A 57,671-nucleotide genomic window follows, 5' to 3' on the forward strand; every position below is an offset into this window, starting at 1 on the left:
AAACACCTCCAAATGTAAATGAATTATTTACTACTTGAAGGTGTTTTATTCAGTCTCATATTATTAGGTCTCTCTAATATATAGGATTGCGTTTTTGTTTATTCCTCTTCAGTTCCTTGTTCTTCCGTCTCTTCAAGTTGATCGGCATTACGGACCTCTTCTTCTGTGGATGAGTCAAAGTATCCGTCTTTTTCGTATTGCTTCTTCAACTCGAAGTATTTGTCCATTGCACGTTTGGCGATGGTTTTGTTTACGTAAGGATCTTTGTTCTGGTGTGAATATGGTAACACAACTGAAAAGGCTACTTCAGGGTTGTTGTAAGGCGCGTAGCCGATTAGAGTGGTGTTGAATGTTTCATATTGTCTTTTTTCTTCAGGGCTATAATAGAAAGCTTCTGCCGTTCCTGATTTTGCTGCAGCATCATAAGGTGCACTTCTAAAGTTATTGGCAGTACCATTACTTCCATGAGCGACTTGATAAAATCCTCTCTGTACCTGCTGTATTTCTCTTTCTGTTGCATCAATACGATTTAAAACTTGGGATTCGTTTTCATATAGGAGAGGTCCAACTTTATCTCTCTCTTGGCTGGGTTCACGAATTTCTTTCATGATATGTGGCTTCATGCGATAGCCTCCATTAGCAATGGTGGAAGCATACTGGACAAGTTGCATCGGTGTGTATAAATCATATTGCCCAATGGCAAAATCCATTAACATACCTGGTTTCCGTTCGTTCCCTTTAAGCCCTTCTACTTCTCCTGGTAGATCTATTCCTGTTTTTACTCCTAAGCCAAACTGACTATAGTAATTTCTCATAGTATCAAAGGCATCAGTGTTAATGTCCAAAGGTTGATTAGGACGATAAGTTCCATCTGCAATTTTTATTGCTGTTTTAAACATATAGACGTTAGACGAAATTTCAAGAGCTTGTATATCGCTAAGATACCTCGATCCATTAAACCAAGATTTTTTTACTGGTGTATCCTTTATCCGAATCGGTTCATCATAAAGCACATCCCCTACATTCAAAGCCCCAGTCATATACCCCGTCAATACAGTAGCTCCCTTAACCGCAGACCCCACTCCATACTCAGAAGTGAATGTACCTAAAGCATAATCCTGCATCTCCGTCTTTCCATCTGCATTCTTTCCATATTTCTTTCCGACCATGGAAAGGATTTCACCTGTGTGTGGATCCATCATGACAACAAATGCCCGATCCAGGAATGGAGATTCCCAATATTGGGATGCCTGTTTGCTCAGCTCTTCTTCTACAATCTTTTCGATTTCTTTTTGTAGCTGAAGGTCGATGGTCAATACGACATCCTTCCCACTGTGACCTTCGCTGACGAGCTGTGTATCAAGGACGCTTCCATTTTTCGTGATGTATTCGATTTCTTCCTTTTGTCCTTTTAGGACGTTTTCATACTGTGATTCGAAATAACTGGTTCCAACACGGTCGTTAAGAGCATATCCTTGAGCTTTGAATTCATTGACAAGCTCACTTGGGAGCCCCTGTTGTGAGGTCGAGACTCTTCCGAGAATCGTTCTCAACGTACTATCATTCACATATTTTCTTTCCCAGTCCGTGGTAACGTTAACACCTGGCAACTCTGACAGACGTTCACTGACTCTTGCCATTTCTTCCATGGAAACATCTTTGTTTTTGATGATTTGAGGAGTAAGGGCATAACCAGTATTAAATTCGCGGAAAATCGCCAGAACTTCCTCTTCTTTTTTATTAAAAGATTTGATGTTCTCTTCGGTTATCCTCTCAAGCTGCATTTCATAAACCTTTTTGTTCACATCATCTTTTGTAAGATCTTCATCATCTTCAAGTTTCTTCAATTCATCTTCTGACACCAGATTCTCTGCTTTTTCTGGATGACTCAATAACCAGAAATCTTTTCGATCTCGATCTGTAATTTTGTCTGGTTCCATCTCTATTAACTCAGCCAATTGTCTTGCTACTTTCAACATATCCTCTGGCTTTGTCGTTTGTGTTCTGGTGTAAGTGATTGCATTTAAAGGTACGTTGTCCACGATTACATTTCGATAACGATCATAGACTTTTCCTCTTGGTGGTGTTCCATTATGTGATTTCACATTTTCGGTTCTCGCCACTTCCGCTTCATAATGGTTTCCCTGCACGATTTGTACAATCCCAAGACGAAGAATCAGAAGTGAAAAGAGAAAAAAGACCGTAATAAACAGTAAATTCATTCTCAAAGGCACATGGGTTTTTTTCTTTTTCTTCTTTTCCTTCAATTGAATGACCCCTTCACAAGCTAGTATTTTACCAAAATATGATAATGTTCTAGTCCTATTTTATAGAAATTCAGACTATATTTCTACCTCTTTATGGTATAAATTCCAATTAGTATACTCATCTGGGGTATGATTCATTATCTGGGGAAAAGTGTTTGGCGGTTGAACGTTGGAAAAAAACCATAACGCTTATGAATAACGCGAAATATGTCGAAGAAGGATTATAGACAGGAGGGCTTCTTTTCTTTTAGAATATAGTCGTAGAAAAGGTGTAGAAAAGTGAAACCAAAGCTCTCCTTATTGCGTAGAATTGGTAACTAGATGAATGAGAGGTTGAATGGCTGTTATGTTTAGTAAACTGATGTGCAGGTTCGGTATTGGTGCAACAAAGATTGATTTGGTATTGAACAAAAAAGAGTTCTGCCCGGGAGACGTCATTAAAGGGGAATATGAACTTACAGGCGGACGAGTGGAGCAGAAATTAAAAAGGATCGAGACCGACCTTTTACAATACGATCAGAATAGTGACCGCTCATCTGTTCTTCATCACAATACTATATTAAGCTCATCAACGATGAAAGCAAACGAACAACGCACCATTCACTTTTCGTGCAGACTTTCAGATTCATTTCCACCGAGTAGTGACAATGTTTCTTATAAGTTTGTCACCCGACTGGTCTTCGACGATGGTGTAAATAGTGTCGATCATGATGAGTTTAAGATAGTAGTATAATGACAGAATTGAAATGAGCCCTTCTTCTTGAAGGGCTTTTATAGTTTACTTCTTTCCTAAAGAAAATCCTTCGAACAAACGTCCTCCGTGTGGTTCCAATACAGAGTCCACCAACCTTACAATGAGTTGTTTGTTCCCATTTTGATAAAAGTGGTCGAAAGCTTCTACATATTCTTCTGCAAAGCTTTCATCATATTCTTTCAATGCCCGTATAATCCATTTCGAGGCACCAATCCAATGACCTTGGGTTCTGAGTACAAACTCATGAAGGGATTCCCCAATGGAGCCCGCGATAAAGATGTTTTCTCCTCTCTCCTCTGATCCAATAAAATCATCCAAAGCATCAGTCAGGAAATATCTCTTCATATCAATCGTTTGACTGTTCCATTTTGGAGGTCCGTCCCTCAAAAGAATATTTGCTTCTTCTTTGAGGCGTGAAATGAAGGGATGATCGATGATGGGGATTCCTTCTGATACCATCCTTGGCAATGAAGGTCGGGCTCTATGGCAGTCTTTTTGGAAATAGTCCCGAATCGTTTCACTCGTGTGGACGAAGGCTTCAATCGGCCATCCATGTAAGTTGAAAGATTCCCGGTATTCTGAACGGAGGGTTCCGTCAATGATGACAATATCTAAATCGGATGTACTTGTTTCCTCTCCCCTGACCACACTGCCACCGAGAAGTGCTGCCTGACATGTTGGAAAGGTCTCTAATACAAATTTCTTGGCTGCTTCAATTGCAGGCAGTCTTTTCATTTTTATCCCACTTTCATTATTAATTCTTTCAAATCTAAGAGACAGTTTAACGTATAATCCGGTTGTTCCTGGGGACACTCATAACCAAATTTGTTGATCCATATCGTATCTAAACTTAAAGATTTTGCCCCTACTATATCGGTGAAATAATTGTCTCCAATAAATAGCGTGCGATCCTGACTACTCTCAAACACATTCAGGGTGTGTTGGAAAATTTCAGTATCAGGTTTCGAAAAGCCTACCATCTCTGAGATTATGACAGAGTTTTCTGGAAAGGTAGGGGATAGTCCTAGTCGATGAACCTTTTCATAAGCGTTAAATACGGTACCGTTCGTCACGATCCCTAACTTGAAACTTTCACTTAATTCCGACAAAAATTCATTCATTTCCTGCTGAGGTTGGATACGATCAAGATAAGAGCATTGAAAGGTTTTTACGATGGCGAGTGAGACTTCCTTCTCTACAGTAATGTTGAATTCCTTAAGGGTGTTCTCTAGTCTTTTCAAAGAAAAATCATGGTAATTTAATAACTTGGAAGAAAACCTGCCCCATAGTAGATGATTATGCTTTAAAAAGGTTTTATAAAATACATTTGGAGCAATTGCCTTCAGTTTAGGAAATTGCTGAAGTGTATCCCATACGCCCCTTTCATATGCTTCCGAGTGACTGAACAAAGTATCATCCAAATCAAATAAAAGTACATCATAGTGTTCGAGTGTTAGAGGTTTCATATTAATATACTTCCTTTTTTATTTGGTAATGAAGAAAAATCAGGACATCCAAAGTAAACTCAAGAATACACTTCCTACTCCTACTCCATCAATAATTAATCCCTTTCCGTTCCATCCCCTGAAGAAATATTCACTTCTCTTAAAGGGATTCTGTAAAGTCTTTTTTTTCCTTACTTCTCCCGATGCTGTACCCAATAACAATACCGATAATAAGAATGAATAAATAATCCGTTTCAAATCCATTGGTGAAAAAGCCGGTGATCCCCCATCCTAAAAGTGCACCTACAATAACGAAAAAAAGCGATTTCATATGTATGCGCCTTCCTTTCTAATAGAATCCAATCATTGTGAGCAGCCCCACTCCAATTACGGTTGTCAACCCACCTGTTACAATTGCAATGAACAATATTCGTTTTTGTTTGGTTTCATACCAGATACTACATGCAACAATGATGGTGAGGATTATTCCAAAGAACACTGCAGCGTATGGGTTGGAAGGTGCTAATAAGTCATTCCAATTTAACCAGCTCATTTTGTCATCTCCTTAAATACTAATTTCATTACCTTCACTAACAGCTGTCTTCGATTAGAGCAAATAGCTAAATTCCGGCGAATAACTCCCATGATTTTTGTGGCTCCTTTTTATCATGGAAGTTCATAGAGATCCGATTGTCCGTGCATTATAAGGTGAAACAGAAACAGGCGGTATGTCATTTCCGTTTATGTGTACTGTTATACATTTTTAGAAACTGGGTTGTGGGATCTTTCTTTTATGTTCTGCACTCCTTGCTTTTCTAAAAGTGATAGGATTCTATCCAAGTGTTTCTGATTTCTGACCACTACAAACTGTGGTTGAATCCATTTGTTTTTCACCTTCACCTCTAATTTGTAGGCTTGATTGATTTTGTCATCCAGGCCATACAGCTCGTGCCACTTAATAATCTTTTCTACTTCATATCCTTTAACCCTGCTCCATGGAACATAATAGCCATTCAGTATTAGGCCTTCAGCTAACAAATAAAAATTTCCACGGTGTTTAATGGAACTGATCAGAATGAAAAAGAGATAAACAACGCTAAAAATAGATTGATGAAACATATCGGTGAAGTATACAACCGCTAATAAAGCAGTTAACAGGCTAATGATTCCTACCGTCCCCCATTTCACCCACTGATAAGATTTTGTTTCCTTTGTTAAAGGCTGCATCACCTTGAATTCATTTGGAATCACAATGCTATACATATCTACTTCATTTGTTGGATACAGGGCATTGACTGCTTTTTCAGCGGAATATTTAAGGTTTAATCGAAACCGTATGAGATACACGATTCCGATGATGAAGATAATCATGAAGAATAAGTTGATCCACATAATGAAGTCCCCCTTTGAAATGAAAGTTGGAAGAGTAAGGATGCGTAATTTAATTTCTTCCTTTCCTGTTTTACGATCATATATAGAATATAGTTTCATTTTTTCAATAATCTTGAATTCGCTCTTTTAGGAATAGACATTGCTTCAAAGAATTTATTAATCAGACCACTAATAGTTACTATTTTCCATTATACCCAAAAACGACCATGATTTGGAATTTAATTAACTCTGATTATATAGTCACCATCTTACAGAATGAAAATATCCTAGTAATATTTACTATATGTTGATTTTATGGGATTACCGGGATGGTGGTAACAACTACCTGTTTCAAAATTAACAGAATTATATTTCAATAGAACTATGAAAACTTTAAAACTTTTATCTATCTTATTGTTGTCTGTCACTTTTGTCATTGGTTTTGGTCAAGCTTCTAATGTTTCCGCAGCAGGTACGTATACTGTGAGTTATGGAGACACAATGTGGAAGATTGCCGTAAAGCATCAGGTGGGTGTATCAGAGTTGATATCGGCGAACCCGAATGTCAGCAACCCGAATATGATTTATCCTGGACAAACCCTTAACATACCAGGAGCAAATCACACTGCTGAAAGTTATACATACGAAGTGGTGAAGCTGGTAAACCAGGAACGATCAAAAGTTGGTTTACCTCCACTGAAGGAAAATTGGGAATTATCACGTGTGGCACGTTATAAGTCGGAAGACATGATTGCGAAGAACTATTTCAGCCACACATCCCCAACATACGGCTCTCCTTTCCAAATGATGAAGGATTTCGGAATTTCCTATCAAGCAGCAGGTGAAAACATTGCCGCAGGGCAAAGGACACCTGCTGAAGTAGTTGAAGCATGGATGAACAGCGAAGGACACAGAAAAAATATCCTATCCCCAACATATACAGAAATCGGAATAGGCTATGTGAAGGGTGGATCGTACGGTCATTATTGGACGCAAATGTTTATAAAGAGATAAAGCAAGGAGACCCTCGATAGTTATGGAGGGTCTCTCTTTTTTTACACCTTTGGAGCAGAGTATTACGTGTATTAATCTCAGGTAAGATTAATAGATTTCCTGAACGACTTCTAAAATAACCGTGAAACGTTTGTCCCCTAATGGAATAACATTTTGAATGTAAACATTTTGAGATCCGGTTTCAGCACTTTTTGTATCAATAAGATGTTGTAAGGTTGCTGATAATGAATCAGAAACCTCAATATCGATAAAAAACTGTTCTTTCATTCTTTTTCCTCCCCTATTCTTCCTACTGTATGTATGTTCTCATACGAATTTATAAAGAAAATAGTTTCATTTTTACGGAAAATAAAAAAAGAGCCAACCGAAGTTGACTCTTTCTTTCCATTAGAAAGTTTGTGCTGAATCCTTAGCTCTTGCAATGGCATTTGCTTTGATTTCTGCAGCTTTGTCAGGCATAGCTGCATGACCTTCTACGAATAAGCCTTCGAACGAAGGAACTCCGTAGAATTGCATCATGACGTCAAGATAGCGGTGACCCATTTCCATTGCTGCAGCAGGGCCTTCAGAGTAAATACCTCCGCGAGCTTGAATATGAAGAGCTTTTTTGTCTGTTAAAAGCCCAACAGGACCCTGTTCTGTATATTTAAATGCCTTCCCTGCAACGGATACAGAATCAATATATGCCTTCATTACTGGAGGGAAGGAGAAGTTCCAGAATGGAGTAACAAAGATATATTTATCAGCTTCAACAAATTGATCTGATAATTCACCAAGTCGGCCTACTTTTGCTTGTTCTTCTTGTGAAAGCTCTTCAAATCCTTGCCCAGATTGTAATTTTCCCCAGCCGCTGAATACATCAGCGTCAATTTGTGGAATGTTTTCTTTGTATAAGTCTACATTCACAACTTCGTGAGTTGGATTTGCCACTTTATATGTGTCAATAAATGCTTTTCCTACTGCCATGCTATAGGAGTGTGTATCATCATGCGGATGTGCTGTAATGTATAAAACCTTTGTCATGTTGAATCGTCCCTTTCTGATTGTGAATTTCATCATCCAGTTCAATGAAATTAACTTGATTACCTCGAACTGAAATAGTTTTAATTCGAGATTAATATTATAAGATATTTTCTTTAATATCAAATATAAAGCTTCAACGTAAATAAAATAAGGAATTAGTCATAGAAATTAGACTAATTCCTCCTTATTATCCTAATTAAGGATTGGGATATGTTTTTTGAAGAAAGTTCACAGATTGATTAATCAATTGTTTCAAAACATCTTGGTCGACATCTGCTACTTTGTTTATGTACACACATGCTTTTCCTGTTGTGTGCTTACCGAATACCTTCAATACCTTTTCCCTCTCTGGATCCCCTGGGGCAAAATATAGACTTATTTTCGCTTTCCTCGGTGAAAATCCGACTAACGGAGCATCCCCTTCGTGTCCTGTTTTATATTTGTAATGATAAGAACCGAACCCAATAATGCTTGGTCCCCACATTTTGGCTTCAAACCCCGTTGTCTCTGTGAAAAGATCCAGCAATTTATATGCATCCTCGCGTTTTTTTTCGTTCTGTACTGCTTCGATAAATTCAATCACACTGCTGTCATTTTGTCTTGTTTTCAATTCATACATTCGACTGCCCCTTTCTGGTTCTCACATTTTATTCTACCCACATAGTTCTCTATTTTCCAGCTCGATTCCTGTATTCAGCGTTAAGTTAAGAATTTAATATCTACGGGATTGGCTAATCGAAAATGAGTTTATTGGGTATTACATGATTTATCGCCCGTAAAACACCAAATAATTGAAACCAAATCAATATAAAATCGTAAATATACTATCCATAAACTGAGTGGAGGAACGTGCATGGGAATCCTGATTGGGATTCAACTAATTGTTATAATTCTTTTTTCATTATTAGGTTGGGCGATCCGATCCCAAAAAAATTATTGGCTGATTTCGGGCTTTGTGACGCGGAGTATGACAGAACAAGAAGAGTTGATTAAAAATGGCTACCCCAAAAAGACCGGATCTTTATTGATTTATACTGGGATCGGAATGCTTATTCTTCTTCCCCTTGCTTTCACCTCTTTTCCATTTGTAATAGAAGTTCAATTTGGTTTTATGCTTATCTTTTTAATGGGGGGGTTTGTATATCTATCCAAATTTGAGGTTTCAGGCAAAAGGAAGAGAAGTTTCTGGATTAGTTCTACTTTGTTTGTGGTTGTTTTAGGATTTGTGAGTGTCCTCACTTATCTCGGGTATGAAAAATATGATTTGATCGTTAAGGATGAGGAATTTGAGGTCACTGGTTTGTATGGAGAAGTGTGGCAGCTTGAGGAGATTGAAACGGTTGAGTTAATGGAAGATATGCCAGAAGTCACCTGGAAAATCAACGGATTCGGTCTTTCCACCATGTCTAAAGGACAATTCAAAGTGAAAGGTTATGGGAAAAGCTTGTTGTTTATACACAAGGAAGCTCCTTATATTTATATAAGGGTGAATGATCAACACATCTTTTTGAATGGTGAAAACCCTGGAGAAACCAAGAAGTGGTATGACGATTTGAGTAAAAACATCGACGAGGTAACAGGACATAAAATCCCGTCACTTCACCCCGAAACCCAAATTCATTGACAACCCTCCCCCCATCGTTTATGATAGTCTCATAATTTAATATTCTCCTAAAGGGGAGTAGCTGTAACAATAAAGTCGTCATTACAGAGTGTATCACTCTCGGCTTTATTGACAACCATGTTGTTAGCGAGACCTTTACCAGTTGGTGAAGGTTTATATATGTCTAAAAAGACCTTTACCAATTCCGGTAAAGGTCTTTTTCTATATCACTTCATTTTGAAAGGAAGTTATCGGTAATGAAAAAATTAAAAACGAACCTCTCTCAACTAATAGAACAAAACAAAAATGAAATATTAAACGATAAAAATGAGATGAACAAAATTGAAGAAAAAATAGATAATAAATATTCTTCAACAAAAAAGGAGAATGGCTAATGATTTTACGTAAATATATGTCTCTCTTTGGTATAGGCTCTGCGAAGATTGATCTTGTTTTACCTAAAAATACGTTCAAGCAAGGAGAACTTTTACAAGGTTACTTCTTTTTAGAAGGAGGCATTATCGAACAAAAGCTGAGGCGGGTGGAATGTGACCTGGTGATGCTTGATAATAATGGCAAGGAAGAAAAAATCATTGATTCAACTACCGTTTTAAAATCTGATAGCATTAAGGCTGAAGAACGAAACAAATTATCCTTCACCTACCGGATTCCTAAATCTCTGCCATACTCCGAAGAAAACGGGGTTCGCTACCTCTTTAAAACGAAGCTGACGTTCGATCAAGGAGTAGAAAGCCTGGATGAGGATTACATTACAATCGATTGAAGCAAGGCTCCATAGTAAGGAGCCTTCTTCCATATGTAATTATTTATTCTTGATTTCTTCGAGAAGCTTGATAATTCTCTCATTTTGCTCAATCATGGTTTGATTTTGCTTTCTGAATTTGGTGAAATCAAATGAAAAGATTAATAGAAAAATGGCTAAAATGATAACCAATCCATGACCTCCCTTTCCTATCTTCTTTGTTTATAGTAAACGATCTCCGGGTCCCCCGGGTCCAGGTTTTCAATCTTTCCACTTTCAGAATAGCCGTTTCCTTGAAAAGTTTTATGCATTAGCTCGTTTGATCGATTAGTGGACAAGAATATTTTATTTGACGGCGAAATTTCTTCAACATGTTTCAATAGTAAAGAGGCATTGCCCTTCCTTCTTTCCTCTGGTGAAACAATGATGAGAGAGATGAAAGTGTTTCCGAAAAAGTGGTTGTTAAATATAAGAAACCCGGCAGTAGTTTCTCCTTCTCTAACGACTAAACATCTTTTTTCTACTATTGCCTCCTGGATTTGTTCATACCTGCTTTCGTTTCCAATCACTTGACAATCTATTTGTATAAGTGATTCCAAATCGTCTATTTGTGCATATCCTACGATTCTCATAGGGCTCCTACTTTCTTTTCTTTAAAAATATGGAATGGAATACGATGATCAGGATTAGTACAACCATTCCAAGAATTAGTATTCCTGTATTTCCTATTGAAAAATAACTGTCATTATAACTGTATTTTTCACTTGAGGCAGTCAAGTTGTATCTTCTCCTTATCATAGAAAAAGACACCGGGGTGTCCTTTGTTCGAACTTAAAGAGTCTTTGACATCAAGACATTGGTCACTTCGAACCCTGTATTCTGGTACAAGGAAAGAGCCACTTTGTTATGACCAAAAACATGCAGCGATATTTTTGATATTTCTTTTTCCCTCGCATATGAGTCCAAGGACTTTAAGGCTTCTTTTCCATACCCCCTCCCTCTTTTGCTTTCATGAATCTTAATATCATAAATGAATGCTTCTTTACCGTCCTCTTGTACATTAATCCATAAAGTCCCTACTTCTTCCTGGTTTTCACCATCAATTAAAGTAAATAAATAATGCTCCTTTGACTTCAGTCCATCCGGCAGTAATTGATTAAATTCTTTTTCGGCTTGCTCTAATGAAGTTTCCTTTTGGAAGTTACCGGCTTTCGTCTTTTCCTCAGCGTACTCTTTAATGGATTCTTGAATCCAAAGAGTATATTCATGGTCTTTCATTGCTTGTAATAGAATCATAGAATGAGTGCCTCCTCGTTTTTTCTATATCCAGCGGTTCCTGATTTCCCTCACTACAATCTCAGGACGGTCCCAATGCAGTAGATGAGTGGTTTCGGGAATCGACTTTACTTCCCCCCTGGTTTGTTCCTTGAAAAGAGCCGCAGTCTTATTACGGCTTTCCTCCATGCTATGGGGAAGGGTTGCTTTTAATAATAGAATCGAACAGTCCAGCTTGTGATAAATATCCTCTGCTTCATCCTTGTGCATGGCCCTTATGACGTGACTGGCAGTACTACCACGTGCATGCCAATAATATCGGTTATCTTTATAAAGACAAAGATCCTTCGCAGCTTCCATCTTTATGGGGTTCCAGTTTAATGTTTCACTTTTGACGAGGGCCAGGAAGTCTTCCCATGATTCCCAAACCTGTTCAAAGTCTTTGTTATAAAAATCAACTTCCTCTTCTACGCTTTGCTCCGAATGACGTTTCCACTGGTAGCCTCCATCAATTAATATGCTATCGCGTACCCTTTTGGGGTATTTTGAAGCGTAGTAAAGAGCGACAAAGCTCCCCCATGAATGAGATAAGAAGTAAAAAGAATCTAATTCAAGAAGAACAGTTACTTCATTTATCCAATCAGCCATCTTATCCATCTCATAGTCTTTTTCATTTTCAAAAGGAGGGGTTTTACCATGGCCAGGTGCATCAATTGAAATGATCCTGTAATGCTCCTTTAATTCCTCAGCGACTTCTATAAAACTGAGACTGGTACTCCCAAGTCCATGCAGGCAAAATATCACGGAATCTGAAGAGGCCCCCCATTCTGTAATATGAATGTCCAAATTTCGGTGCTGAATAAAATAGCGCTTCAACGGTGTTCATCTCCTATGTATTACATTTGTTGTCACGAGCAAAAAAACAGAAGGAAGCAAGTTATTCGCCTCCTCCACCACCTCCACAATCCCCACCGCCAAATCCGGTGTCACAGCTGCTTGCTGAATCATGGCCACCATCATAAGGACCATAATAGCCCCCATCCCCACTTCTTTCGACTCTTTTTGATGAATGGGAAAGATTTAAAGCAATCATTGTGAAGACGATTGGGATTAGTATAATGAATAATATTCCTGTCATGTTCATCACCTCTTGATATAGTATACGGTTATGAATCAAACATGGTTTCAGATTATTTAGAATTGATTTGGGGTGAACTTTGAATGTACAAATGGGAACAGCGTTTATCCAGCTCAGATAGAAAAAGCTCCTTGTCCCGAGGTGAAATCTTAACACTCCCCCAAAACCCGGTTCGGTAATAGATTTCAAGGGCATCCCTGGAAGACAGGATTCTGTATCCAGAGTAAATATCCCGGGTAGCTCTCACTCTGGTAAGATCACCATAGAAAATTCGGCTCCTGAACGGACCTCCTTTAATATATAGGTAATCTTCGCATAACTCATATTGCTGAAAGAATCCTGTCCATATAATGAAGCCTGCTGAAAAAGCATATAAGCTTACAACGACAATGATATCCATTATGGATGGGCGACCTATAAAAATAAGAGGAACTAAATATGCAATAGTGATAAGAAGCAATGATATGAAAATCACAGAAATAAAAAATCGATCAATTTTAGAACGAAATTTCATTAAATGTTCATCCCCTTATTTGCTGTTATTTGACTTTCAGCGTGATGACCTGTTAGTTTGGAATGTCCAAATAAGTTCATCCAGGAAACCCAAATAATATACGAATATGCCAGAATACATTCTAAATGCCATGGGATTTAGTAATGAATGTACTATTCTTCTAGTTTACCATTATCATCCATTACTTTCACGTCATAGTAATGGGTTTTAACATAAAGCAACATCCTTCCTCATAGGAATTCTTTGAGAAGGGATGTTGCTTTTATTAAGATGGAACCGTTACGCTCTCATCTGCAAAGCCTACTTCCTCTGGATTAAGCTTTGAGGTGTGTGGCAGGGAACGTAAGGTTTTGTTTAAAGTCCATACGAGGGAAATAAATAAGATTCCACCAGCACTCCCGATATATACAGACGTACTGCTAAATATACCTGCAAGATAGCCGCCAATAAGGGATCCGAACGGCATGGCCATTGCCCCTAGAGATGATGTGACAGAAAAAATTCTTCCGAGCAGATGCTGTGGAACGATTGATTGAAGAGCAGCACCGATGATGACATTGGTGGCACCGATCGGGATCCATGACAAGCCGAATAATAAAATGCTTAAGCTATTCATAGGTATAAATCCTGAGATCATCCAAGTAGTTCCACCCAAGAAGAACAATACAATCGTAAGCTTACCCAACGGATAGCGCTCTAACCAGGATGCACCAAGGGCACCGATCAACGCACCTCCCGAAATGGCTGCCAAATAAAGACCATATAATTCTGAGCCAGCTCTGTGATCAGCAAATGCCGGCAAAATGGCATAGATGGACCCGATGGCAAAGTTTGCAACGATTGATCCCAATAAAAATTTCGCCAGATGGGATTTGAATACGATTGTAAAACCTTCAATTAGATCTTTCTTGTATTCTGCTAAAGCTACGCCTACAGTTTGTTTTTCTTTTGATTTCGTTTCGGATTTCACTTTGAGAAGACTGAACAAAATGGCTGCTGCAATAAACGTGACAACGTCGACCATATAGAGGGTGATGGCGCCAACTAATGTGATGAGGATTCCTGCAAGGGCATTGAAGGCAAGATCCACCCCTTGAAAGGCAAAGGAGAATAGTGAATTACTTTTGACAAGTTGATCTTTTCTGACGATTCTTGGAAGGATGGCTGCCTGCCCAGGGTAGGTGAATTGGTTAAGAGCAGAAATGATCGGCATGATGATGAGTATGAACGAGACTGTTAAATACCCCATAAAATGTGCCAATGGAATTAACATAACCAGGATTGCTTGAATGATTTGGGTTCTGACCAGCATTTTCTGAATCTGCCATCTATCAACAAGGGGACCTACTAAAAACTGTAATGTTCCGGGTAATAAGGTAAGAAATCCGGCTAACCCTGTATAAAAGGCACTTCCACCCAGCTCATAAACGAGCCACATGGCAGCCACATAATAGATACTATCCCCCATATTCGTAACCAATCTTCCAAAGAATAATGAGGCAAAATTACGGTTTTTAATTAATAATTCTTTCATACGAACTCTCTCCTTCATACTGTAAATTTTATTAACCGTTTTGACGAAAAAATATTATTAATCAGTAAAATTAATTTTACCGTTAGTCTAAAAAAAACCATTAACGGTCTTTTTCTTCTTTAAGTACTCTATTTTCATACTCAGATTCATCAACTTGGAAACCATAAGATGTAAGATAGTAATAGTTGGCTTCTGGATTCGATTTATTATCTTTTGTTATGTCTTGATATTCTTTTATTAGCTTGAAATATCCATCAATAAACGACTTAAATTGTTTATCTGTCACTTTTAATTCTAAGGAAGTAGCAAGAATATTCCATTCAGTCGGATCTTCGGGACCTGCTTGATCAAAGGCTTCTGGTGGTGCTGATAATACTCTTGCCATTGTCCTGTCAAGCATTCCATACATCATATGCCTCTTCGTCTCGGTAATTTCTTCTTTATGCGGAAGCATGCTTGAATCCGGATAAAAACCGCTGGCAACAGATTGATAAAATTTTTGGACGATGCCATTCTTTTCTTCAGTTTTAACAATTTCGATCAAACCGAGTTTCTCTAATTCTTTTAAATGATAATGAATGCGAGCTCTTGAGAGATCGAATATTTCAGATAACTGTTGACCGGTATAGGGTTTTTCAACTAATCGAATCATAAGTTTGACTCGAAACGGATCGCTGAGTGCTTTGAGTTGATCATATTCTTTAATGATGAACATGGGTTTCATTTTGTATCACCTGTTATTTGGATTCACACGGTAAAATTATTTTTACCGTGTGAATGAATTTTAACATCACGTGGTTATTTTATGCAATAGGCATTTCACCTAATTTTCAAATTAATTGAATTTTATCTGATTAGACTTCACTGAATGTTTTTTCATAGGCTGAATTCATCGGGTTGAATCTAATCTATGCTTTTATCTAATATGAATTGACATCCATCAAAAAAGATCCATGCCACGTCCTTTTTGATGCCTACTCATTTCTTCACCAGTTCATAATTGCAAGCTATAAAAAAGTAAATGTGAAACCTCCTCCATATTAATTCGGCTCCACATGCACATGCACATCGTACACTTCATGCTTCTTCATCAATTCTTTCTCTACAACGCTTGAAATATCATGTGCCTGTTTAATATCAAGTGTTGATCTTACTAAAATAACTACATCCACGACAGTGTTGTTGCCATAGTTTCTCCCCCGTATATCTTTAACCCCTTTTACACCTGGGATGGTTTGAATGGTCTCTTCATATGTTTGAATCAACTGTTCATCAAATCCGTCTGTTAAATAGTGTGAAGCTTCCTGGAAAATATTCCATGCGGTTTTACAAATTAAGAGACCTACAAAAACGGCCGTCAGAGGGTCTAACCAAGGAAGATAGAATTGAGCTCCAACAATTCCGACTACTGTTCCTATACTCACCCATGCGTCTGAAAGATTATCCTTGGCAGCAGCCATAAGGGATTGACTGTTTATTTTTTCAGCCAGTCTTTTGTTATAGCGATATACCAGATACATGACGATAGCTGCACCCACCCCTGTCCATGCTGAAAGAAGATCTGGTGATTGGGTTTTTCCGTCAAATACAGACTGTATGGCATTATATAGTACTTGAAGCCCTACAATCATCATGATGAATGAGGCAATTAGAGAGGCAACGCTTTCTGCTTTCCAATGACCATAGGGATGATCCAGATCTGCAGGCTTTCTGGAATATTTCAGACCAATAAGTACAGCAACAGAAGCCACAATGTCTGTTGCGTTGTTCAAGCCGTCTGCCTGCAATGCTTCTGAATTGGCCGTGTTGCCAATGATAAACTTTATTATTGATAATGCGATGTATGCAAGGATACTGATGATAGCTCCGCGTTCACCTAATTTTAACTGTTTATATTTTTCTTGATCCACTGGTTAAATCCTCCACACTTTAATTGTGTTTATCATATCAATCCGCATTCATGTGGGTCTATAGCAACCTTCTTTAGTTGAGCTATCTTATTATGAAGAGGTTAAAAATGTTTTGTTGAGTAAACTTTTATGAAGGCATAAAAAATAGGACAGCGAGTGCTGTCCTATTGATCTTGGAATTGTTGCTGCCTATGAATCTTTCGTTATTAATCTACAATATCCGCTGTAAAACTAGGTTTGGTCAAGCCTGCTTCTTCATAAACGGCGGCCATTTTTTCTTCAAACGCTGCGAATTGTTCATCTGATTCTGTGTATTCGGCGTTCGCCTCATCTGAAAGATTGGCAGCTCGAGTTTCGTAAGATTTTGCAAGGTCATCTAACGCTCCTTGGATTTCCTCTTTTTTAGAATCAAGTGCGGCAGGAACCTCAAGAGCATGAACATCTTCTGCCACGGTTTTTGCTGCAGCTTCTGCATCAGTTTTCAGTTTTGCGATTTCTTCATCAGATGGTTTGTCTTCTTCCTTTGCTTTAGCTGCTTCAAATGCATAGATAGCCGAATCATTCGCATTAACCGTGTTTATTATCTCCATTTGATAGTCTAATAGAGCGCTTTTCATTTCCATCTCATCTGACTTTGCTTCTTCCTCTGTTGCTTCAGTGTTCTTTTCAGTGTCTTTTTCTTCGGTACTGCCTTCACTGTTGCATGCAGCAATAAATAGACTCATAGATAACAAGATAAATGGTACCAATAATTTTTTCATCATCATTTCCTCCCCTTTTAATGAGTTCCTGCAATTACATATATTACCTTATTGAATTATATATGTAAACAAATGGATATTATTTTGTATTATTTGTAAATAACTCAATTCTTGTCGGAGTGGTTAGTTACCATAACAATATGGTCGATTTTACCCTTTCCGTGTTATTCAATCCATATCAGAAATCACCAATATATTTTAAATACTCATATTTAACAAGAAACCGCGATTTTATTGTTTTCCTAAAAAATTCATTAAAACATCCTCTAACCACAACCTGAATGTATTAAAATTAAAGTTTTGGTTACGATGATTATTAACTAAAGTCATATTTGGGGGTGCTTTTCTTGGTGAAGAAAGAGTGTTCATGTGAACGCTGTAAGTGTAAGACGAAAAAGGAATGTGATTGTCCTTGCTGTTGCGAAAAATAATATAAGCCCCTAAACTCCAGCCGAGCTTAGGGGCCAATTATTTTTTACACTCTTACAACTACACCAACAATTTCATCGAAATATTGTACTGATTTCATTTCCTCATCAATCCATTCGGTTTGTTTCCATGTATGCTCGATAAATACTTCAGCAATCATCCGCTTCCTATCTCCGCCCATTGTATGGGCATCCTTAAGTGCGATGACACTTTCGAATATATTGGCCATTAACTCAGCGATTCGTTTTGAATGATAAGTTTGCGTGTCGACGTCCCCTACTGCTACTTTTTCCAATAATTGTTCTAGTTTTGCTATACCTTCTGTAACTGGGGTGCTAAACAACAGAAGTTCTTCTGGCAAATTGGATAACTCTTCTTTCATTTTCACCAAAAAGTACTCATGAGCGCGATGCTTATTCATTAACCTTAATACTTCAAGTCCCAAAATATTCGCTGTTCCTTCCCACACCGTCAATACTTGGGCATCCCTAAGTAAGCGAGGCAATACAAAATCTTCGATGTAGCCATTTCCTCCGTGCATTTCAATGGCTTCGTGGGAGAAATGAATCGCTTGTTCAGCTGATTCCTTTTTCAAAATCGCAATAAGTAATCTGTTTAGGACTGACTCTTCTTCTGCCGTCGGGATATCATCTGATACGACGCGATCAAATAAATGAACGAGATGAAATACTGCACTCGTTTCTACTTCCTGCTTGGCTGCAAGACGAGACAATGTTTCTTTGATCATCGGATATTGGGTCAATGGCTGACCGAATGCTTCACGGTAGAATGCATAATTTCTTGCTTCTAGATAGGCTCTTCTCATGATTCCAATCGAGGCAACGGCATTGCAGACGCGGGAAAGATTCAATGCCTCCATCATATAATAGATGCCGCGATTCGGTTCTCCTACAAGATAGGCTTCAGCTCCATCGAATTCCACTTCTGCTGAAGGGACCGCCCGGACACCCAGTTTATCTTTCAATCTTCTAATGTGAATGCCATTCAGTGAACCATCATCGTTCCTCCAAGGAACCGCAAACAGACTGAGTCCTTTCGTTCCATCGCCAGAACCATCGATACGGGCGAGTACCATGGTCACTCCGCACATCCCAGAGTTGGATGCAAAATATTTTTCACCAAAAAGCTGATAAGTATCACCATTTTTCAGCGCTTTTGTATCATTGGCACCAACATCGGAACCACCTTGACGTTCTGTTAAGAATGTAGCCCCCTCGTATAATTCAACTTCTCCTGTTGAAAGGACGTGAGGCATGAATCTCTTTTTCACCTGATCGGATGAGTATTTTTCAAGTAGCAGGGCAGTAGCCATGGAAAGGGTGACAGGACAATAGAAACCAGGCTCTGTTTGTGATAGTAGATAGCCTTGTGCATAAGAATATACATAGTTTCCTTTATGACCGAGCGCAGGAATGACCTTATGGATATAACCTACTATTCCCTTGTTATAGGTTTGTTTCACCGTTTTTTTATATCCTTCATTCACCCAGATTTCAGAAATTTCTTCTCCCAATCGATTGTATTTGATCAGTCTTGGCTGCCCTTCACGGTCGGTGTGTACGGCTCGGTCATCAATTTCCCCAGCACACAATTCACCGAATGCGTTCAGCTCTCGGTCAGCCCATCCGAAAAAATCTTTGTCCAGATATTGCTTCATGAGTTCTTTGAAATGAGGATCTTCCCGATAGAAGTTTTCAATTTTTTTCATGATTTTACCTCCTGTATTTCGTCACGCAATGCTTGTTTTATAACCTTACCCGGCGCATTACGTGACAATAAACGTGAAAAATTCAATTTGAAGTTTCCCCTGTCTCATTTAATTTTCTGGCAAATTCATCCCTTAGTTCTTCCATTTCTGTTCTCATTGCTTCGAGCTCTTCAATATAGGTTGTCACTTCCTCGATTCGTTTGGTTCCATATTCAATCGTGCGTTCTAATTGCTTCTTTCCGGTTCTGTCCCGATCAAATAAGTGGATCATTTCTTTGATTTCATACAAGGAGAAGCCGAATCGTTTTCCCCTGAATATCAATTTCAATTTCGTGATATCACTCTTCGAATAGATCCTCCTTCCTGACTCGCTCCTTACCGGTTGCAACAAATTTAGTTCCTCATAGTACCTTATCGTGCGTGTCGTTACATTAAATTCCTTAGCCAGCTGAGTTATCGTATATGTCATTGTGATCATCTCTTTGTTAGAAAATTTGGATACTTACAGTTTACCATTGACGTTAACGTAAAGTTCAACCTGAATTGTAAAAGTTTTTGGTTCTTTAGAAGGGGTACCCTAATACATAATCTGAATACTGTTTTCCATATACTAGTAGTAAATATTGCCGAGGTGGTGGATGAATCATGCAGAAGGTGTTGTTATTTGCGGATATTGGAATCGACGATACCATTGCCTTGATCTATTCTTATCTGAGCGAAGAGATTGAACTGGTCGGGGTTGTTGCTGATTATGGAAATGTCCCAAGATCCCGTGCTGTGGCAAGTGTTCACTACCTTATGAAACAGTTGAACCTCATAGATCAGATTCCGATTATTGGCGGAGCAGAGGTTCCGATGACTGCAGAACAGCCTAAATTCTATCCTGAAATTCATGGAGAATATGGACTTGGACCAATTAAGCCTGGTCTTTATGAAGGAATTATTGAAAATTTCTTTGAGATTATAAGATTGATAGAGAAATATGGGGATGAACTGATCATTGTAAATGTCGGAAGGTTGACATCCCTTGCGAATATGTTCATCTTATACCAGACTCTTATGAACAAAGTAAAAAAGATCTATCTTATGGGCGGAGCGTTCTGGGTACCCGGAAATGTAACGGCGGTATCTGAAGCAAACTTTCATTCCGACCCGATTGCAGTTAAGATTGTTTTGACATATGCGAATAATCTTACCATCATCCCATTAAACGTAACCGACCATGCGATTGTAACCCCTGAAATGGTTGATTACATCGAATATAAAGGTCGATCGAAGCTTGTTAAGCCCCTGATGGACTATTACTATGGTTTTTATAAGAAGCGAAATCCATTGATTAAAGGTAGCCCGGTACATGATGCTATCACCCTCATGTCAGCAGTCAATGATGACATGTTCACGTTTCGAAATCTACCCGTTCATGTAGTGACTTCCAGCAGGGGCATCCACCGTGGACAAAGCATTGCTGATATCAGACCGTATATTCAGTTTGAAGAAACAGCCAAAAAGCATCGGATTGCCTTTTCGTTCGAGTATGAGATGTTTTTCGCACGATTTATGAATGTGATGACCGGGGAATCATTTGAGAGAAAAAAGGAATGATCTCCTCAGAAAGAGGTCATTCCTTTTAGGGTTTTATCAGGTGTTTACTTCAGGCAGTGCATATGATAACTTCTTCATTTCGTACACCCCCTACCAACTTACAATGTGGTAAATGGATTAAAGTCCTAATTCTTTTTTTATGGATTCCAATGTCATTCCATTCCAAGAATCGGTAGGTGCTGGTGGATTCGTTGCGTCTTCGTTTTGCTGCAAATAGTTCTTCTCAACAAAGCTCAAGTCTTTTTCATTCACGACTGTGTCAAAATTGATATCTGCCGCACGGTCATCAGTACCCCAGGCTTCCTGAATCGCAATAGCGTCATGGATGTCGATTACATGGTCTTGGTTTACATCCCCGCCTACTAAACTTATGCCGATAGTTTCTGATTTTCCGTATAATGTCCCTTTGTATTCGAACCCAAATGCTTTATCGTATTTTGTAATAAAATGTCCTGGAACATTTACTTCAAATGTATAGGCATCATTATTTAAAGGTAGAGGCTCAATTTCAAAACGTGCATTCCCATTAAACAAGTCGGAAGCATCAAGTTCATACCCAGATGGATTTGTTACCTTAATTGAAGCTCCTACTTTTGCCCAGTCTCTGTATCCAGCAAAACCTCCACTTTCAACTAGATACCCTTCTGGTATCAAGCTTCCTTGAACGCGGTTAAATCTAGGTTTTAGATTATAGCGATTACCGGCACTGAGCAAGGTCTGCTCTTCATTGTTTTCATTGATGATCTTAGCTGTAGGTTTGATGTATCCAATAGGATAGAATAGTTCGTCTTGGACTTTTACTTTTACATCTACCACTTCTGTTTGGTCAAATGCTTTATTTTTATCGAATTTCACTTTCACTTGATTTCCATCCACTTCAATGGATGCATAATCCTCTACTTCATTTGTTAAGGCAGCTTCAACAAGGTATACATGTTGTATTCCTGAATTATCAAACGACCAGGTCGCTTCTTTCACCCCATCAAGATTATCTAACACGAGTGAAGCAGTTAAAATATCTCCAGATCTCGCAGTTTCTACATTGTGTTTTGCATACGTAACAGGAGTACCTTCTTTCACGAAGAAGTATTCCTTCCATTTCGCCTGATTCCCAGCGGCGTCATAACCAATCAGATTGAATGAAAGGGATTTAGTTTTTTCGTTCATCTCTACTTCTTCATTCCATTTCCCATTCTCATTCATATAGATAGGACCGTTAGGGAATGGAGCTCCATAGGTGTAAACCGCGAAATTGGACGATTGATCAATATCCAATCCGGCATTTTGCATAGCTTCAACGTTAGAATCTGTCACTTTCATTTCAAATGGCACTGTTTGTTGTCCAGGCTTGTATTCAATGAAAGGAGATTCACTGTCGAGTGAATTTTTCACTTCTGGAGCTTCAATATCAATGAACAAATCATGCATAATGATTTTCTGTTTTCCGCTTGGTAAGGTTGAAATGAATTTCAGTTTATAATGACCAGGTTGGGCAATACTCGTTTCAGGTGCAACGGGATCCTTTTTATTCCCGGTGAATTTATAGTAGTTGCCGTTAAAGGCTTGTAAGAAATAATCACGGTTGTCTTCTGCTCCATTCAAATTCAGGGTTCCGATCAAGCCCAGGTCCTCTCCAGACTTCCCATCTTGTAGGATGACATCCATCGTGTCAACTGTTGAACTTAAATTGAATAACACCAATGCCGTCGTCGTTCTGTATTGATCATATGCATGATTATAATGTGATGGCGTAATTGCTGGTGTAAGTAAATCCAGTGAGTTGAATCCTTCCTCTGATTTCTTCACGCTGAAAGGAACCCGGTAGCTTTCACTAGAATCATTGCTGTTGGAAATGACTAAGTATCCTTCATAAATACCTTTTTTTGCTGTCTTCGGCATTGTAAGGAATACATTTGATTTCTTTGACTTCCCAGCATTGACCTTAACTGATTTGTCAACATTCACCTGTACGCCGTTTTCCTTTAGACTATTGGTTCCTTCTTGAACATTTTCTAAAATCTCAACGTTGTATGATTTTTTTTCACTGCTGTCGTTTGTGAATTCGAGTGTCTTTTTGACCCGAATGTGAGAACCCTCTGAAACGATCTGATTATCAAAGCTTAAGCCGCCGGTTTGTTCTTTGATTGTGATCAGGTTTTCTCCGTTTGGAAGCAATGTTTCATCATTTACTTGTATCTTCGTTTGACTGTGAAGTGCTTGATAAGGATCGATTCTACCTGCTCCGACTTCAAATACACTGTAATCTTCGTTTAATGGATCAGCGGAATTCATAAGGATAGTTTTGATATCTGACGGTTCAAGGTCAGAATTCTCTCCCAGAAGTAACGCGGCCACACCAGCGGCAAAAGGAGACGCCATTGAAGTTCCATTCAATCTTGCATAAGCATATTTATAGTCTTCCGGATTTTCTGGATTCACCATATAGGAAGGGAAGGTGGATAGAACACTTACGCCGGGAGCGACGATTTCCGGTTTCATATCATAGTTTTTATTAACTGGGCCTCTTGAGCTGAAATCTGCCAACTTGTCCCCTTCTGAGAAAGATTCTTCTAAGTTGCTAAATGTGAAAGTGTTTTCTCCATTCGCAATTGCTTCTTTCAACTCTTCCCCGGCTTTCTTGGTCATGGAGAAAGCAGGAATAAAGTGAGTAGATTCGCCTAGATTATAACCAACGTGACCTTCCACATTGTTGTACATGATGACCGCTTCAGCCCCATTTTCTTTGGCAAACCTAACTTTGTCAATTAAAGCAAAATCGCCACGTTGTACGAAAGCAATCTTTCCTTCGACATCTTTATTTTCATAGTCTTTCATATTACCCATGCCTACATCCACTAATTCAAGGGACTTATCATCTAAGCTGGCAAATTGGTGAGCAAATCCTCTTGCCATGCTGATGACTTCCGTGGACCATCCACCTCGTAGTTCTCCTGTAAAAGTGGTTTGTGAAACCGGTACATCACTTGCCCCAACGGTTAATGCCAGTGCTGCTGTACCAGGTGATCCAAGAGTGAAATCATTAGATCCTGAATTTCCGGCTGATACGACAGCGGTTACCCCATTAAGTACAGCATAATTTAAGGCAGTGCTTGTTGGATAATAAGGATCATTAATACTGGCGCCAAGTGATAGATTGATAACATCCATTTCATCTACTACAGATTTTTCAATCCCTGCTATGACCCCTTCAGAGGACCCACTTCCGTATGGACCAAGTACGCGATAAGCATATAGATCAGCATCAGGAGCTACTCCCTCAACTGATACTTCACTATCGTTCTTGTTCTGTCCGACAATGGTTCCTGATACATGTGTACCGTGTGAAGTGTAATAAGTAGAGCCTACTTGACTTAATTCCGGCTGACTCGAATCCTTCCAATCTTCATATGTTGCTTCCATTGGGTCATTGTCATTGTCAACAAAGTCATAACCGCCTTTATAAGCGTCCTTTAAATCTGGATGATGATAATCCACTCCCGTATCCAGGACACCGACTTTGATTCCTTCCCCTGTTATCCCTTCTTTATGTAATTCGTCAACTTTTAAATAAGGCAGGCTCTCTACCGATGTGGTGATGTTACGATCTATATCTGTCGGCAATGCCATTTTAACGGGATCAACCGTAAATGTTTGGTTTTTGTACACTGCTTTGACTGCTTTTGAGTGAAGGAGCTGTTCTACCTGATTGGCTGGTAGCTTTATAGCCACCCCATTATAGGCGGTTTTATATGTTTGTGTGATTTCTGGCAATGCTTTTTTTTCTTTTTTGTTTAGATTTGATAGGTGCTTTTCTACATCTTGTTTAAAGACTTTGTGTTCGTTGTCGACTTTCGCTTTAGCCTCTTCTTTCTTTAACTCTTTCCCCTCTACTGCAGCTTCTAACACGGCTACATCAGATGGTTTTGAGTGAAACTCAACAATGACTGTGATTTCTTCTTCAGAATTCAATTCGCTTTCATTGAAGCCTTGAAGACCTTTCAATTTGTTTAACTCCAACTGTTTCAAAGCAAGTCTTTGCTCTTCTGTTAAAGAGGCTAATATTTCTTCTGATTTCAGGTCCGTTGCCGTAACGGTGGGTGTGGACAAGGTATTTACCGGAGATAACAGTAAACCCGTGGAAAGGGCGATCACTGCCGATCGTTTCGCGATTGAGTGTGGATTCATAATTCCTACCTCTTTCTTTTCTTATTTAATAAGTATTCTTAATAGTAGTACAACTATATTCTAGTATTCTTTCTGTTCAGTAGCTATCGGGGTTTTGATTAGGTCTTTATGATTAGTTACAATCACATTATCAATTGACAAAGACCTATTTTCTGTCGGAAATTAATAGAAAAACTGCTAAATGGACAATTTTTAATTGGGGTTATGATAATATTGGATGAATTGGAACGATTGCAAAGGGGATGAGATCATGCTGGAAGGTAAAATTATCAAGTTCTATCGAGAACAACAAGAGATTAAACAAAAGGATTTGGGAGAAGGAATTTGTTCCACTACCCATATTAGTAAAATAGAACGAGGACTTACTGAGGTCTCAAAAGAAACAATCCACTTATTAAGTGAACGATTAGGAATTCATATGGAAAAGGAAATAGAGAATTATAAAAGTATCGATTCCCTTCTTAAAGAATGGCATGAATCAATCATTAAGAAACTGCAGAACAAGGCAGATTCCATAAAGAAAAGACTGGAAGGGTTTCATTTATTGCAGATTCAGGATTTTTATCGTACGTATACTCTGATTCTTTCTCGATATCATTTATTTTCCGGGGAAAATCAACTTGCGAAACGTCTTATTGAAGAAATGGAGATGTGGTCAGGACTTAGTCCATATGAGCAAAATATGTTGCTGCACATTAATGGAATTTATCACATGAGGGTAAACCACGATTACTTCAAAGCCATTTCAGTGCTTAAGAAGATTAGCCTGGACGACTATTCAAATCGGGAATGTTTTTATGATTTAGCTGTTGCCTACCATTCCATTCATTCAAATGTATTAGCCTATTTTTATGCGAATAAGGCCTTGCAATTCTTTGTAGAGATGCGCAGTTTCTCCCGGATGATCGAGTCAGAGATGCTGATGCTTCTCCAACTTGAACAATCCGATGATTCCAATGTGGAAAGCAAAGAATACCAACGATTAATAGACATGGCAGAAGCTTACGAATTGGAGCACCAACGAGCACTTCTTCACCATAACTACGCCTATCACCAACTAAGAAGTGGAGAATTCAAGTCAGCAAGCGAACTCTACAAAAAGTCCGTCAACACCCGTCAACCACAAGACCCAAACTATCTCGGTTCACTTGAAGGATACATAAATGCCCTTACCAAAGAGGGACGGACCTCGAAAGATGAGTTACTTCAAATTATAGAAGAAGGCTTGACTCTATCCCAAAAAACTGAAAACAAAACGTTCTATCACTTCTTTACGTTACACAAATTGAATGTCAATGAAGACAAAAAAGGGTATTTTGAATACTTGGAAGATAAAGCCTATCCTCATTTTCAGGAAATGGGCTACGTTCTCCCAATGGAGCATTACGGCGTTTTGCTGTTTGATTATTATATGGAAAAAGGAGATGTGGGGAAAGCGAACGTGTATGCCAGAGGTCTGATGGAAAAGTTCCGGAAAAACAATCAATTTGTATAACCTCATCACAAAACGCAATGGAGCGATTTCCATTGCGTTTTGTGTGTTATATGGAGCAGGGAGTTAAAGCAAGCATCTGCACTTTCTACTACCTGTCGTGATGCACTAATTTCTTAATATCGTCTCTCAGCTCCTGGATGGTTGCATTCATTTGTTTTTGTTGTTTTCCCATTGCGAAAATCTCCATGCTACATGCGATGAATAAAAGGAATAAAATAATATTGATTAGTTCCATCATTGGTATACCCCCTTGAAGAGTCGTTCTTCGCTAGGATACCATAATCAACCAATAATCGCCTCTGCAAATGTTGCGTTTTACAGCAATAATGATTTTGAATAAACGATCGGAGCATCTATGCAATTCTTTGAATCATCGACTAATTCAATTAAAGCAATACCAGTTAACTTCGCTTCAATTAAGTCTCCTCTTTCTAAGCAATGCTTAAAGCCCTGAGATAATTTTTCCGGTGAAAGCTTATTGGCTAAAGTGCAGTGTGGAATCCATTTGTCAGGAAGATAGAGAGGATTAGCTGATTCATTGAATTCGTGAAAAAAATCATGATGATCCGAATGAAAGTTTAGCAGTTCTCTTGTGATGGTCGGGGAGAAAAATAGAGTTCCAAAGTTTAGAAATGAACCTACGGTGTTGAAAGTGATATCGATCGGTTTTTTATGTTCATAATACTCTTCTAATGCTTGTATGTATTTTTGCTTATCTAATTCTTCATAACTTCCTATCGTAATATGGGGACGCGCATCATTGATTTCTTCCTCATAGTAAGAAATATTTTTAACGGTAAGTTCCTTCCATATATCTTGTATCAACTCTTCAGTCTTTTCATCGAATAGAGCGATTACCCAGTACATAGCTTAACCACCTTTCCTATCATACGGATTGTTTCTAAGCTCTTCTTCCTTATACTGTAACATAGTCTCTCTTTCAGTGGTTCAAAAACACTTATTTGCAAACGCTTAAATACTTGTTGGATCAAGACTTTGTGCCAAAATTTAAAGCCTTTCCCCCTAAAATGATAAAAATCTTTGACATTGATAAGAAAATGATGTAAATTACCTTATGGACGAACATTTATAAAATAAATAAACTTTAATATTCGTGTTTAGGGGTGTAATAATGGAAAATGTATTTGATTACGAAGATATTCAATTAATTCCTGCAAAATGTGTGGTTAACAGCCGTTCTGAATGTGATACGAGTTTGACCCTGGGTGGACATACGTTTAAGTTACCTGTCGTACCTGCCAATATGCAGACCATTATTGATGAAAAAATCGCTGTATATTTAGCTGAAAATAATTATTTCTATATCATGCATCGCTTCGAGCCTGAAAAACGAATTTCTTTTATTAAAGATATGAAGTCCCGGAGTTTGATTTCTTCTATTTCTGTAGGTGTTAAGGATGAAGAGTATGCATTTGTAGAGCAGTTAGCAGAAGAGAAGCTGACACCGGAATTTATAACAATCGATATTGCCCATGGTCATTCCAATGCGGTAATCAGCATGATTCAACATATTAAAAAACACGTACCTGAGAGCTTCGTGATTGCAGGGAACGTTGGTACTCCAGAAGCTGTAAGAGAATTGGAACATGCCGGTGCCGATGCTACAAAAGTGGGAATCGGACCAGGAAAAGTATGTATTACCAAAATCAAAACCGGTTTTGGAACAGGTGGCTGGCAACTTGCTGCTCTACGCTGGTGTGCAAAAGCCGCTACAAAACCAATCATCGCTGATGGTGGTATCCGTACACACGGTGATATAGCAAAATCCATTCGTTTCGGTGCGTCCATGGTGATGATTGGTTCCCTATTTGCTGGCCATGAAGAGTCCCCGGGAGATACAATCGAAAAAGACGGCAAGCTCTTTAAAGAATACTTTGGATCAGCTTCAGAGTTCCAAAAAGGTGAAAAGAAAAATGTTGAAGGTAAAAAGATGTTTGTTGAACATAAAGGGTCACTGGAGCATACGTTGATCGAAATGGAACAAGACCTTCAATCTTCAATCTCTTATGCTGGTGGAACAAAGCTTGAAGCAATCCGAACAGTGGATTATGTAATAGTAAAGAATTCAATCTTTAATGGCGATAAAGTATATTAATAGTGAAATGTTGAAAAGGTGGGCAATTGATGCTCACCTTTTTTTGATTGAAATAAACATTTCATTATGGATTAATATGAGAAACACCTTTTTAGGGGACGGACCTCAAAAAGGTATACTATCACGCATCTACTCCCTTCCTCCTCCTTTATAGGTCCGTCCCTCTTAACTTGTTATAGACACCGGGGGAAATTAAGCTATAATTAGTTTTAATATTATCTTGGGTGGTGAAGTGACTGTGATGAGATTGTTGTTATTGATGGTATTGAGCATGGTGTTAGGGACAGTTCCTGGACAGCAACAGAATCAAAGCCCGGTATTCTTGAGTTTTGATAATGTGGATACTATTTCTGACCATGTGTTTTTAACCGATGCAGATATGATTATCAACGTGGCCTCTTCACTGGTTCAGAAACAAGATGGTATGACTTCTAATAAAAAATCCATTCTTCCAACATTACACTTCAAATTAATCCCTTTAGCTGGATGTCTATTTAGCACTGAGATTTTTCCAGACTCATTGGGCTTTCTTGAAGTAGTCATGTCCCATTCAAATTACCTCTGATTCCTTTCATTCTAAAATTATATGTGATCTCGTAACCCCTTTTTTCTCTTTGCAGTTAAGAGTTTTTTTGCAGTGCCTATTTAAAATAAACATTGGTCCTTGAAAAATTAAATTAAACTGAGGTGCATTCATATGAGAAATTATGAATATCGTAAGGAATCTATTGCTTGTTATGTCTTCTGTTCTCTTTTCCTACTTAGCTTTGTTGGAACGATACTGGTATCTGGAGAAATGAGTGGAAATAGCATCATCTCATCCGTCCCTCGATTCTCATGGGATATGATGATTAAGTGGAGAGAAATTGTTGAGATATTCGACTTAAGATAAGTTAAAGCAAAGTTTCGTATTGAAACTACTTTATTAATAAAGCGAGGAAATAAAAATGAATCTGGGTTTCGGTGAAATAGCGATTATCTTGTTCGTAGCATTACTATTCTTTGGACCAAGCAAACTTCCAGAGCTCGGAAAAGCTGCCGGTGTTTCTTTAAGAGAATTTAAACAGGCGGTCAGTGGATTGATGGAGGATGAGGATACAGACCATGATGGTGAAAAGAATATAAATAAAAATCAATAGTACTGCTTAACTGTGAGGGACGGACCTCCAACAAACTGAAAATCTGATAATCTGGCAATTTGGAACATTTGGAGGTCCGTCCCTCTCCAATTAAAAACACGAACCTACGGCAGGGGTAGGTTCGTGGAGTTTTTAGGTGAATCGAATGTTTTGTAGTGGTTTGATTGCTTGTGCAGATTGAGTTTCACCGTAGAATAGGATAGTTGGTTCGATTACGTTGGTTTCCCCCATTGCTGCAGACCATTCGTTTGTTGATGCTACTAGAAGAACATCTTGATTTAAGTATGCTTCTGACCGTTTTCTGGTGCTTGGGTGAACAAATGTCACAGATTCTTGTTGATCATCCGATCCAACCGTAATAAATGGTGTATCTCTCAATACGAATTCCTCGACGCCTGCATAGTATTTATGAACCATCCCTTGTGTCGGAAGTTTAACGAAACTGGATGTTAATGTTTTTCCAGTCATGAAGAAAGCCTCTAAATCCAGCAACTCCTTCATATACGTTCTTCCTGAATCCTGCTGAATCTCTGCGTATACAGCCAGGACCGGCACTTCTGGAAGTGTTAAAGCATATTGACGAAGAACAATACCCTTCATCTTTTCATGCTCTTTAAATTCTGTCGTTAAACAAATTCCTGCCCACTGTTGGCCTTGTTGATCCAACTTTGTTACAGATCCGATTGCAGTATTCTCTTTCAACATTGAATAGGAACTAACGGATTGGAAAGAGTATCTGATACCTCCACCCCAAGGATTCCACCACGCCCGTGGACCCGGGTTTGGATATAGATGATCCAACGATTCCTTACCGTCAATCGATAAGGAATAGATACCAGGATAATAAGCAGATGATGCTTTAAATGAAATGACGCCATTATCTACAGACCAAACATCTTCGTTCCTCTCAACCCTTACTTCCCTCTTCCCCTTAACAAGTTGGATTACTTCTACTTTTCCGAAGTGACTTTTGGATTCGAATTGCCCATCTAACCATTTTACGCCTGGTGATGAATGCTCTAGTTCAAGATTCAGATCGGTGACTGATTCAGCTTTATCCACTTCTTTCGTGAATGTTTCATTATCTGATTTAACGGTTAATTTACCATGAATGTAGGGAGTCAACATGGATCGGAATGAATAATTTTCCCTTTTACCAACATAAGAAACAATATCTCCATCTGTTTTACCTAAAGCATACAGGGGCAGCTCTTTCAACTCCCTTTCATCACCCACCACCAACTCCCGCCACTTAGACCAGTGGTTGGAAGTATTGATCCCGACCTGGATGGGACCTAAACACTTTTCTTCCTGGGATTGTATCAGGTCGATTTCATATTCAAGGGCCATTCGCCAATCATCTTTTCTTCCAAGAGCTTCTTCTGGCCATGCAAGTCCGATAGTATCTCCAATCGAAGAGCATGTGAAAATCCAACGTTCAGCCATTTCTTTATCATTAATATACTCCATAAAAGGAACCAAGGACTCATTCCCGATTAAGACTCCATCCCTTTGTGGGATAGCCATTCCTTCGAAGTTTATAAAAACGGGCTGAATTAGGGAAAGATGCTTCCTGTCTTTTTCTCCGGCATTCACTACTTCATGTTTGATTTCTACTAATCCATCACCGTAAATTTTAAAATAGGTGTTCAGAAGCATGGAGGAAAATGTATCCGACTTTAGTGTTGTTTTCATCACGAAAGCTTCAGGAAGCTCGATAAATTCTACAAAAGAGGCTTCTTTCTTAGAAAACTCTTCACTATATGGTTTTCCGAATTTTGGTGTGAAGAAAGTTATCGGATCTTGGGTTGCATTCAAAGAGCCTACTTTGACGATATGGTTTCGTTTTTCAATCTCTACGTAATGCGGACCGTTAAACCCGATCCAATTCTCTTCTGTCTCGCCACCAAATTTTGCCCCAAAACCCGGTAGAGCCAATGAAAGACGAGTGGAAAAAGTAGTCGCCTCCCCGTTTATTCGTTCAGCAGAAACATTCACCTCTTCTGACAAAAAGCCATTTTTCAGTAGCTGGATCGGAAGTGGAATCGAAACTCTCTTTTTCCCTTCGATTTTCACCATCACTTCTGAAGTTTCCCACTTTACTACCTTATTTACAGGCAGTTTAATCGTCCAGGTAGTTTCTTCTTCTAATTGGCTTTCCAAATCAAGATAGAGCATTCCTTTACCCTGGGATTTCCAATACTTTTTTACCGATCTTAAATGAAGATTCACAGCTTGTTTAGGGAAGACCCCTAGTGCTAACGGGATTGATTGACCATCCACCTCCACTGTCACCCCGACAGTCGGGTGCTTTTTCCAAGGACTTGGCTGACTACATGGCATGGCGACACTGACAGTGGATTCTCCAATCCAGCTCTTACCCACTAATGCGGTCTCATGGAATTCATGCTTTACAAGAGAAGTTGATACTCCTCTTAGGGAGATTTCAACCGGATTCTCTTTGCGATTTTCTACATGATAAGTCACATTGTGTTCTTTTTTCTCGAGTATCTTAAAGTCAGGCAGCCTCATTTCCACTAAAAAATCCTTCGTTTCAATTAAGCGAATGCCTCTTCCCGTCCGTTCAAATTGAATTCGAACGAACTCATTTCCTGTTTCCCATTTGTATTCATAATAAGTATGATCACGATCTTTCAGGCCATCGGGTTTGATTTCAATTAAACGCTGACTCGTTGTATACCAATCATGCTTCTCAAAAAACGGCTTCAGACAGTCAATTTGGAGTACCATCGGAATAAAATTCATCAGGTGAACGGTGTCATCGCGCTCTTCCCAGAAAAATCCGCATTTCTTGTATAGAGGGACGGCTTTTGTATTACCCGCCCAGGTAAATAAATCCAGTCTCGGCCATTTTAATTCCACAGTCTTTTCTAGTGCTTTCAGTACGAGCTGTTTGCCGAGCTTTAAGCCCTGATACTTGGGGTGCACGTTCAAAAGAGGAATGTATAAGGCACCTTCGTCCTCGCGATATTCAGACAACCCGCAGTAGCCTGCCACTTCATCTCCCACCATTGCCAAAAACAGATGGAGGTTTGTGGAGTTAGCTTCCTTGTCTTTTACGTCTTGTTCTGTTGTAATAACAGAATCTCCACCCCAATTTTCCCGGCTTTCATTCCACATTTTCGCTATTCCTTTTGCTAATCCTTCATGATATTCTACGATTTTCACTTGCTCCAAAGTAGTCTTCATAATGACCTCCTACGCTAGGTTTTAATATATAGAACCTCATCCTCATTTATTTTTTGAATTGCATCGACGATTGTCATCATCGTCATCGCCTCCTTTCATATTGTTGGTAATATTTTCTTCCCACACCCACAGTTTAAGATTTTATGAGTAGTAAGTAAAGAATATTCTAACAAGAAAAAAAGATTTCATTTAATTATGTAATTGTAAGAGAAATGGAAAATGTAGAATATTTTCAGGTGGACTGGACAAACCTACAAGATAAAAAGAGGTTATGATAATGAAAATTAAACGACTTATTCCAATGATTCTCTTCACGCTTTTTCTCGCCAATACGACCATCGTTGAGTTCAATCCGGTGGTGCTCGCTCAACAAGAAATACCTTCTTATGCTAAATGGGGAAGTCTGGCTGTGAAAAAGACGCAAGAGAAATATCCTGATGCAGCGATCGTTGACTATCTCCATATCGGTAAAGAAAACGGATCGAAGGTATCGACTGAGAAATTTAAGCTATGGTTAAAACGCGGCGGGAAAGAATTTGGTGTATTTGTGGACATTCAGTTTGAAACGGATACTGAAAAGATGATTGATATTAAATTCACGGAAACGGATCGATAATTGAGGTTCTCTATTTTTCAAAGACCACATCTCTTAGAAAGCATATCTAAGACGTACCTTTGCGTATATATGCATTCACCCATTCCCCCGATCAATCATATAAACATTATAGGTTGAATTATTTGGTTATTTACCAAAAGGGGGAAATGAAATGGGGAAATCAGGTTATGTACCTGATAATACTAATATTAAGAAGACCAGTGGTACACCCAACCTCTTCTTTGATTCGAAAAAGAATGTATTCTTTGAGAGAAACCCAGATAATATCGCCTATGAAGTGACTTCCACTCAATTGCCGGCTATGGTAGGAGGTGCATTCGTAGATCTGTACCTATCAAAGGGTCATGTACGCGAACCTCACTGGCATCCGAATGCATGGGAATTGGATGTTGTCGTTTCTGGTGAAGCCGTCATATCAATCATTGATCCCGATACAAATAAGCTTCATAAGTACAGTGCGAAAGCGGGGCAAGTTGTGTTTATTCCTATGGCATGGTGGCACTGGATCACACCGGTATCAGATAACGCACACCTGCATCTATTTTTTAATAATGATCAATTTGAAACGGCCGAGGGATCGGATACGTTGCACTTAACCCCACCGGAGGTATTCGAGCTATCCTATGGCATCAACGCTGAAATTATCGCCGAGGCTTTGTCACCAATAAAGGGTTCGGTTGTCATTGGTCCCCCGAATAAAGATCGAAATAGGATTGGGTCCCCCATAAAGATGCTGAAGGAGTCTAGGAATGATGGACACATATTGATCAATATTAATAATAAATCCATTCATTTATAGAATCGTCAATAGGTGTGGATAATCCATGCCGTTTGAATTGTTGAATAGAGACAAGCTTATAGAATGAAAAAAAGATCAAAGGTCATGTCACCTTTGATCTTTTTTAAATTTTAAAGCTTCACTCTTTGCAAACGCAGGGCATTCAACACAACGGACACAGAACTAAATGCCATTGCAGCTCCGGCAAGCCATGGCGCTAAGAATCCCATTGCGGCAATGGGGATGCCTAGTGAGTTATAGGCAAGGGCCCAGAACAGATTTTGTTTAATATTGCGAATGGTTTTCTTACTCATGAAGATAGCATCGGCGATACTGTTCAAGTCACCACGGATAAGTGTAATATCGGCAGCCTCCATGGCAACGTCTGTACCTGTCCCGATCGCCATTCCGATATCAGCCATGGCAAGTGCAGGAGCATCATTAATTCCATCCCCGACCATCGCGACTTTCTTTCCTTCCTCCTGCAGTTTTTGAACTTCCTTTGCTTTTCCTTCAGGTAATACTTCCGCAATTACATCCTGAATGCCAGCTTCCTTCGCAATTGCTTCAGCGGTTCGCTGATTGTCACCAGTAATCATGATGACTTCTAACTCCATATCCTTTAACCGTTGAATGGCTTCTTTCGAAGTATCTTTTATAGTGTCCGCTACAGCGACAAGGCCGGCATAGTTCCCATTAATAGCAACAAGCATAACCGTCTTCCCTTCTGTTTCAAGGGCTAGTTTGGTTTCTAACACGTAATCGATGTGAACACCTACTTGTTCCATCAATTTTGTGGTACCGATGACCACCTCTGTACCTTCTACCTTTGCTTTTACACCATACCCTGGTATAGCATCAAAATCTTCACTACCTAATAAAGTAATTCCTTTTTCTTTAATCCCTTTAACAATTGAAACAGCAAGTGGATGCTCAGAAGACCGTTCCACCGCTCCAACCAAAGCAAGAAAATCCTCTTCATCAAAACCACTTTCCACTTTTACATCTGTTAATACCGGTTCACCATTTGTAACAGTACCCGTTTTGTCGAGTATAACGGTTGTAATTCCATAGGTCGATTCCAAATGTTCTCCGCCTTTAAAGAGAATCCCGAATTCAGCTGCACGTCCGGATCCTGCCATTATCGAAGTCGGAGTCGCTAATCCAAGGGCACATGGACAGGCAATCACAAGTACGGCAATCAGTTTTTCGAGTGCTTCGGCAAAATCACCTGGTTCAACCCAAATGTACCAGACAAGAAATGTAAGGACTGCAATTCCTACAACAATTGGGACAAATATTCCCGATATTGTATCCGCTAACCTTTGAATAGGAGCCTTGGAACCTTGAGCATCCTCCACCACTTTGATAATTTGTGCCAGAGCTGTATCCCTACCTACCTTTGTAGCTTTCATTTTAAGGAATCCGTTTTTATTCATTGTGGCACCGATTAATGTATCACCTATAGATTTATCCACCGGAACGCTTTCTCCTGTAATCATCGATTCATCAAGTGCTGAACGACCTTCGATGACTTCTCCATCTACAGGAACTTTTTCACCTGGTTTGATGTAGACAATATCTCCTGTGACAACGTCTTCTAAAGGAATTTCCACTTCATTCCCGTCTCTTTCCACCGTTGCTGTTTTAGCTTGAAGACCCATAAGCTTCTTTATGGCTTCAGAAGAACGACCTTTTGCCTTGGCTTCAAACATTTTTCCGAGAATAATGAGTGTGATTAAAGTGGCACTGGTTTCAAAATATAGCTCAACCATATGCATTCCCGATCCAATCGACTGATAGGCAAGAAACACACTGTAAAAGTAAGCAGCCGATGTACCAAGTGCGACTAAAACATCCATATTGGCACTCTTATTTATTAATGCTTTATAAGCACCTACGTAAAACTGTTTCCCGATAATAAACTGTACAGGTGTTGCTAATGCCATTTGCACCCAAGGGTTCATTAAGATTTCAGGTAATGGAATGAACGATGTAAATTCAAAATGACTGACCATTGACCATAATAGGGGCAGAGATAATAATAGTGACCATATGAACTTACGTTTTTGCTTCTGAATCTCTTGATGTTTATGATCGGTTTGTTCTTCTTGATTTTCATCATTTTTCATTGTTGCACCGTAGCCGATTGAATCAACCTTTTTTATGATTTGATCTGTAGTGATAGTCCCAGGGGCATACTCAATGGTTGCTTTTTCCAAGGCCAAATTAACCGTTGCATGTTGTATACCATCTTGCTTACTCAATACTTTCTCGATTCTTGCAGAACAAGCAGCGCAGGTCATCCCGGTAATATCAAACTCGGTTTTTTCAAGTTGTATGTCATAACCTAAATCTTGAATTCTTTTTTGAAGATCACTTGGTTCCACTTCTTCTGGATTGTATTTTACCGCTGCTCTCTCCATCGCGAAGTTGACCGATGCGTTTTCCACACCTTCCATTTTATTTAAACCTTTTTCGATTCGATTCGCACAAGCAGCGCAAGTCATTCCTGTTATATCTAAATTGGTTTCTTTATGCTCAGCCATTTATCAACCCTCCATACCTATATGGGGTATACTTTTTTGTAAAAGAAAACCGTGCTGAGAAAGCACAGTTTTCTTACACGACATCATATCCCTGATCATCGATTGTTTCTTTAATGTCATCAAGCTTTACTTGTGAATCATCGAATTCAACCTCTACTTTCTTTTCTTCCAAACTTACTTGCACCGATTTCACACCGTCTAATTTAGCAACACTTCCTTCAATTGCTTTAACGCAATGTCCGCAAGACATACCTTCCACTGTTAACGATTCTTTTTGCATCTGTAACCTCTCCTTTATTTTTTCATAAGTTTTTGGATTGTAACCATAAATTCATCTAATACTTCTGTGTCACCTTCTTGAATTCGATCGAGAACACATGTTTTCATATGGCCTTCTAATAGAATTTTGGCTACGCTGTTAAGGGCAGATTGAGTGGCGGAAATTTGCGTAATAACGTCATCACAATACGTATCGCGCTCAATCAAGCCTTTAATTCCTCTTATTTGACCTTCAATACGATTTAATCGCGTCACAAGGTTTTTCTTAACATTATCAGAGTGATGGCTTTTCCGAACTCCTTCGTCTGAGCATGCAGCATGATCCATTACACGCTCTTCTTCTTGAATCACGGTTGGGTTAATTTCAGGATCTTTTTCATTCTTTTCAGCGGTCATCTTCCCACCTCCATACTCAAAATATACTATACCCCAATATGGTATGTAAAGGAATTTGATTTGATACTTAATTATTGATTTATTCTAGGTGCAAGACCCTATTGGAATCCTTCAAAACACTGACAATTCTTTTACATCATGACGTATATATGCTCATACAAATATATAACTTCACGATGTTGAATGCGGAAAAAAGTTGGAGAATTCCAGTCTGAAGAGAGAGTGCCAAGAATCTTCACCAAATAAAAAAGCGAGTCTCCTCACTGGAATCTACGCCTTTAGTATCTTTACATTATTTATGTTTGTTAATCCCATCTTGTGGGTTGTAGGTATTTATTTCAGTAGAAGCTGTGGCGACCCCAATAATGGTGCCCTCTTCGTTTAATAAGGGGTGGGCATACACCTGATAGGATACTGTTCCTGTAGTTAACGGAATCGAGATTACTCTACTGAAGGGAGACTTCTTGTCCAGAACCTCCTGTTTCAACCTCATTAATGACCGGTTTCCTTCATTATCATTTAGCTCAACGTCTGTTTTTCCTATATGATCATCTGGAATTAAATCAGGAGTATTGAAGATCCAGGTATAGCGTAATTGAGTATCACAATGAGCGAGCACGACTGGTGCATTCTTTAAGGCAATCGAGAATGGATTTTCCTCAAGATTAAAGCTGGATGCGTGAAAATCCAACACTTCTCCCAGCTTGACGGTGACCTCACTGCTCGGTTTACGGATCCCGTTCTCGATTTGAGCATAGTAGGACCTTTCAATAAAAGCTTTGGAAGCCACTTCCTGTTGGGTCATCTTCTTCCTTTTTCTTAACTTAATAAGCCAAGTTCTTTTATTCAATCCTCAATACCCCTTTCTGAACCTTAATGGCAGAAAAGCAATGGTTAAACTTTATTAGAGGGTGGCTAAACAGAAACATTCCCAAATGGTTATTTTCGATATAATAGAATGGTAGGAAAGTAATTATATATCCTACGCTTTTATCTTCATCATGGTGTGAATCTTCTTTATGTAAAGTGACCTCTTCATGAGACATCTATACGTCCTCATTTAGTATCATTGCTTATGTACTCCTTATAAAAAAGCATAACATAATACCCAGCGTTTCCTCTATCCTTTTTCCAAATATATTTACATAATCGTGAAACTCAAAGTTTTGATCATAGTAGGAGGTTATCAAATGTCCATGAAGGCCATTCATGATGAAAACAAATATCTTGAATTCATTAACAACATAGTGGATGCAAAGACGAAATTGATTCAAGGAAGAACAAACGGAGACGCTCCTTACCCAAATATTGTAAATGTATCGCTGCGGAAATGGAGAGAGGAAATGATTGAGCTATTAGCCCAGTCTCTGCGAACTCCTAATAGCAATACTATCTCGAGATGGGCATGTTCTTCAGTTACTCTCTTTAGGCAGTTAGATTTATCCCTCGAGGTAGCGATAGAAGATCTTCGCTATTTTCGGGATGAGATTGGTAACATGATTAAAACAGATTCCATCAAGATCGAGCTGTCAATTGATACATTTTATGAACTTCTTTCTCTTTTTCATTCTGGTGTGGATCGAGCCATATACCGCCTTACGATGGCCCACTCCCACCCCCACTCTGAAACAATTAGTTCCGAGCTTTCGATCCCTATTGTGAAAGTGACTGATACGATCGCCATTTTGCCGCTTATAGGGGATATCAACTCAGCACGTGCAAAGGATTTAATGGAAAGGTCTTTATCACAAGGATCGGCATTGGGCCTGAGTTATCTAATTATTGATCTATCAGGGGTAACGGTTGTTGACACGATGGTTGCAGATCAACTATTCAAGGTGGTAGCCGCACTCAAATTAGCAGGAATTCAAGTCGTCTTAACAGGGATTAGACCTGAAATTGCTCAAACAATGGTCAACCTCGGCATCGTAATTAAACATATTCCCACTTTCGCCAGCCTTCACACCGCTCTTATACAATTGCAAAAGCAAAAAAGCATCCTTAGGAATTAGGATGCTTTTCTTATGTATAAAAATTTTTTCTAGTAAGAACGAAAATGACTTACATAAATAGACAACAAAAAATATCTAAAGAATCTATAGGAACACTTCTGTTATTTTACAGATTAGGCTTAGTTAAATAATCATGTAAAAGCTTTCCGATTTCGGCAATTGTGTCTCGCGCAGATTCGTTTTCATCAAGTTCGTCGATTAATACAACTATGTAGGCAGTTTTTTCTTCAGATCGAACAATTGCACAATCATGTTCAACCCCAGGTAACTCCCCTGTTTTGTTGGCTATATAGATTTTTTCTTTATCCATCCTTGCAGGAAGCTTAGTATTAAATTGCTGTTGATGCAATATATATAGCATTTTATCCCGGCTTTGCTGACTAAATAGCGTCCCTTGGTCTAAACTGCGTAAACAGGTGATGATATCAGAAGCAGAGGTGAAATTGTCATACCCTTGTTTCATTGCTTGAAAATCCATCATTTTCCGACTAAGCTTAGTGTGTTTTAATGCTAGAGAGTTACAAAGGTTATTTATCGCTTCTGTACCTAAACGGTCGATAATGAGATTCGTCGCGGTGTTATCCGACACAATGATCATGAGTGTGAGAAGGTCTTCTACCGTCAACGAAATTCTTTCGGATAGTGTTGACAACACTCCTGCCCCTCCCACTCTATACTCATTAGGGACCATTACCGTTTCATCTAAATCGATTTTCCCTTGCTCTGACTGCCGATAGCCTTCAAGTAAGATCGGAACCTTGATTAAACTTGCAGCAGAATAAGGAGTGTCACTATTGATTTGGATGGAGTGTGAAGGCAGGTCAATGGCAACACTGATCCTGCCTTTACATTTATCAATAGCATCCAGAATTATTTCCTCTAATAATTTCTCATTCATCCACTATTCATCCTTTACTTTGTGACCGCTACTTCGTCATGATCCTTGGTGAATTCATTGTCGTACAAGTGACAAGCAACAAAGTGCTTTTCTCCTACTTCCTTCCATTTTGGTTTATGGCTGGCGCACGCTTCCATGGCTACAGGACAACGGGTTCTGAATACACAGCCACTTGGTGGATTGATTGGACTGGGGATTTCCCCTTGAATGATCATTCGTTCACGCTCATCCTCTACATCGGGATCAGGGATGGGGATAGCTGATAGTAATGCTTGGGTATAAGGGTGAAGAGGCTTTTTGTAAAGCTCCTTACTTTCGGTTAATTCAACCATATGTCCCAGATACATCACTCCGATTCGGTTGCTGATATGCTTTACCATGGAAAGATCATGAGCAATGAATAAAAAGGTCAACCCCTTTTCTTTTTGAAGCTTTTTCAATAGGTTTACGATTTGAGCTTGAACGGAAACATCAAGAGCAGAAATAGGTTCATCTGCGATGATGAAATCTGGATTAAGGGCGAGAGCTCGTGCTATGCCAATTCGCTGACGCTGTCCGCCACTGAATTCATGAGGATAGCGATTAGCATGATCCCTATTCAGTCCGACATCTTCCAGCAACTGATAAATACGTTCCATCTGTTCCTTTTTATCCCGGTATAAATTGTGTGCCTCCATCGGTTCTGCAATAATCTCACGTACCGTTGAACGGGGGTTAAGAGAAGCGTACGGATCCTGGAAAATCATCTGCATATTTCGATAAAAGGATAGCTTTTCTTTTTCAGAGAGTGTATGAACGTTCTTCCCGTCATACAGAACTTCCCCTTCTGTCCTGTCATACAATCCGATAATGGTACGGCCTGTAGTCGACTTCCCACAACCCGATTCCCCTACTAATCCGAATGTCTCACCTTTATAAATATCAAATGAAATACGATCCACTGCCTTTAAGGTTTTACCTTTTTCAAGCTGAAAGTATTTTTTCAATTCCTTTACTTCGAGTAGTTTGTGATTCGTCATGATGATTCCTCCGTTTCCTCCCAGTAGCGTCTTGCAATACATAACTCTTTCTCGTAGTAGGTACCTTTCAGTGAGAGAATTTCAATGGTTTTCCCAGTATTGGGAGAGTGGATCATTTGTCCGTCACCATGATAGATTCCAACGTGATGAATGCTCCCCTTCCCTTCTTCATAAGCAAAAAATAAAAGATCACCAGGCTCTAATTGATTCAGTGCTACTTCTTTTCCTGCTTTTGCCTGGTCATTTGCATCACGAGGAATCAGATAACCATTTGCCTTGCACATGGTATAGCTGAAGCCTGAGCAATCAAACCCATAGCTCGTCATCCCTCCCCATAAATAAGGAAGAGCAAGAAAGGCTTCTCCTGATGTGACGATGTCATGGCCGCTACCCTTTTGGTCGTTAACCTTCGTGGTTGAGATGATTACATCTTTCTGTTTTAAGAAGCGTGTACCTAACGGAGTCATAACTTCGATAACATGATCGTGCTCTTTCACAACGGGTAAAGTCGTTTGGAAACTGAGTTCCAATTCCACCTCATCATCCTCATTGATTAAATCCGCAAATTTGCTTGTGATTATGGAATATGTATCCGTTTGAGGGAACTCCCTGTGTGAAAGTTGAACGCTAGGGACCCAACCAGGGTATCCTTGATTGTCTTTGGATGTGGCTTGGTCTGGAATGATCACATGAGACCAACCGTCCTCCTCTTCCATCACCAATACTTCTTGTCCGAATAAAGCTTGAGATTGTATACGGTTTTCATCGCAAAGAGCCAACCGGGATTCATGCGTCAAGGATTCTAACCATTCGTTGATTTGCACGGGATTGGAAACGGCAGATGAATCCAAATCACGGGCTGAATCCTTGGATGTCCATACAGTTGATACGGGTACTGCTATTAGCGCTTTTGTCGTCATATTAATTCCCCCTCGTATTCATTTAAACTAGTACTCTCTCTATCCCTAATCCAGATTGGGTGGGCAGCGTGATCATTCGACCGTTATATTCTATGCCTCCCACTACAATATCTTTTGCCAACATAAGAGGGGCGTCGAAATCAAATCGTGTCACGTTTTTCTTGCTTGCTGCAAAATGAGCGGCTGCCGTAATCCCGAGGCGCGTTTCAATCATGCTCCCTACCATACATTCGACACCACAAACCTCCGCAAGATCGTTAATTTTCTGAGCGTAATAAATGCCCCCGGCTTTCATGAGTTTGATATTGATCAGGTCTGCACTGCGGGTTTTTAACACTTCAAATGCTTGATATGGTGTAAAAACACTCTCATCTGCCATAATCAGTGTATCCACTCCATCAGTGACTCTCTTAAGCCCTTCAATGTCATGAGCAGGTACAGGCTGTTCGACTAACTCAATGTTAAGATCAAGGTCTTCCATTTTACGAATCGCTTTGATTGCCGCTTTCGATTCCCAGCCTTGATTGGCATCGAGTCGAATTTTGATATCAAACCCGATTCGTTGGCGGATTTCATGAATTCTTTTTATATCCGTCTCGATATCATCTTTTCCCACTTTGACCTTCAGTACGTTAAAGCCTTGCTTCACATAGGCTTCTGCATCTTCACCCATTTCCTTTGGACTATTAACGCTCACAGTATAATCGGTCTCCAGCCCATGACGGTACCCGCCGAGAAATTGATAGAGTGGAAGATTGCAGTGCTGAGAAAGGCAATCATATAAGGCCATATCTACAGCTGCCTTTGCGCTTGAATTACGAACAAGTAATGAATGTAATTGTTGAAAAAGCTGCTCATAATTTAAGAGACTCTTACCTATAATGGCCGGCTTGATCACTTGTTGGATGGCCCATTCAATGCTGGATAAGCTGTCCCCTGTAATGACAACTGTTGGCGGTGCTTCTCCCCATCCAACAGTCCCGTCATCACACGTTAATTTCACAACGATGGCTTCTGCCACTTCAACGGTGCGCAATGCAGTTTTAAAAGGGGTATGCAGGGGGACAGCTGTTCTGAATGTTTCCAGTTTGTGGATATTCACTTATTCTCATCCTCTCTTATGCCGGATTCTACACTAAATGTTTGGTTATACGTATTCATTCGTCCCATGCTTCCTAATGGTATGGCGACACTAGGGGAAGAGTGACCGATATGAAAGCCTTTTAAAACAGGTATACCTGCATCTGAAATATGTTCTTTGAGCACCTCATCAAGAGTCAGAGATTGTTCGTGTTTTTCTGGCACACAGTTTTTGAAATCCCCGATGATGACGCCGGATGCGTCATGGAATTTTCCCGCCATTTTCAGCTGATTCATCATTCGGTCCACTTTATAAGGTTTTTCATCGATATCCTCGATAAATAGGATTTTACCTTTTGTATCCAATTCAAAAGGAGTCCCTAATGTGCTAACCAATAAGGTAAGATTTCCACCTATTACAGGTCCGCTTGCTATACCTTCTACAACGGTTTCCAACGGGGATAGCTTGTTTGTATACTCGATGTCTTTCGCATGAAACAACTGTTCAAAAGACTTCCTAGTTAAGTTATGTACACCCGAAAGACCAATATCAGAACTTAACATGGGCCCATGAAATGTCACGATTCCAGTTTGTTGATGAATAGCTGTATGTAAAAAAGTGATATCACTATATCCCCAAAAGATCTTCGGGTTTTTCCCTATCAAGTTGTAATCCAATCGGGATGCGATCCGTCCTGTGCCGAAACCACCGCAAGCACAAATGATGGCTTTAATGTCACTGTCTTTGAACATCATATGTATATCTTCTATCCGCTCTTGATCATAACCTGCCAGGTACCCATATTTCTTATGGACAGATTTACCCAGTTTTATGTCCAAACCTAATTCTTCAAGAAATGATAAGGCATTTTTTAATGGTTCAGGTTTCGGAGGGCTTGCAGGAGCAATGACTCCTATTGTATCTCCTACTTTGAGTTTTGAAGCTTTTATCACCATACATGACCCCTTTCGTAGAAAAAGAGGGAGCAAACGCAAGGCTTCAAGTAGCCTTGCGTCTTCTCCACTCACTATTAGTTCAAGCACTTATTTCTTGTCTGCCCATTTTAATTCCATGTATCCAACTGGATGACGAACGATACCGGATACATCTTCATTTTGTAAATACACGTGGTTGTAGAAGTGGATTGGAATGATCGGCATTTCATCCATTAGGATTTTCTCTGCTTCATACATTAATTCGAAGCGCTTCGCTTCATCTGCTTCATTCATGGCTTCTTTTATTAGGCTGTCAAACTTTTCATTACTCCAACCTGTTCGGTTCATAGAGTGGCCAGTTTGGAAGTTCTCCAGGAAGTTGATCGGGTCTGCGTAATCTGCCAGGAATGAGCTTCGTGATAATTGGAACTTCAATGCTTTTTGCTCATCCTGGAATACGTTCCATTCCATATTGGCTAATTTAACGTCAACCTCCAAATTTTCCTTGAACATTTGTTGAAGGGCTTCAGCGATTTTCTGATGTGTATCACTAGTGCTGTACGTTAAGGTTACTTCAGGAAGCTTATCGTATCCTTCTTCTTCCATTCCTTTTTTCAGAAGGGCTTTCGCTTCTTCGATATCTGTTTTCACTAAATCTCCATTTGCTTCCCGGAAGTCTTTTCCAGAAGGATCTTTGAATCCTTTTGATACGAACCCGTAAGCTGCTTTTTCCTTATTCTTTGTTACAAAGTCGACCATTTGCTGTTGATCTACCGCCATGGCAAATGCTTTACGTATGTTTTGATTTTGGAAAGGTTCTTTTTCTAAATTGAAACGGTAGAAGTAGGTTCCTGCTTGATCTTCTACATTCACTTTCCCTTCTTCGAATAACTGTTTACTTAAATCTGCTGGTACGTCTGCTGTATCCAGCTCACCCGTTTTGAATAATTGATAATCCGTGTTTGTATCGTTCACCATTGCCCAGTGAACTTTATCCAATTTCACTGAATCTTTATCCCAATACTGATTGTTCTTCTCCATAACAAAGTGGCTGTCATGCTCCCATTCAGTTAATTTAAAAGGCCCATTTGCAACGAATGTATCAGCTTCTGCAAACCACTCAGGGTTTTCAGTAGCAACCTTCTCATTGATCGGGAAGAACGCTGGATTCGCAATGACGCTTAAGAAATACGCTTGTGGACTTGATAGAGTGACCTCAAATGTTTTCTCGTCCTTCGCTGCTACCTTCACTTCATCTGCTGACCCTGTACCTGTATTGAAGGCTTCACCACCTTCAATGAAATAACCTAAGAAGGCAGCCGGTGATCCCGTTTCCGGATTCAACAGACGTTTCCAAGCAAAAACGAAGTCTCCAGCTGTTACATCATCTCCATTAGACCATTTGGCATTGTCACGAATGTGGAATGTGTATACTTTTCCGTCTTCAGACACGTCCCATTTTTCTGCCATTGCCGCTTCGGGTTCATGATTAGCGTTTAAGCGAGTCATCCCTTCCATTAAATTGTTTAGTGCTGTCCAGGAATAGGAGTCGAATCCAATGGGAGGATCAAAAGACGTCGGTTCTGCACCATTATTCAAGTGAAGAACCTTTCCAGTATTTTCCTTCTTGCTGTCTTCACTGCTTGACTCACTGCCTGCATCCTTCGTAGCTGTACAAGCTGCCAATACAAACAAGAGCATTCCTACTAAAAAAAGTGATAATAGCTTCTTCATGTTCTTCCCCCTCTTATTCTTTTTATCTATCAAACAATTAACCTAACGGATGGTTAAGCTAATCGATGAAAGCATCGCTTTTTTGGCACGTTTATCCTGAAGCCAGCAGTCAACGTGGTGATCATCTGATAGCTGTGTTTTCGATGGATATACACGGTCGCACACTTCCATCGCCTTTTCACACCTGGGAACGAAAGGACATCCAACAGGTGGTGAAAATAAATCAGGCGGTGAACCGGGTATTGGAATCAGATCTTCCCCATCAAGATCAAGTCTAGGTACTGATTTTAGTAACCCTTGTGTATACGGATGTTGAGGATGATAGAAGATCTCTCTTCTGGTTCCTTCCTCTACAATTTTACCGGCATACATGACAGCAATACGATCAGCAACTTGAGCTACTACACCTAAATCATGGGTAATCAAAATAATCGAGACACCAGTTTTCTGCTGGATTTCTTTGAATAATTCCAAAATCTGCGCCTGAATGGTTACATCAAGAGCTGTTGTTGGTTCATCGGCGATTATAACGTCTGGTTCGCAAACGAGTGACATGGCAATAACAATCCGCTGCCTCATTCCCCCGCTAAATTGGTGGGGGTATTGCTTTAATCGTTCTTCAGGGTTTGGAATACTGACAAGTGTCAGCATCTCAATCGCTTTTTGTCTGGCCAGTTTCTTGGAAACGTCGTTATGCTGCAGAATTCCTTCTATGATTTGCTCCCCTATTGTCAGGGTAGGATTTAGAGCCGTCATGGGATCCTGGAAAATCATCGAAATATCGGCCCCTCGAATCTTACGCATTTGCGGTTCGGTTACATCTAAAAGGTCTTTTCCTTTAAATAGTATCCTGCCGTTCGTCACTTTCCCGGGAGGACTCGGAATTAATCTCATAATGCTTTGAGATGTTACACTCTTTCCGCATCCAGATTCTCCGACAATGGCAAGCGTTTCCCCTTTATGTAAATCAAAGCTCACTCCCCGAACCGCTTTGACTTCTCCCCCATAGGTCGAGAAATGTACATGTAAATCTTGGACAGATAATACTTGATTCATGATGATTACCTCCTTAGTTTCGGATCAAGTGCATCTTGTAATCCGTCACCTAAAACGTTGAATGAGAACATTGTAAGAGAAATAAATAAAGCCGGGAAGAATAATCGCCACCAATAGCCTGATAGAATCGTAGATAAGCCGTCATTAGCCATGACTCCCCAACTAGCATACGGAGCTTGAATTCCCAATCCAAGGAAGCTTAAGAATGCTTCTGCAAAAATAGCGCTTGGTACGGTCAGTGTCATCTGAACGATAATCGGTCCCATCGTATTAGGCAGGAGGTTCTTCCGTATGATACGGGCTGTTTTCGTACCAAACGTTTTAGAAGCAAGAATGAACTCATAGTTTTTAATTTGGAGCACTTGTCCCCTTACAATTCGGGCCATCCCGATCCAGCCCGTCACGGTTAAGGCAACGATAATAGTGAGTAGGCCCGGCCCCATCACGACCATTAATAAAATCACAACTAGTAGGTAAGGTAAGCCGTATAGAATTTCAACAATACGCATCATAACGTTATCGGTCTTGCCACCCTTATAACCTGCTATGCCTCCATATATTATCCCGATTACAAAATCAATGAGTGCGGCCATAAAACCTACAAACAACGATATCCGTGCCCCATACCACGTACGGGTAAATACATCTCGACCCATATCGTCGGTACCAAACCAGTGATCACCGGAAGGCGGCAGGTTTTGGTTCGAAAGTGTTTGCTTCGTTACGTCATGGGGAGAAATAATGGGGCCAATGACTGCCATCACAATTAATCCGATTAAAAAAACAAAGCCAAGCATTGCCAGCTTATTTTTCACAAGACGCTTCCACGCATCCTGCCAATAGGAAAGACTCGGTCGGACCACCGCTTCAGCATCATCTTTATTCCTCTTCTTGGGTGTAAACCACTCATCCAGTACGTCTGGAGTCACATTTGGTTCTTGGTGTTTTGGAACTCCCATTATTTCGCCTCCTTCTTATGTAACTTTATCCGGGGATCAAGGTAACCATAAGCTAAATCTACTAAAAACAGCATAAGTATGAGAAATGCACTGTAAAATACAGTCGTACCCATAATGACAGGATAATCACGCTGATTGATGCTCTCCACGAAATACTTTCCCATTCCAGGAATCGCAAAGATTTGTTCAATGACGAATGTACCTGTTAATATTCCTGCTGCTAGAGTACCCAGTACAGTTACAACCGGAAGTAAGGCATTTCGCAGGGCATGCTTAAACACAATCTTGATTGGTGACAATCCTTTGGCACGGGCTGTTCGAATATAATCCTGGGTTAATACTTCCAACATACTAGAACGAGTCAGTCGGGCAATGATGGCCATTGGCCCTGTTGCTAATGCCAAGGTCGGAAGAACCATGTGACGCCAGCTCGTCCATGTGGCTACAGGGAAAATCCCCCTGTTTACAGCCAATTCCTGAATAAGTAATGTCGCCATCACAAAGTTTGGAATCGAAATCCCGAGTACGGCGAAGGTCATTGCCATGTAATCTATGATCCCATTATGTCTGAGAGCAGCCAATACACCTAAAATTATGCCAGACAATACGGCAATTACGAGAGTAATCATTCCTAATTCAAAGGAGATTGGAAATCCCCTTCCTAATAAATCATTTACGGTTTGTGATGGTTGTGTAATTGATGGACCAAAGTCTAATGAAATAAGTGACTTTAAATAGAGAAAATATTGAATCATCAACGGCTCATTCAAATGATAATGAGCTTCTAAATTTTGCTGTACGATCTCACTTGTATTACGCTCTTCATTAAATGGTGACCCTGGTATGGCATGCATTAAGAAAAATGTTAATGTCACAATCAGCCATAACGTTATCACCATGGCGAGAAGTCTTTTCAACAAATATGTACCCATTGATCTCACACTTCCTAACAGAATGTTGTTCGCATCGCCAGTTCAGTCATTACAAGCATGGCTCTATAGGCTTCCAGGATATCTTTCGCCTCAAATCGTACAGTCGTTGTGCCTGCTTCTAGCACTGTCCCTGGCATGAGGCTTGCCCACTCCGCTTGTCCGTAATTCGCAAATTCGATTCGCAATGTCGGATGGTCAGGTGGAGTGAGAGGTTTTACGTTTTCTTTGTTATGTATCGCTTCTTCGGTTTTCTCCTTTAATAATTGAGCTGATTTCTGAGGTGTCAGGCTTTTTGCCACAGAACGGGAAATCGTTTCTTTCACGACGGCTGTCGTAACATTGGGTATCAATGCTTCTGCCTCAAGTGCTGCCTGGTCATCTCCGGCAACCATCAACACTGGAACCCCGTAAAATCCTGCAACATACGCATTAAAGCCCAGCTCTCCCAAGGCAACATCATTGATATACATGTTGCGAACGCCGAAGATCATCGAATGGGACATCACACCCTTCGTCGATGCCCTTGCGTGATAACCCACAAAAAAAGCCCCATCAAACCTCTCATCCAGCCCTTGAATCATGGAATATGGTTTCACTCCACCGGATATCAACTTTGTTTCTGGATGCAGCTTTTCAATTAATAAATTGTTCATCTGTGAATGACTATCATTTACCAGTACTTCGGCGCAACCTGACTCAAAGGCAGCAGATATTACCGTATTCGCTTCCTCCGTCATGATGATTCTCCCACGCTCATAATTATGCTTGCCCGAATCTACCTGTGTATGATCAACTAAGCCTGTAATTCCCTCCATATCCACCGACATATATACATTCATATAGTGCCCCCCTTTCCTAGGAAATATTTATTAAATTTTCTTAATATTATAAATATTAATTCGCCTAATTACAACAATTTTTTGAATAAAAAGGAATTTATTCCTATTTTCATAAAATAAGGACAATAGAACTATGTTTCGTTTCACCAAAAAGAATTTTTCCTCTTTTTAGTCAATAATTAGATAATTGGAATCATTAAATCTAATAAAATCTAAAAATGCGATGGATTTCATAATCGAAATCACACCGCACTCTTTTGTTTATATAGATGATATTTCCCTGGGTTTGAGCGTTTGATGAAGGACAAATGACCCAGTTTCATTTTAATGATATATTTCCAACAGCAATTCGTCTTTATGATAATGAACCTTTCATATGAAAAGACCTGGAGAAATCTCCTCTCCAGGTCTTACACTCGGTTAATGTATATTAGCTGATTTTGTTCAAAAGTTTCTCTGAGTGCTGAGAGCCCATCTCTGCCACTAAATCGAGTAATTCTGCTTTCGTTGTCTCATCTAGGCCTTTATAAATAAGGAAAGCTTGTGTTGCATCAGAAGTAATCAACTTTCGGTATAACTTGGATATCCTTTTACTCCTGTGGGTGTCCATTAGATCCTCCTCTATAAATCCTTTCTGTTATTATAATAAATATAGGCTTGTTTTTTCAATATATTCTTAAAAAATTAATTATGTAACAAAAATGAATCAACTACATTACAGGTTTACTAATGGTCAACCTTGGAGGAGAAAATAATTTTCTTAGACCTTTACACGTAGGTGATTATCTAATAGATAAATCAGGTGCTAATTTTCCAAACTCAAGTGCTTCGAGAATGATTTCCTCAGAGAAACCTGTATACTGAGAGAGCATTTGGATCGTAATTTTCTGAGATTTGCGAGAAGCTTGATTTTTTGCCATATGTGTTTGATACAAAACAATGGAATATTTGTCATGTATATTTAGCAACGATTGTCACAGCTCCTATTATTCTCTCCTCACAAGGTTGCGGGTAAAGGCTACTTACTATTTACCCAATGATCTTTTTTGAAAACACAAAGTGATCATTAATAATTAGTGAATTTTCCAGATCACTACAAAGTAATCCCCCAACCAGGAACAAATTTTCTTCAATCATCTTATCCCCCTTCAGTATGTCTATCGTTCAGAAGGAAAATAATCTGAAATCGCCATTATTAGAGGAGTGCTTCAAGATATTTTCATCCCTTGCCCCTTCTGTGAAATATGAGCCCATTGCCCCTGTTGTACAACGGTGACCTGAAATCAGGATGTTCTTCTCATTATTTCCATACTCTTTTTTTAATTCAGTCATAAATGAAAAAATTCTCTCCATGAAACAAGCTGTTTCTTCAAGTCCTTTATAAATTCTGGCATCAGGGAGAATCCCATCCATTTCCACTTCGCTTTTCATCAGCCCATCCGCTTCACCTAAATCATAAACATCCAATCTTGGATCTATGAGGGCTTTCTTTCCAGCGGCAATTTCAGCCGTCTGAATCGCCCTTTCTTGTGGAGATGAAAAGACATAATCAAAAGGAATCTGTGACAGTTTGTACTTTAAGTATTCAGCTTGTCTGAAACCTTCTTTATTTAAGGGAAGGCCGTTTCTTCCTTGTAATCTGCCCTCTTTGTTCATGTCTGTTTGACCGTGTCTGATGACGCATATCATATAGACATACCTTTCTATCACTCTATCTTATATAAGTATATAACCAAATCACAATTGTTTTTTCATAGTCATTTTCTTTTTCAAAGAAATAAAGGTAACAAAACATAACATGATATACATGAAACCGATAATTAATCCTAATGCTATCGAATAACTCATTACTCTATAGAGTGTCAGCACCCCCATGACAATCAAGAGAATAAGGAATAATAATCCGTTTTTCTTATTTTTAAGCAGAATTGATGAAAATATGGCTAATGCTAGTGTAGTGGAGACTAAATGTCCCATTATTAAAAGGACTCCCCACAATACATCGTTGTTAATAGATATCAAGTTTACTAGTGATTCTGGATACATCATATTGCCTCCTGAACTCAATCATTCCTTACTGTTTGTATTATTTAGTCTCCCTCCTTCTCTGTTTCTCAATATGAAAAACAAGATAAGCCACTCCACTTAATCCCATAATCCCGAATACACCAGCGATAACTCCCTGAACAGAGTGAGTAAAGAGTGTAAATCCCATAACAAAACTAGAGCCAACAAGTAGGAGAAGTAACCAGTGGGCATATCTGCTTAAAAAGTGGTTCATAGTAAAGATCCCTCCAAACAAATCATTATTCTATACATTTTAACATAATATCCCAAAAAAATTTTGTAAAAAAATAAGCCACCCGCAAAGGATAGCTTATTTCACTTCACTTTATATTTTCAAGAAACAACCGGACTACATCTGCCCCACCAATTACAGTGCCAAGTGTACTTCCTAAGTTAGCAAGCACGACAATGAGGAGGATTCGCGTTACTTTGTTTCGCCAGAATCCTTTTACACTCAGAACGTCTTCAGATAGTGAATCAAAGTCACCGACATTCGGTCTGCGGAAATATGCCTGAACGAATCCTGCAAACCATCCTGCTGCCAGTAGTGGATTCAACGAGGTAAATGGTGCTGCAATGAATGCTGTCAATATCGCTAATGGATGACCTAACCCGATGGCTACGCCAAGTGCAGAGAAACCTCCGTTCCATAATATCCAACTGATCCCCTGCTGTATACCTGCATCCGGATTGGAAATAAAGGTATAGGCAATCACGGCAAGAATCATGACGGGAATGGCCCAGCCGATAATCTTTGGCCATTTTGATTTAGCAGGACGTTCGTTCAGCTTGTCCAGATTATGTTCATTATAGATTTCTTTCGTTATACCGGGTACATGAGCAGCGCCTAACACTGCTACAATTTTCTCTCCCGGGGCATCTTTGATTTTCTGGGCAAGGTATTGATCCCGTTCATCGATTAATGGTGTTTTCAATTTAGGAAACACTTGGGTGAATTCATTTAGCATTGAATCCAGCATATCTTGAGATTTGATCTTCTCTAGTTCTTCTTCTGTAATCGTATCGGTACTGAAAATGCTATAAATGATTTGTGTCATGAGTTTCGCTTTGCCACTGAATCCGACACTGTTCCAAATACGGGAAAACGTAATTTGGATATTCCGGTCAGCCAAGACGAGTTCAGCACCAATTTCTTTAGCCGATTCAATTCCTTGTATCATTTCCTGCCCTGGTTTGATACCGAATTGCTTGGCCATACGCCGTTGGAATGATCCAATGGCAAGATTCATAAGAAGTAAGGTTGCTTTTTTGTCTTTAATTACTTGAAAGATGTCGGTATCTTTCCATTTATCACCCTCGACGATTGATTGATACCTTGGTTCATCCAGCTCGACACAAACCGTGTCAGGCTGTTCGGCTTCGACCACTTCTTTTACCTGCTCCGCACTCTGACGCGACACGTGAGCAGTTCCGATGAGAATGTATTCTTTCCCATCCATATGTATTCTGGTAATATTCTTTTCGTTTTCTGTCGACATAGTGTACCTTCCTTTAACTCCGTTGACTTCCAATTGGATTAAATTGAATCTACCTTATAATGATAAACTAGTTTTGGCAAAATTTAAATAAATTCTGTTTAGAATCGAGAAAGATATTGATTGTTGGGGTTATTTTCATATGTTTTGTTTGGGTGAACGTTGGAATTTTGGTGTGTTGATTGCTATTAGTCCGATTGAACCTCGTATTTCAATTTTATCGGCGAAGTTTTAAATATAACGGCGAATTCATTATTCATTAAGCGTTTCTATAATGAAAAATCCCGTCTAATAGATAGATGAGATCCAATACTCAATATTAACATCAGCGTCTCTTCTGAAATACAATCTCACTCACTATATCATACATCTTTTCAACACCTTTAGAAGAAGCTTCAAATTGATAGGAGCTCTCTATGTCAATCCCGATATTCAGAGCTTCTTCAGCAGCATCGATATTCGCACCTAGAAAAACGAACTCCCAATTGTATCGCTCTTTTTGATGATTGATAAGGTCCTTCACCTTACTTGCGGAAAACTCAACGCTGGCATTTTCCATACCATCGGTTGTGATAACGAAAATGACTTTACCTGGTCGCTCCTCTTCCTCAAGACCAGATAAGCTGTGACCAACTTTGAGGATCGTTTTTCCGACAGCATCCATTAGAGCAGTGCAACCCCGTACATAATATTCCTCTTGTGTGAGCCTTACTTTATCATCCTCCATCCCACTCCATAATTGCTCGACCTTATCATCAAAAAGAACGGTAGTAACGAGTGTTTGACCCGGTAATTGACTCTGCTTTTCAATAAAAGAATTAAAACCTCCAATCGTTTCATGTTCAAGTCCACCCATTGATCCGCTTCTGTCTAACAGGAATATAATTTCGGTTAAGTCATTATTCATTTTTTTCCATCCTCTCTCCATGGTTTCTGATATAATCATAACCACGAATAGAAAGAAATGGGTCGCCTCGTAAGCGACAATTTGGAGGTGAACGTATGCTTAATGATAAGATTTTGCAGGAACTTCATGATTTCGTGGAAACAAATAGAGAAATACGGATATATGATATACATAAAGAAGAACCCTTCTTAGACGAAAAGATTTACTCCAGTGAGCTTGAAGAATTTATTGAACAGCATCAATCAGCGTCTTTTTCAGAGAGGTTGTTTCAGCATATCGATGCCACGGGCCAGACAGATGCTTCCATTTACAAAAAAGCGGGGATCGACCGAAAGCACTTTTCAAAAATCAGATCGATTCCTGAATACAAGCCGAGTAAAAGGACAGTAGTAGCACTATGTCTTTCTCTTGAACTGTCGGAGCAAGAAACCGAAGATTTGTTGAGTGCCGCCGGTTTCTCCCTATCAGGAAACGACCGATTCGATCTCGTGATTCAGTTTTGTTTTGAGAAGAAAATCTATGACATCGATGACGTGAATCAGGCACTGTATTCACTTAAGTTAAAACCACTATAAAAAAAGTAGAGTGCTGGAAACGGCACTCTACTTCTACTAATATTTCTTTTCAATTTTTTCTTGTAACGTTTCGATTTTTTCTGGAAGAACGAATAAGTATTCAATGAGGCCTTCTAATAATTCCATCAATAAGCCTGCTGTTTCATCGTCAATTTCCCTTTCCAATTCAAGCATTTCATAGAAGGGAGAGTTTGGATGGACAAGGTGGCTCAGCGCCTGGATTGGCTTAGTAAGGTCGACATTTTTGGGTAACTGATCGAATTGTTCCGATAAGGATTGCCCGTTTACTTTGTCCCCATTAAAATTCTTCAGAACACTTTCGAGGACACGCTTAGACATTACGGCTGTGGCAGAGTTATCCTTCGACTGGCTGACATTTAGAGCGGATCGAAATGATCGGACGAGGTCCTGAGGGATCCGTTTATTTCCTTGAATCTGATCCAACGGTCCGTTCGTTGCCAGGGGATCATAAATATAAAGGCCAGCTTCCTCTCTACGATTGACCAAATCATCATTCAGCATAATAACGAATAGGGCTGGTTTCTTACATTCTGAACAATTTGCCTCTGCAAACAGTCCTGTCTTGTTCACTTGATAAAAATTGGCCTTCAAAACAAATTCACTTGCCTTGGAACAACTTGGACATTGACTTTTGACCTTCTTAGGAACTTTTTGATAACCATACTGAATATGAGACAGTACAGATCCAGGTAATATTTCTCTCATTTGTACCTCCTAAAAACGCAACATAACGAATGGATTTTAACTATTTAGAAAATTAACGATAAATAAAAAAACGCTTTCCTTATATCAAAATTATACCTTTGCTAGAAATGATTACAAGGTTTAATATTTGGAAAATAGGATTTGTGAGATTGGGACTATGAAATGTATAGAGTGACTTATTTATTCATTCAACCTCCCTAGCGTTTCTTCCACTTGAGTTACTATGGATTCGAGCAGATCTTTAGCAGATATGTCCCTGCTGAGCCTTGGACTTTGTCCAGACCACAAGGACATGAATTCTGGGTTTCCCTGAATGCCCGCTTCTTTTCTCAGTTTTTTCGTTAGCGCATTTTGTATGGGATAAGGAGGTAATTGTCTCTCGAATTCCTGCATTTCCCTGGTAAATCTGTTGACAATCCCTCGAGCAGGTTTCCCGCTAAAGGCAGCTGTGATGACCGTATGAGTTTCTGCTGATTCTAAAACAGCCCTTTTATGGGAAGTCCCAGCCCCACTCTCATTACATGTAAGAAAAGCAGTTCCCATTTGGACCCCTTTTGCCCCTAATGCAAGTGCTGCAATAACCCCTCTTCCATCCATAATCCCTCCTGAAGCGATCACAGGTATGCTTGCGGCATCCACCACTTGTGGAACGAGAGAAAAGGTTCCGATCATTGAGTGTTTAAATGAACCTAGGAACGTGCCCCGATGCCCACCGGCTTCACTTCCTTGGGCGACAACGATGTCTACACCGCGCTCTTCATTGACAACTGCCTCTTCAACAGTCGTCGCAGTGCCGATCACGATAGTTCCTTCCTTTTTTAACTCTTTCACAAGCTCTTTAGATGGTGCGCCGAACGTAAAGCTGCAAACGGGTATCTTTTCATTGAAGATGATTTCTAGCTGCTTTTCAAAATCGGTTTGCAGCTCTGAAAACGGACGGTCGTCCGTTAGGTGTAATTCTTTTTTATAAGGCTCCAATAATCTTTGGGCGTTGGTTATTTGTTCTTCCTTTACTATTGGAGTTTCTGGTATGAAGAGGTTCACCCCAAAAGGCTGATTCGTTTGATTTCTTATTTCTTTGATTGCTCGTTTCATATCATCAGCTGACATATATCCTGTTCCCAGGGATCCCAAACCTCCCGAGTTTGAAACCGTTGATACAAGATTTGCAGTAGTGACTCCACCAGCCATTCCTGCTTGGATGATGGGATAAGGTGTGCCGAGTAAATTAGAAACGTTGTTTTGATTCCACATGGTTTCCCCTCCTCTTTATTGAATTACATAAAATTGAAGTATAAATAAATTATGACAAATTTATCTTTCATCTACAATTGATTTCACTCTTACTTCTATAGAAAGTGAAGGGGGGAAAATGTAAGATTTCAATTGAGATTGATTGTATTAGCATGAGAAACTCATATAAGAATTCCTCATTTACTGGATTGAGAAGTACTTACTTGCAAGGTGGTATTGGCACCTGGAAGTACCTTTACCTAGAAAAAAGCATTCAGAGCTTTTATTGCTCTGAATGCTTTTTTAGTCTCTTTTAAATGAAGTAAACTTTAAAACAATTTTCATAAATTCTTCATAAGAAGTGAAATGCTTATTCCATGAGTTATA

62 protein-coding genes (1 of these 62 running past the window's edge) are annotated in these 57,671 nt (G+C 39.4%); 15 read left to right on the top strand and 47 right to left on the bottom strand.

The window, feature by feature from the left end:
- Window positions 1-98: 98 nt before the first annotated feature.
- Window positions 99-2,222, bottom strand: a complete 2,124-nt coding sequence (locus RSX31_RS20235; protein ID WP_315635894.1) for a peptidoglycan D,D-transpeptidase FtsI family protein — start codon at window positions 2,220-2,222, stop codon at window positions 99-101.
- 382 nt (window positions 2,223-2,604) lie between these two features.
- Here RSX31_RS20235 and RSX31_RS20240 point away from each other — a divergent pair, with 382 nt between their 5' ends.
- Entirely contained in the window at window positions 2,605-3,000 is a 396-nt protein-coding gene (locus tag RSX31_RS20240; protein WP_315635840.1) for a sporulation protein, read from the top strand.
- 45 nt (window positions 3,001-3,045) lie between these two features.
- Here RSX31_RS20240 and RSX31_RS20245 read toward each other — a convergent pair whose 3' ends face one another.
- The 5 genes from RSX31_RS20245 to RSX31_RS20265 form a co-directional block, all read right to left on the bottom strand.
- Window positions 3,046-3,747 carry a nucleotidyltransferase domain-containing protein gene (locus RSX31_RS20245; protein ID WP_315635895.1) on the bottom strand — a complete coding sequence of 234 codons (702 nt, stop codon included), beginning with the start codon at window positions 3,745-3,747 and terminating at the stop codon, window positions 3,046-3,048.
- An 11-nt stretch (window positions 3,748-3,758) separates the two neighbouring features.
- Window positions 3,759-4,487: an HAD family hydrolase gene (locus tag RSX31_RS20250; protein WP_315635841.1), complete on the bottom strand. Its 729-nt coding sequence runs from the start codon at window positions 4,485-4,487 to the stop codon at window positions 3,759-3,761.
- Window positions 4,488-4,626: 139 nt separating this feature from the next.
- On the bottom strand, window positions 4,627-4,797 hold the full coding sequence (locus RSX31_RS20255; RefSeq protein ID WP_315635842.1) for a tRNA U-34 5-methylaminomethyl-2-thiouridine biosynthesis protein: 171 nt from the start codon (window positions 4,795-4,797) through the stop codon (window positions 4,627-4,629).
- Window positions 4,798-4,815: 18 nt separating this feature from the next.
- Entirely contained in the window at window positions 4,816-5,019 is a 204-nt protein-coding gene (locus RSX31_RS20260; RefSeq protein WP_315635843.1) for a hypothetical protein, read from the bottom strand.
- Between the two features lie 200 nt (window positions 5,020-5,219).
- Entirely contained in the window at window positions 5,220-5,858 is a 639-nt protein-coding gene (locus tag RSX31_RS20265) for a hypothetical protein (RefSeq protein WP_315635844.1), read from the bottom strand.
- A gap of 363 nt (window positions 5,859-6,221) precedes the next feature.
- Here RSX31_RS20265 and safA point away from each other — a divergent pair, with 363 nt between their 5' ends.
- Window positions 6,222-6,851 carry a SafA/ExsA family spore coat assembly protein gene (gene safA, locus RSX31_RS20270; protein WP_315635845.1) on the top strand — a complete coding sequence of 210 codons (630 nt, stop codon included), beginning with the start codon at window positions 6,222-6,224 and terminating at the stop codon, window positions 6,849-6,851.
- 87 nt (window positions 6,852-6,938) lie between these two features.
- Here safA and RSX31_RS20275 read toward each other — a convergent pair whose 3' ends face one another.
- The 3 genes from RSX31_RS20275 to RSX31_RS20285 form a co-directional block, all read right to left on the bottom strand.
- Window positions 6,939-7,118: a hypothetical protein gene (locus tag RSX31_RS20275; protein ID WP_315635846.1), complete on the bottom strand. Its 180-nt coding sequence runs from the start codon at window positions 7,116-7,118 to the stop codon at window positions 6,939-6,941.
- 120 nt (window positions 7,119-7,238) lie between these two features.
- The gene (locus RSX31_RS20280; protein WP_315635847.1) at window positions 7,239-7,874 is read right to left on the bottom strand and encodes an FMN-dependent NADH-azoreductase; all 636 of its coding nucleotides are present in this window, start codon (window positions 7,872-7,874) and stop codon (window positions 7,239-7,241) included.
- Window positions 7,875-8,070: 196 nt separating this feature from the next.
- On the bottom strand, window positions 8,071-8,493 hold the full coding sequence (locus RSX31_RS20285; protein WP_282137801.1) for a DUF1801 domain-containing protein: 423 nt from the start codon (window positions 8,491-8,493) through the stop codon (window positions 8,071-8,073).
- Window positions 8,494-8,727: 234 nt separating this feature from the next.
- Here RSX31_RS20285 and RSX31_RS20290 point away from each other — a divergent pair, with 234 nt between their 5' ends.
- The 3 genes from RSX31_RS20290 to RSX31_RS20300 all read left to right on the top strand — a co-directional run bounded on the left by RSX31_RS20290 (window position 8,728) and on the right by RSX31_RS20300 (window position 10,261).
- On the top strand, window positions 8,728-9,498 hold the full coding sequence (locus tag RSX31_RS20290; protein ID WP_315635848.1) for a DUF3784 domain-containing protein: 771 nt from the start codon (window positions 8,728-8,730) through the stop codon (window positions 9,496-9,498).
- A gap of 236 nt (window positions 9,499-9,734) precedes the next feature.
- Window positions 9,735-9,872 (top strand): FbpB family small basic protein, encoded by a 138-nt coding sequence (locus tag RSX31_RS20295; RefSeq protein ID WP_148969031.1) that lies wholly within the window; start codon window positions 9,735-9,737, stop codon window positions 9,870-9,872.
- Window positions 9,872-10,261, top strand: a complete 390-nt coding sequence (locus RSX31_RS20300) for a sporulation protein (RefSeq protein ID WP_148969032.1) — start codon at window positions 9,872-9,874, stop codon at window positions 10,259-10,261. The genes RSX31_RS20295 and RSX31_RS20300 overlap by 1 nt, the downstream gene beginning before the upstream one ends.
- 39 nt (window positions 10,262-10,300) lie before the next feature.
- On the opposite strand, the gene RSX31_RS20305 is transcribed toward RSX31_RS20300, so the two are convergent.
- The 12 genes from RSX31_RS20305 to RSX31_RS20360 form a co-directional block, all read right to left on the bottom strand.
- Window positions 10,301-10,432: a hypothetical protein gene (locus RSX31_RS20305; RefSeq protein ID WP_262371695.1), complete on the bottom strand. Its 132-nt coding sequence runs from the start codon at window positions 10,430-10,432 to the stop codon at window positions 10,301-10,303.
- Window positions 10,433-10,449: 17 nt separating this feature from the next.
- A complete protein-coding gene (locus tag RSX31_RS20310; protein WP_315635849.1) occupies window positions 10,450-10,872 on the bottom strand; it encodes a GNAT family N-acetyltransferase in 423 nt (140 codons plus the stop codon).
- A 199-nt stretch (window positions 10,873-11,071) separates the two neighbouring features.
- Complete coding sequence (locus RSX31_RS20315; protein ID WP_148993861.1) at window positions 11,072-11,536, bottom strand: GNAT family N-acetyltransferase; 465 nt, start codon at window positions 11,534-11,536, stop codon at window positions 11,072-11,074.
- Between the two features lie 24 nt (window positions 11,537-11,560).
- Window positions 11,561-12,391: an alpha/beta fold hydrolase gene (locus RSX31_RS20320; protein ID WP_315635850.1), complete on the bottom strand. Its 831-nt coding sequence runs from the start codon at window positions 12,389-12,391 to the stop codon at window positions 11,561-11,563.
- Window positions 12,392-12,452: 61 nt separating this feature from the next.
- Window positions 12,453-12,653 (bottom strand): hypothetical protein, encoded by a 201-nt coding sequence (locus RSX31_RS20325; RefSeq protein ID WP_148993859.1) that lies wholly within the window; start codon window positions 12,651-12,653, stop codon window positions 12,453-12,455.
- A gap of 52 nt (window positions 12,654-12,705) precedes the next feature.
- Window positions 12,706-13,167 carry a PH domain-containing protein gene (locus tag RSX31_RS20330; protein ID WP_315635851.1) on the bottom strand — a complete coding sequence of 154 codons (462 nt, stop codon included), beginning with the start codon at window positions 13,165-13,167 and terminating at the stop codon, window positions 12,706-12,708.
- 265 nt (window positions 13,168-13,432) lie between these two features.
- Window positions 13,433-14,701 carry an MFS transporter gene (locus RSX31_RS20335; RefSeq protein WP_315635852.1) on the bottom strand — a complete coding sequence of 423 codons (1,269 nt, stop codon included), beginning with the start codon at window positions 14,699-14,701 and terminating at the stop codon, window positions 13,433-13,435.
- Between the two features lie 100 nt (window positions 14,702-14,801).
- Complete coding sequence (locus RSX31_RS20340) at window positions 14,802-15,425, bottom strand: winged helix-turn-helix domain-containing protein (RefSeq protein WP_315635853.1); 624 nt, start codon at window positions 15,423-15,425, stop codon at window positions 14,802-14,804.
- Between the two features lie 316 nt (window positions 15,426-15,741).
- The gene (locus tag RSX31_RS20345) at window positions 15,742-16,611 is read right to left on the bottom strand and encodes a cation diffusion facilitator family transporter (RefSeq protein ID WP_315635854.1); all 870 of its coding nucleotides are present in this window, start codon (window positions 16,609-16,611) and stop codon (window positions 15,742-15,744) included.
- Window positions 16,612-16,817: 206 nt separating this feature from the next.
- Window positions 16,818-17,372, bottom strand: coding sequence for a hypothetical protein (locus tag RSX31_RS20350; RefSeq protein WP_315635855.1), 555 nt, complete (start codon window positions 17,370-17,372; stop codon window positions 16,818-16,820).
- Between the two features lie 475 nt (window positions 17,373-17,847).
- Entirely contained in the window at window positions 17,848-19,530 is a 1,683-nt protein-coding gene (locus RSX31_RS20355) for an acyl-CoA dehydrogenase family protein (protein WP_315635856.1), read from the bottom strand.
- An 82-nt stretch (window positions 19,531-19,612) separates the two neighbouring features.
- A complete protein-coding gene (locus RSX31_RS20360) occupies window positions 19,613-19,999 on the bottom strand; it encodes a MerR family transcriptional regulator (RefSeq protein WP_315635857.1) in 387 nt (128 codons plus the stop codon).
- Between the two features lie 173 nt (window positions 20,000-20,172).
- On the opposite strand from RSX31_RS20360, the gene RSX31_RS20365 reads away from it, so the two are divergent.
- Window positions 20,173-21,132 carry a nucleoside hydrolase gene (locus RSX31_RS20365; RefSeq protein WP_315635896.1) on the top strand — a complete coding sequence of 320 codons (960 nt, stop codon included), beginning with the start codon at window positions 20,173-20,175 and terminating at the stop codon, window positions 21,130-21,132.
- Window positions 21,133-21,249: 117 nt separating this feature from the next.
- On the opposite strand, the gene RSX31_RS20370 is transcribed toward RSX31_RS20365, so the two are convergent.
- Window positions 21,250-25,317: a S8 family serine peptidase gene (locus tag RSX31_RS20370; protein ID WP_315635858.1), complete on the bottom strand. Its 4,068-nt coding sequence runs from the start codon at window positions 25,315-25,317 to the stop codon at window positions 21,250-21,252.
- A 250-nt stretch (window positions 25,318-25,567) separates the two neighbouring features.
- On the opposite strand from RSX31_RS20370, the gene RSX31_RS20375 reads away from it, so the two are divergent.
- On the top strand, window positions 25,568-26,812 hold the full coding sequence (locus tag RSX31_RS20375) for a helix-turn-helix domain-containing protein (RefSeq protein ID WP_187443358.1): 1,245 nt from the start codon (window positions 25,568-25,570) through the stop codon (window positions 26,810-26,812).
- 88 nt (window positions 26,813-26,900) lie between these two features.
- Here RSX31_RS20375 and RSX31_RS20380 read toward each other — a convergent pair whose 3' ends face one another.
- Together RSX31_RS20380 and RSX31_RS20385 are read right to left on the bottom strand one after the other, a co-directional pair.
- Window positions 26,901-27,050: a hypothetical protein gene (locus tag RSX31_RS20380; protein ID WP_187443359.1), complete on the bottom strand. Its 150-nt coding sequence runs from the start codon at window positions 27,048-27,050 to the stop codon at window positions 26,901-26,903.
- 77 nt (window positions 27,051-27,127) lie between these two features.
- On the bottom strand, window positions 27,128-27,679 hold the full coding sequence (locus RSX31_RS20385) for a 2'-5' RNA ligase family protein (protein ID WP_148969047.1): 552 nt from the start codon (window positions 27,677-27,679) through the stop codon (window positions 27,128-27,130).
- A gap of 265 nt (window positions 27,680-27,944) precedes the next feature.
- On the opposite strand from RSX31_RS20385, the gene guaC reads away from it, so the two are divergent.
- The 4 genes from guaC (at window position 27,945) to RSX31_RS20405 (ending at window position 30,067) form a co-directional block, all read left to right on the top strand.
- On the top strand, window positions 27,945-28,928 hold the full coding sequence (guaC, locus tag RSX31_RS20390; protein ID WP_148969048.1) for a GMP reductase: 984 nt from the start codon (window positions 27,945-27,947) through the stop codon (window positions 28,926-28,928).
- Between the two features lie 232 nt (window positions 28,929-29,160).
- Window positions 29,161-29,493, top strand: a complete 333-nt coding sequence (locus tag RSX31_RS20395) for a hypothetical protein (protein WP_148969049.1) — start codon at window positions 29,161-29,163, stop codon at window positions 29,491-29,493.
- Window positions 29,494-29,625: 132 nt separating this feature from the next.
- Window positions 29,626-29,820, top strand: coding sequence for a hypothetical protein (locus tag RSX31_RS20400; RefSeq protein WP_315635859.1), 195 nt, complete (start codon window positions 29,626-29,628; stop codon window positions 29,818-29,820).
- Window positions 29,821-29,875: 55 nt separating this feature from the next.
- Complete coding sequence (locus RSX31_RS20405; RefSeq protein ID WP_148969051.1) at window positions 29,876-30,067, top strand: twin-arginine translocase TatA/TatE family subunit; 192 nt, start codon at window positions 29,876-29,878, stop codon at window positions 30,065-30,067.
- 132 nt (window positions 30,068-30,199) lie between these two features.
- On the opposite strand, the gene RSX31_RS20410 is transcribed toward RSX31_RS20405, so the two are convergent.
- Window positions 30,200-33,277 (bottom strand): GNAT family N-acetyltransferase, encoded by a 3,078-nt coding sequence (locus tag RSX31_RS20410; protein WP_315635860.1) that lies wholly within the window; start codon window positions 33,275-33,277, stop codon window positions 30,200-30,202.
- A 277-nt stretch (window positions 33,278-33,554) separates the two neighbouring features.
- Here RSX31_RS20410 and RSX31_RS20415 point away from each other — a divergent pair, with 277 nt between their 5' ends.
- Window positions 33,555-33,893 carry a DUF3889 domain-containing protein gene (locus tag RSX31_RS20415; RefSeq protein WP_148969053.1) on the top strand — a complete coding sequence of 113 codons (339 nt, stop codon included), beginning with the start codon at window positions 33,555-33,557 and terminating at the stop codon, window positions 33,891-33,893.
- Between the two features lie 151 nt (window positions 33,894-34,044).
- Window positions 34,045-34,692 carry a cupin domain-containing protein gene (locus tag RSX31_RS20420; RefSeq protein ID WP_315635861.1) on the top strand — a complete coding sequence of 216 codons (648 nt, stop codon included), beginning with the start codon at window positions 34,045-34,047 and terminating at the stop codon, window positions 34,690-34,692.
- Window positions 34,693-34,802: 110 nt separating this feature from the next.
- On the opposite strand, the gene RSX31_RS20425 is transcribed toward RSX31_RS20420, so the two are convergent.
- From RSX31_RS20425 to RSX31_RS20440, 4 genes are all read right to left on the bottom strand, one after another.
- Complete coding sequence (locus RSX31_RS20425; RefSeq protein ID WP_315635862.1) at window positions 34,803-37,220, bottom strand: heavy metal translocating P-type ATPase; 2,418 nt, start codon at window positions 37,218-37,220, stop codon at window positions 34,803-34,805.
- Window positions 37,221-37,293: 73 nt separating this feature from the next.
- Window positions 37,294-37,500 carry a copper chaperone CopZ gene (copZ, locus tag RSX31_RS20430; protein ID WP_148993844.1) on the bottom strand — a complete coding sequence of 69 codons (207 nt, stop codon included), beginning with the start codon at window positions 37,498-37,500 and terminating at the stop codon, window positions 37,294-37,296.
- A gap of 14 nt (window positions 37,501-37,514) precedes the next feature.
- Window positions 37,515-37,826 (bottom strand): metal-sensitive transcriptional regulator, encoded by a 312-nt coding sequence (locus tag RSX31_RS20435; protein WP_315635897.1) that lies wholly within the window; start codon window positions 37,824-37,826, stop codon window positions 37,515-37,517.
- A gap of 361 nt (window positions 37,827-38,187) precedes the next feature.
- On the bottom strand, window positions 38,188-38,745 hold the full coding sequence (locus RSX31_RS20440) for a helix-turn-helix domain-containing protein (RefSeq protein ID WP_148993843.1): 558 nt from the start codon (window positions 38,743-38,745) through the stop codon (window positions 38,188-38,190).
- 340 nt (window positions 38,746-39,085) lie between these two features.
- Here RSX31_RS20440 and RSX31_RS20445 point away from each other — a divergent pair, with 340 nt between their 5' ends.
- Complete coding sequence (locus RSX31_RS20445) at window positions 39,086-39,907, top strand: STAS domain-containing protein (protein ID WP_148993842.1); 822 nt, start codon at window positions 39,086-39,088, stop codon at window positions 39,905-39,907.
- 106 nt (window positions 39,908-40,013) lie between these two features.
- Here the strand turns inward: RSX31_RS20445 and RSX31_RS20450 are convergent, their stop codons facing one another.
- The 15 genes from RSX31_RS20450 to RSX31_RS20520 form a co-directional block, all read right to left on the bottom strand.
- A complete protein-coding gene (locus tag RSX31_RS20450; RefSeq protein ID WP_315635863.1) occupies window positions 40,014-40,805 on the bottom strand; it encodes a serine hydrolase in 792 nt (263 codons plus the stop codon).
- A gap of 14 nt (window positions 40,806-40,819) precedes the next feature.
- Window positions 40,820-41,824 carry an ABC transporter ATP-binding protein gene (locus RSX31_RS20455; RefSeq protein WP_315635864.1) on the bottom strand — a complete coding sequence of 335 codons (1,005 nt, stop codon included), beginning with the start codon at window positions 41,822-41,824 and terminating at the stop codon, window positions 40,820-40,822.
- A complete protein-coding gene (locus RSX31_RS20460; protein ID WP_315635865.1) occupies window positions 41,821-42,744 on the bottom strand; it encodes a C40 family peptidase in 924 nt (307 codons plus the stop codon). Before RSX31_RS20460 ends, RSX31_RS20455 begins: the two co-directional genes overlap by 4 nt.
- A gap of 22 nt (window positions 42,745-42,766) precedes the next feature.
- Window positions 42,767-43,846, bottom strand: a complete 1,080-nt coding sequence (locus RSX31_RS20465) for a dipeptide epimerase (RefSeq protein WP_315635866.1) — start codon at window positions 43,844-43,846, stop codon at window positions 42,767-42,769.
- Entirely contained in the window at window positions 43,843-44,781 is a 939-nt protein-coding gene (locus tag RSX31_RS20470) for a S66 peptidase family protein (protein ID WP_315635867.1), read from the bottom strand. The genes RSX31_RS20465 and RSX31_RS20470 overlap by 4 nt, the downstream gene beginning before the upstream one ends.
- A gap of 87 nt (window positions 44,782-44,868) precedes the next feature.
- Entirely contained in the window at window positions 44,869-46,494 is a 1,626-nt protein-coding gene (locus tag RSX31_RS20475) for a peptide ABC transporter substrate-binding protein (protein ID WP_148993836.1), read from the bottom strand.
- Between the two features lie 42 nt (window positions 46,495-46,536).
- Window positions 46,537-47,550: an ABC transporter ATP-binding protein gene (locus RSX31_RS20480; RefSeq protein ID WP_315635868.1), complete on the bottom strand. Its 1,014-nt coding sequence runs from the start codon at window positions 47,548-47,550 to the stop codon at window positions 46,537-46,539.
- A 5-nt stretch (window positions 47,551-47,555) separates the two neighbouring features.
- Window positions 47,556-48,509 (bottom strand): ABC transporter permease, encoded by a 954-nt coding sequence (locus RSX31_RS20485; RefSeq protein WP_148993834.1) that lies wholly within the window; start codon window positions 48,507-48,509, stop codon window positions 47,556-47,558.
- Window positions 48,509-49,441, bottom strand: a complete 933-nt coding sequence (locus RSX31_RS20490) for an ABC transporter permease (protein WP_148969066.1) — start codon at window positions 49,439-49,441, stop codon at window positions 48,509-48,511. Before RSX31_RS20490 ends, RSX31_RS20485 begins: the two co-directional genes overlap by 1 nt.
- A gap of 14 nt (window positions 49,442-49,455) precedes the next feature.
- Window positions 49,456-50,280, bottom strand: a complete 825-nt coding sequence (locus RSX31_RS20495; protein WP_148993833.1) for a M55 family metallopeptidase — start codon at window positions 50,278-50,280, stop codon at window positions 49,456-49,458.
- A 430-nt stretch (window positions 50,281-50,710) separates the two neighbouring features.
- Entirely contained in the window at window positions 50,711-50,890 is a 180-nt protein-coding gene (locus RSX31_RS20500) for a hypothetical protein (RefSeq protein ID WP_044337098.1), read from the bottom strand.
- Window positions 50,891-51,444: 554 nt separating this feature from the next.
- Window positions 51,445-51,969: a histidine phosphatase family protein gene (locus RSX31_RS20505; protein WP_148993832.1), complete on the bottom strand. Its 525-nt coding sequence runs from the start codon at window positions 51,967-51,969 to the stop codon at window positions 51,445-51,447.
- A gap of 48 nt (window positions 51,970-52,017) precedes the next feature.
- Entirely contained in the window at window positions 52,018-52,326 is a 309-nt protein-coding gene (locus RSX31_RS20510; protein ID WP_187443500.1) for a hypothetical protein, read from the bottom strand.
- Window positions 52,327-52,667: 341 nt separating this feature from the next.
- Window positions 52,668-53,846, bottom strand: a complete 1,179-nt coding sequence (locus RSX31_RS20515; protein ID WP_148969070.1) for a TraB/GumN family protein — start codon at window positions 53,844-53,846, stop codon at window positions 52,668-52,670.
- A 322-nt stretch (window positions 53,847-54,168) separates the two neighbouring features.
- Entirely contained in the window at window positions 54,169-54,750 is a 582-nt protein-coding gene (locus RSX31_RS20520; RefSeq protein WP_315635869.1) for a vWA domain-containing protein, read from the bottom strand.
- A 95-nt stretch (window positions 54,751-54,845) separates the two neighbouring features.
- On the opposite strand from RSX31_RS20520, the gene RSX31_RS20525 reads away from it, so the two are divergent.
- Window positions 54,846-55,325, top strand: coding sequence for a hypothetical protein (locus RSX31_RS20525; protein WP_315635870.1), 480 nt, complete (start codon window positions 54,846-54,848; stop codon window positions 55,323-55,325).
- A 36-nt stretch (window positions 55,326-55,361) separates the two neighbouring features.
- Here the strand turns inward: RSX31_RS20525 and RSX31_RS20530 are convergent, their stop codons facing one another.
- The 3 genes from RSX31_RS20530 to RSX31_RS20540 all read right to left on the bottom strand — a co-directional run.
- Window positions 55,362-56,051 carry a hypothetical protein gene (locus RSX31_RS20530; RefSeq protein ID WP_148969073.1) on the bottom strand — a complete coding sequence of 230 codons (690 nt, stop codon included), beginning with the start codon at window positions 56,049-56,051 and terminating at the stop codon, window positions 55,362-55,364.
- Between the two features lie 180 nt (window positions 56,052-56,231).
- Window positions 56,232-57,305, bottom strand: coding sequence for an NAD(P)H-dependent flavin oxidoreductase (locus RSX31_RS20535; protein ID WP_315635871.1), 1,074 nt, complete (start codon window positions 57,303-57,305; stop codon window positions 56,232-56,234).
- Between the two features lie 282 nt (window positions 57,306-57,587).
- A protein-coding gene (locus tag RSX31_RS20540; RefSeq protein ID WP_148993825.1) for a serine/threonine protein kinase crosses the window boundary here: on the bottom strand, window positions 57,588-57,671 show its final stretch. Its footprint extends 597 nt past the window's final position; 84 of the gene's 681 nt are visible here — the last part of the coding sequence; its start codon lies off the right edge, out of view; the stop codon is at window positions 57,588-57,590.

The sequence above is a fragment of the Rossellomorea yichunensis genome (genome assembly GCF_032337515.1).
Classification (GTDB): domain Bacteria; phylum Bacillota; class Bacilli; order Bacillales; family Bacillaceae_B; genus Rossellomorea; species Rossellomorea yichunensis.

Bases quoted from the DNA above. Each gene is read 5' to 3' on its own strand.
- RSX31_RS20235 (WP_315635894.1), bottom strand. From the start codon at position 2,222: ATGAATTTACTGTTTATTACGGTCTTTTTTCTCTTTTCACTTCTGATT.
- RSX31_RS20240 (WP_315635840.1), top strand. From the start codon at position 2,605: ATGGCTGTTATGTTTAGTAAACTGATGTGCAGGTTCGGTATTGGTGCA.
- RSX31_RS20250 (WP_315635841.1), bottom strand. From the start codon at position 4,487: ATGAAACCTCTAACACTCGAACACTATGATGTACTTTTATTTGATTTG.
- RSX31_RS20255 (WP_315635842.1), bottom strand. From the start codon at position 4,797: ATGAAATCGCTTTTTTTCGTTATTGTAGGTGCACTTTTAGGATGGGGG.
- RSX31_RS20260 (WP_315635843.1), bottom strand. From the start codon at position 5,019: ATGAGCTGGTTAAATTGGAATGACTTATTAGCACCTTCCAACCCATAC.
- RSX31_RS20265 (WP_315635844.1), bottom strand. From the start codon at position 5,858: ATGTGGATCAACTTATTCTTCATGATTATCTTCATCATCGGAATCGTG.
- safA (WP_315635845.1), top strand. From the start codon at position 6,222: ATGAAAACTTTAAAACTTTTATCTATCTTATTGTTGTCTGTCACTTTT.
- RSX31_RS20275 (WP_315635846.1), bottom strand. From the start codon at position 7,118: ATGAAAGAACAGTTTTTTATCGATATTGAGGTTTCTGATTCATTATCA.
- RSX31_RS20280 (WP_315635847.1), bottom strand. From the start codon at position 7,874: ATGACAAAGGTTTTATACATTACAGCACATCCGCATGATGATACACAC.
- RSX31_RS20285 (WP_282137801.1), bottom strand. From the start codon at position 8,493: ATGTATGAATTGAAAACAAGACAAAATGACAGCAGTGTGATTGAATTT.
- RSX31_RS20290 (WP_315635848.1), top strand. From the start codon at position 8,728: ATGGGAATCCTGATTGGGATTCAACTAATTGTTATAATTCTTTTTTCA.
- RSX31_RS20295 (WP_148969031.1), top strand. From the start codon at position 9,735: ATGAAAAAATTAAAAACGAACCTCTCTCAACTAATAGAACAAAACAAA.
- RSX31_RS20300 (WP_148969032.1), top strand. From the start codon at position 9,872: ATGATTTTACGTAAATATATGTCTCTCTTTGGTATAGGCTCTGCGAAG.
- RSX31_RS20310 (WP_315635849.1), bottom strand. From the start codon at position 10,872: ATGAGAATCGTAGGATATGCACAAATAGACGATTTGGAATCACTTATA.
- RSX31_RS20315 (WP_148993861.1), bottom strand. From the start codon at position 11,536: ATGATTCTATTACAAGCAATGAAAGACCATGAATATACTCTTTGGATT.
- RSX31_RS20325 (WP_148993859.1), bottom strand. From the start codon at position 12,653: ATGACAGGAATATTATTCATTATACTAATCCCAATCGTCTTCACAATG.
- RSX31_RS20330 (WP_315635851.1), bottom strand. From the start codon at position 13,167: ATGAAATTTCGTTCTAAAATTGATCGATTTTTTATTTCTGTGATTTTC.
- RSX31_RS20335 (WP_315635852.1), bottom strand. From the start codon at position 14,701: ATGAAAGAATTATTAATTAAAAACCGTAATTTTGCCTCATTATTCTTT.
- RSX31_RS20340 (WP_315635853.1), bottom strand. From the start codon at position 15,425: ATGAAACCCATGTTCATCATTAAAGAATATGATCAACTCAAAGCACTC.
- RSX31_RS20350 (WP_315635855.1), bottom strand. From the start codon at position 17,372: ATGAAAAAATTATTGGTACCATTTATCTTGTTATCTATGAGTCTATTT.
- RSX31_RS20355 (WP_315635856.1), bottom strand. From the start codon at position 19,530: ATGAAAAAAATTGAAAACTTCTATCGGGAAGATCCTCATTTCAAAGAA.
- RSX31_RS20360 (WP_315635857.1), bottom strand. From the start codon at position 19,999: ATGACATATACGATAACTCAGCTGGCTAAGGAATTTAATGTAACGACA.
- RSX31_RS20370 (WP_315635858.1), bottom strand. From the start codon at position 25,317: ATGAATCCACACTCAATCGCGAAACGATCGGCAGTGATCGCCCTTTCC.
- RSX31_RS20375 (WP_187443358.1), top strand. From the start codon at position 25,568: ATGCTGGAAGGTAAAATTATCAAGTTCTATCGAGAACAACAAGAGATT.
- RSX31_RS20380 (WP_187443359.1), bottom strand. From the start codon at position 27,050: ATGATGGAACTAATCAATATTATTTTATTCCTTTTATTCATCGCATGT.
- RSX31_RS20385 (WP_148969047.1), bottom strand. From the start codon at position 27,679: ATGTACTGGGTAATCGCTCTATTCGATGAAAAGACTGAAGAGTTGATA.
- guaC (WP_148969048.1), top strand. From the start codon at position 27,945: ATGGAAAATGTATTTGATTACGAAGATATTCAATTAATTCCTGCAAAA.
- RSX31_RS20400 (WP_315635859.1), top strand. From the start codon at position 29,626: ATGAGAAATTATGAATATCGTAAGGAATCTATTGCTTGTTATGTCTTC.
- RSX31_RS20405 (WP_148969051.1), top strand. From the start codon at position 29,876: ATGAATCTGGGTTTCGGTGAAATAGCGATTATCTTGTTCGTAGCATTA.
- RSX31_RS20410 (WP_315635860.1), bottom strand. From the start codon at position 33,277: ATGAAGACTACTTTGGAGCAAGTGAAAATCGTAGAATATCATGAAGGA.
- RSX31_RS20415 (WP_148969053.1), top strand. From the start codon at position 33,555: ATGAAAATTAAACGACTTATTCCAATGATTCTCTTCACGCTTTTTCTC.
- RSX31_RS20420 (WP_315635861.1), top strand. From the start codon at position 34,045: ATGGGGAAATCAGGTTATGTACCTGATAATACTAATATTAAGAAGACC.
- RSX31_RS20425 (WP_315635862.1), bottom strand. From the start codon at position 37,220: ATGGCTGAGCATAAAGAAACCAATTTAGATATAACAGGAATGACTTGC.
- copZ (WP_148993844.1), bottom strand. From the start codon at position 37,500: ATGCAAAAAGAATCGTTAACAGTGGAAGGTATGTCTTGCGGACATTGC.
- RSX31_RS20435 (WP_315635897.1), bottom strand. From the start codon at position 37,826: ATGGATCATGCTGCATGCTCAGACGAAGGAGTTCGGAAAAGCCATCAC.
- RSX31_RS20445 (WP_148993842.1), top strand. From the start codon at position 39,086: ATGTCCATGAAGGCCATTCATGATGAAAACAAATATCTTGAATTCATT.
- RSX31_RS20450 (WP_315635863.1), bottom strand. From the start codon at position 40,805: ATGAATGAGAAATTATTAGAGGAAATAATTCTGGATGCTATTGATAAA.
- RSX31_RS20455 (WP_315635864.1), bottom strand. From the start codon at position 41,824: ATGACGAATCACAAACTACTCGAAGTAAAGGAATTGAAAAAATACTTT.
- RSX31_RS20460 (WP_315635865.1), bottom strand. From the start codon at position 42,744: ATGACGACAAAAGCGCTAATAGCAGTACCCGTATCAACTGTATGGACA.
- RSX31_RS20470 (WP_315635867.1), bottom strand. From the start codon at position 44,781: ATGGTGATAAAAGCTTCAAAACTCAAAGTAGGAGATACAATAGGAGTC.
- RSX31_RS20475 (WP_148993836.1), bottom strand. From the start codon at position 46,494: ATGAAGAAGCTATTATCACTTTTTTTAGTAGGAATGCTCTTGTTTGTA.
- RSX31_RS20480 (WP_315635868.1), bottom strand. From the start codon at position 47,550: ATGAATCAAGTATTATCTGTCCAAGATTTACATGTACATTTCTCGACC.
- RSX31_RS20485 (WP_148993834.1), bottom strand. From the start codon at position 48,509: ATGGGAGTTCCAAAACACCAAGAACCAAATGTGACTCCAGACGTACTG.
- RSX31_RS20490 (WP_148969066.1), bottom strand. From the start codon at position 49,441: ATGGGTACATATTTGTTGAAAAGACTTCTCGCCATGGTGATAACGTTA.
- RSX31_RS20495 (WP_148993833.1), bottom strand. From the start codon at position 50,280: ATGAATGTATATATGTCGGTGGATATGGAGGGAATTACAGGCTTAGTT.
- RSX31_RS20500 (WP_044337098.1), bottom strand. From the start codon at position 50,890: ATGGACACCCACAGGAGTAAAAGGATATCCAAGTTATACCGAAAGTTG.
- RSX31_RS20505 (WP_148993832.1), bottom strand. From the start codon at position 51,969: ATGATATGCGTCATCAGACACGGTCAAACAGACATGAACAAAGAGGGC.
- RSX31_RS20510 (WP_187443500.1), bottom strand. From the start codon at position 52,326: ATGTATCCAGAATCACTAGTAAACTTGATATCTATTAACAACGATGTA.
- RSX31_RS20515 (WP_148969070.1), bottom strand. From the start codon at position 53,846: ATGTCGACAGAAAACGAAAAGAATATTACCAGAATACATATGGATGGG.
- RSX31_RS20520 (WP_315635869.1), bottom strand. From the start codon at position 54,750: ATGAATAATGACTTAACCGAAATTATATTCCTGTTAGACAGAAGCGGA.
- RSX31_RS20525 (WP_315635870.1), top strand. From the start codon at position 54,846: ATGCTTAATGATAAGATTTTGCAGGAACTTCATGATTTCGTGGAAACA.
- RSX31_RS20530 (WP_148969073.1), bottom strand. From the start codon at position 56,051: ATGAGAGAAATATTACCTGGATCTGTACTGTCTCATATTCAGTATGGT.
- RSX31_RS20535 (WP_315635871.1), bottom strand. From the start codon at position 57,305: ATGTGGAATCAAAACAACGTTTCTAATTTACTCGGCACACCTTATCCC.